Raw genomic sequence first — 57,392 nt, forward strand, 5'->3', positions numbered from 1 at the left:
AGCCAGGGTGCCTGAGCATTCCACCCGGCAAATTCGTCCGCTCGGGTCAGCCGGGTGTCCTCCACATTCGCTAACCCGCCGGAACTGTCCACACCGGAGGCCCGACGCACCTCCCCGACGACGGTTCACCGCGAGCATCGGAGCATGACCGCCCGAACTCGACTTCCCCTGGTGTTGCGGAACGCCTCGTTCCGCGTTCGGGACGCCCTCCGCCGTGGGGTCTCGCGCGGCCGGCTCGATGCGAATGACCTCGAGCGACCCTTCCACGGCATTCGGTCCGCGACGATGCCCCGCTCCGTCGAAGAGCGCGCTCGAGCTCTCGCTCCTCGACTCCGTCCAGATCAGGTGTTCAGCCACACCACAGCGGCCGCGATCATCGGCATCCCGCTACCTCGTCGCGCCGAGCGGGAAGCGCGGCTGCACGTCACGACCATCGGTACGGACCAGGCCCTCCGCGTCCGCGGCGCAATTGGGCACCGAGCTCGCCTCGGCACCGTCCGGAAGACCGTCTCGCGCGGTGCACCGATCAGCACGCCCGTCGACACGTTCGTCGCGCTCAGCACGATGTTGAGCGTTGACGAGCTGGTCATCGCCGGTGACGCACTGGTCGGGTGGCTCGGCTGGGTCACGATCGACGAACTCCGGGTGGCCGTGCGACGTCGGCGCGGCTTCCGGGGTGTCCGACGTCTCCGCGATGCACTCGCCGAGATCCGACCAGGGTCGCGCTCCCCCGGCGAGACCCGAACCCGTCTTGCACTGACCCGAGGCGGGCTCCCCGAATCGGCTCTGAACCACGACGTCGTCGTGGACGGGGTCTGGATCGCGTGTGTCGACCTCGCGTTCCCCGAAGCCCGGGTGGCGATCGAGTACGAGAGCGACTTGCACCGGACGGATCCAGCGACGTTCAAGAAGGACCTCACGCGGGGCGAACACCTCAAGGACGTGGACTGGTGGTTGGTCCGCGTGACAGCTGACGACGTCGGGAGGCAGGTCGAGCGCTTCGTTGCCCGGGTCCGGAGACTCGTCATCGAGGGGAGGTCAGGGCGGCATGACACGCGATCCAGCGCGCTGCCGCAGCCTATTGGTTGACGCTTCAACCATTTGGGTGCACAATGGCGTAGCATCAACTTCGATGCGGGCGCATGGATTGGGGAATCCGGTCTCGCGTCGAACAACGAACTCCGTCGTCCTGGAAGGACACCACCATGGCTCTCACCGCATCCGCCATCCCCGGCTACGTCGCCGGCACCTGGACTCTCGACCCGACCCACTCCGAGGTCAGCTTCTCGGTCCGCCACCTCGCGATCAGCAAGGTCAAGGGCAAGTTCGAGCGCTTCGACGCCAAGCTCGTCACTGCTGAGAACCCGCTCGACACCACCCTCGAAGCGACCATCGACGTCGCCAGCATCAACACCAACCAGGAGCAGCGCGACCAGCACCTGGCGACCGGCGACTTCTTCCTGACCGAAGAGCACCCGAACATGACCTTCCGTTCGACCGGCATCCGCGAGGACGGCGACGACATGCTCATCGACGGCGAGCTCTCGCTCCGTGGCGTGACCAAGAGTGTCACCCTTAAGACCGAGTTCGGCGGCGTGACCACCGACGGTTACGGACAGACTAAGCTCGGCGCCGAGGCGAAGACCAAGATCGACCGGACCGAGTTCGGCGTGAACTGGAACGCCGCGCTCGAGGCCGGTGGCTTCACGCTCGGCAACGACGTGACCATCAACCTCGACGTGCAGTTCGTCCTCCAGGCGGCCTGAGTCACCTCGCTCTGAAGCTTGGCGGCGGCTCCTGAACGACGCCGGCGCACCGCACTGAACGAAGCCCCGACACCTCCCGAGGTGCCGGGGCTTCGTCATGCCTGCGGAAGCGCGCAGCTGAGCCGAGCCTCCTCACCGAACCGCACCACTCTCGAACGGGCGGAAACGCACACCCGCACACCGGCAGGACCGGGGTCTTTCGCCCGTTCGTGTTCCCGCGGTTGCGCTCGTCCGAACGGCCCGCGCGCAGCACGGCCGAGCGCCCCCGCGAGAGCCTGGTCACAACAGCGCATACCCGCGTACCGCAAACGCACATGCCCCCCCGAGCGGGCGGAAAAATGCTCTCGCGTTCCTCGAGACCGAGGCGTTCCTCCCGCTCGCGGTCCTCGCGGTCCTCGCGGCTCGCGGTCTTCGCTGGCGTCTCAGGTGGTGGCGGCGCCCCGGTCGCTACCGCAGCGAGGTCCCCTGCAAACCGGACGTCACCGGGCAGGCGCAAGCGGACCAGCGCGCGAGCGGGCGGAAGCGCGGCCTCGTGGGACGAAGGACCCTGGCACTCCGCCCGCTCGGGATTCGGGGGGAAAAAGACGTCACGCATACGCGTCACGCACACGCGCCACGCACACGCACACGCACACGCGCAGGCGCACCCGCAACCGCCCGGACGCGCGGCCGTCCGCCCGCGCCCCCACCGGCCCCGAGCGCGCGTAGGTTGGGCGGCGGGAATCGGCCGGGCGACCCGGCGGTTCCACCCCTCACCGAGCACCACGCCACCAACCGACGCCAAGCACCACGCGGTCACCCGACACCGGGGCACCCGGACGAACAGGAGCACCACCATGGCCACCGACTGGATCGCGCTGCAGGCCCTCGCGGCCGCCGAGTTCGGCCGCCGCGTCGCCGCCGTGACCGACTGGGACGCGGCGACCCCCGACTCCGAGTGGACCACCCGCGACCTCGTCGCCCACGTCATCGACGAACAGCGGTGGATCCCCCGGCTGCTGACCGGAGCCGGCCACGACCCGGCCGACCACGACCACGACCACGAGCCGGCCGACCACGACCACGACCACGACCCGGCCGACCACGACCACGACCACGCGAACCCGGCAGACAGCAGCCCGACACAGCACGACGAGACAGACCAGCACGACCAGCACGACCAGCACGACCAGCACGACCAGCACGACGACGACCTCGAGCCCATCGGTGACGACCTCGTCCTCGCCTGGGACCGCTTCGCGAGCGCCGCCACCGAGGCCTGGCGTCGCGCCCCGAAGGACGCCCCCGTGCACCTCGAGACCGACGTGGTGACGGCGGGCGAGTACCTCGCCGAGCAGACGAGCGACATCACCATCCACACGTGGGACCTCGCGCGGGCCACGGGCACGGACGACTCGCTGCCCGACGAGCTCGTGCAGGCGGTGTGGCAGCACTTCGAGCCGCAGATCGAGTCCCTTGCATCCACCGGCCTCTACGCGGCACCGGTCGAGGTCCCCGACGACGCCCCGCTCCAGGTCCGCCTGCTGGCCGTCACAGGCCGCGATGCCAGAGTGGCGGCATGAGCGACATCCAGACAGTCCGCCTCGGCGGCACCGGCCTCGAGATCAGCAGCGTCGTCCTCGGGATGATGTCCTACGGCGACCCGGACCGCGGCTCGCACGCGTGGAGCGTCGGTATCGACCAGGCACGGCCCTTCGTCCGACGGGCGTTCGACGCCGGCATCACCGCGTTCGACACCGCGAACGTGTACTCCGCGGGCAGCAGTGAGGAGATCACCGGCACACTGCTGCGTGAACTCGGCCCCCGCGAGGACGTGCAGGTCTTCACGAAGGTCTTCAACCGGATGCGCCCCGGCCGGAACGGCGCCGGGCTGTCCCGCGTGGCGATCATGCACGAGATCGACGCGTCGCTGCAGCGCCTCGGGACCGACTACGTCGACCTGTACCAGATCCACCGGTTCGACCCGCAGACGCCGATCGCCGAGACGATGGAGGCCCTGCACGACGTCGTCAAGTCCGGCAAGGCGCGGTACATCGGCGCGAGCAGCATGTGGGCGTGGCAGTTCGCCGAGATGCAGCACACCGCCGAGTTGCACGGCTGGACGAAGTTCGTGAGCATGCAGGACCAGTACAACCTGCTCGAGCGCGAGGAAGAGCGCGAGATGCACCCGTTCTGCGAGCAGAGCGGCGTCGGGGTCATCCCGTGGAGCCCGCTCGCCCGCGGCAAGGTCACCCGCCCGTGGGACTCGGCCGGCTCCGGCTCGCGGTCGGACACCGACGAGTTCGGCAAGACCCTGTACCGCCAGGACGAGGACGCCAACCGCACCATCGTGGGCGAGGTGCAGCAGATCGCCGAGGACCGCGGCGTGAGCATGGCCCAGGTCGCGCTGGCCTGGGTCGCCGGCAAGTCCGCCGTCACGGCGCCGATCATCGGTGCGACCAAGGAGCACCACATCGACGACGCGGTGGCCGCCTCGGCGATCACGCTCACCGACGACGAGGTGACGCGACTCGAGTCCGCGTACACGCCCCGGGTGCCGTCCGGTTTCTGACGCACCCACAGAACCGACGGGAGGCCCGGTGCCAGCTGGCACCGGGCCTCCCGTCTGGTCTGGGGTGCGGACTCAGGCCGCGGGTGCGGCGCCCTCGCGCTCCAACCGGGCGATGCGGGCGAGCGCTGCGCGCTCGGTGCCCGTCTGGTTGCCGAGCACCGCGCCGATGCCGTCGAGCACCAGGCCCGTCGCGCGTCCGACGGGGAGTTCGACCGGTCCGATCCCCGGTGCCCGCAGCCCGAGCATCGACCGGTGACGCGGATCGAGGGTCGAGGCCGCGCCCTGGAACAGCGCCTGGTAGCCCGGCCGGAGCATCCGGGCCAGGGGCGGGTTCTTGATGAAGCGGATGACCTCGCGGGTGCGGGCGGTGACGGCGAGTTCGCCGCGGTCGAGGTACCCGTTCATCTGCGCGCGGAGTTCGGCCTCGGACTCGGGCGGGTCCTCGACGCGCATGAGACGTCCGGCCGTCGCCCATTCGCGCACGTATGCATCGGCACCGCCGGGAATCGGGTCGCCCCACTGCTCGGCAGCGCGGAGGAACGCATCGGTGAAGGCCAGGTGCACCCAGCGGGCCAGGTCGGGGTCGTTGGCGGTGTAGTCCCGCGTCACGCCGTGTCCGTCGACGTACTGGCCACGGACCTTCTCGTGCAGGCGCAGCACCCACTGGCTGGCCCCGGTCGCGGTCGCGGTGTCGCCGTGGGAGACCGTGTAGATCCAGCGGATGGTGCCGGCCAGGCGACCGAAGGGGTCCTCGCGGTAGCGGGAGTGGTCGGCGACGCCGGCGAGCGCGCCCGGGTGCATCGCCTGGACCAGGAGCGCGCGGACCCCGGCCACGATGGTCTGCTTGCCCCCGTGCACCGACCAGGTCGCCGAACCGGGGCCGAAGAACCCCGCGTCGGTGCCCTGTTCGAGCTCGTCGACCCACGCCGGCCGCTCCGTGGAGCTCCCGGTGAAGGTCGTGTTGAGCCGGGAGCGGAAGGCGTCAGAGACGAAGGACATGCCGCCATCGTCCGTCGTGCTCCTGACATTCCCCCGGGCACGTCCCGCTAGGTTGGGCGGGTGAGCATCGACACGCCCCGTCCCTGGCTTGCCTCCTACGCACCGGGAGTGCCGCACGACATCGAGGAGCCCTCCGGGTCGCTCGTCGACCTCGTCGAGCAGTCCGCGAAGCGGTTCCCGAAGAAGGTCGCCCTCGAGTTCTTCAAGCGCACCACGACGTACGCCGAACTCGAGGACCAGATCGCCCGGGCGGCGAACGGCCTGCGCAAGCTCGGCGTCGTCGCGGGTGACCGCGTGGCCCTCGTGCTGCCGAACTGCCCGCAACACGTCGTGGCCTTCTACGCGGCCCTGCGACTCGGCGCGGTGGTCGTCGAGCACAACCCGCTCTACACGCCGCGTGAGCTCCGGCACCAGTTCGAGGACCACGGCGCCCGCGTGGCGATCGCGTGGGACAAGTCGGTCGCGACCCTGCAGGACTTCCCCGCCGACGTCCGTCTCGACGCGATCGTGTCGGTGGACCTGACGAGGGCGATGCCGCGCTCGACCCGGCTGGCGCTCGCGCTGCCGGTGGCGAAGGCCCGCGAGTCGCGCGCCAAGCTGACGACGACGGTCCGTGGCACGACGACGTGGGACGACCTGGTGTCCTCGCGGCGGTTGCCGCGGAAGCACCCGCGACCCGGCACGTCCGACACGGCGCTCATCCAGTACACGTCCGGCACGACCGGCACGCCGAAGGGCGCGGTGCTGTCGCACGGCAACCTCATCGCGAACGCCGCGCAGGCACGCTCGTGGGTGCCGCAGATCCAGCCGGGCGACGGCAGCGTGGTCTACGCGATCCTGCCGATGTTCCACGCCTACGGGCTGACGCTCTGCCTGACCTTCGCGATGAGCATGGCGTCCCGCCTGGTGCTGTTCCCGGCGTTCGACCCCGCGCTGGTCCTGACCGCGATCAAGCGGAACCCCCCGACCTTCCTGCCCGCGGTCCCCCCGATCTACGCGCGGTTGCAGCACGCTGCAGACGCGGCGAAGGTCTCGCTCCACGGGATCGAGATCGGCATCTCCGGCGCGATGGCCCTGTCGGCGGACGTCGTCGAGCCGTGGGAGGAGCGGACCGGCGGCTACCTCGTCGAGGGCTACGGCCTGTCCGAGTGCTCGCCCGTGCTCATGGCGAACCCGGTGTCCGACGCTCGTCGCATGGGCTCGATCGGCCTCCCGCTGCCGTCGACCGAGGTGCGCGTGGCCGACCCCGACGACGCCACGCAGGTCCTCGGCACCGGGCAGCCCGGTGAGCTGCAGGTGCGTGGCCCGCAGGTCTTCAGCGGCTACTGGGGCAAGGCCGAGGCGACCGACGAGGTGTTCACCGCCGACGGCTGGTTCCGCACCGGCGACATCGTCGAGATCGACGACGACGGGTTCGTGCGGATCGTCGACCGGCTCAAGGAGCTGATCATCACCGGTGGGTTCAACGTCTCGCCGACCGAGGTCGAGGACGCGCTGGTGAAGCACCCGAGCGTGCGTGAGGTCGCCGTCGTCGGCATCACCCAGGGCGGCAACGAGCAGGTCGTGGCCGCCGTCGTGCCGGTCGACCCGTCGTCGTTCGACCCCGATGCCCTGCGGGCCTACGCGCGGGAGCACCTGGCTGCGTACAAGGTGCCGCGTCGGGTCGTCGTGGTCGAGGACCTGCCGCGTTCGATGATCGGCAAGGTGCTGCGCCGGAAGGTGCGGGACGGGATCCTGGGGTAGGACCCGCCGTCAGGACGAGCGGCGGTCGCGTTGCGTGTCCGTCACGACACGTGGACGCTCGGTCGTCGCGAGACCTCGGGTTCGGCTTCGCGCAGGACCTCTCTGGTGACGGGTGCGACGTCGCCGACGCCCGTGAACACGAACCGGATCGCGTTGCGGATCGGGCTGCCCTCGTTCCACTCGAAGTAGACGCTCGGGACGACGCCCGCGATGTCGCGGATGGCGAGCAGCGTCGATGCGATCGTGTTCGGCACGTTGCCCGACCGGACGCGCAGCACGCGGTGCCCCTGGACGACGTGGCCTTCCACCACCAGGTCCTCTTCGAAGTCCGAGGAGTCGGCCGGGAGGACCTCGAGGAACATCGTCGGGACCCGCGCCGGGATGCCGGAGTCGCGCCGTTCCTCGCGTCCCTTCGCGCGGTAGGCAGCAGCGGTGCCGGCGCCGGGCTCGTTCGCGATGATGCAGACGGAGCTGAACTGGTCGGCGTCGGCCTCGACGAATTGGCGTGCCGTGGCGTCCAGCTCGATCGACGACGCGCGGAGCTCGAACGACCGGCGCACCCGGGAGACGAGGGACACGACGACGATGGCGATGATGAACACCGCGGCGATCCGGACGCCGTCGGGCCGCTCGATCACGTTCGCGATGGTCGTGTAGACGAAGACGACAGCGATGACGCCGAACCCGATCGTCCGTTTCTTCTGCTGCCGGCGCCGGGCCGACAGGGTCACTGCGACCGCCGCGCTCGTGATCAGCACGAGCACGCCGGTGGCGTACGCACCGCCCTGGGCGTCCACGTTGGCCTGGAAGATGATCGTGATCACGAAGGCGATGAGCGTGAAGATGATGACCAGCGGCCGAGTCGCGCGAGCCCACTGTGGCGCCATGCCGTAGCGGGGCAGGAACCGCGGCACGAGGTTGAGCAGGCCGGCCATGGCGCTCGCACCGGCGAACCACAGGATCGCCACCGTCGAGAAGTCGTACACCGACCCGAACACGCCGCCCAGGTACTCGTGCGCCAGGTACGCGAGCGCCCGACCGTTCGCACCACCGCCCGGCTGGAACTCGCGCTGCGGGATGAGGAACGTCGTCACGATCGACGACGTGATGAGGAACGTGCTCATGATGACGGCCGCGACGGTGAGCAGCCGCTTGGTCCCGCGGATGCGCCCCTCTGGTCGGGGGCTGGTGTCGTCCGAGGCGTCGCCGCGGACCTGGGGCATCACCGCGACACCGGTCTCGAAACCGGACAGGCCGAGCGCGAGCTTGGGGAACACGATCAGCGCGATGCCGATCATCACCAGGGGGTTGCTGTGCTGCGCGGTCAGGCCGCTCCACCAGTCGCTCGCCACGGCCGGCCGCTCGACCACGTGCCAGAGCGCGACACCGATGACGACCGCGTTGAGGACGAGGTAGACGGCGACGAGTCCGACGGCGATGCCGATCGCCTCCTTGAACCCACGCAGGAAGACCACGCCGAGCAGGAGCAGCAGCGCCAGGGTCAACGGCACCGGGATCTCGGTGAACCAGTGCGGGGTGAAGGGGTTCTCCGCGATGTGCGCCGTGGCGTCCGCTGCCGACAGCGTCATCGTGATCATGAAGTCGGTGACGGCGAACCCGAGCAGCACGAGCACGAAGAGCTTCCCCGCCCACCAGGGCAGCAGCTTCTCGAGCATCATGATCGAGCCGGCCCCGCGGAAGCTGTCCTGCGCCACCCGGCGGTACACGGGCAGCGCACCGAACAGCGTGACGAGCACGAGCACGATCGTCGCGATCGGCGAGAGCAGCCCGGCGGCGAGCGCGGCGATGGCGGGCTGGTACCCGAGCGTCGAGAAGTAGTCGACGCCGGTCAGGCACATGACGCGCCACCATGAGTGCGTCTTCTCCACCTCGACCTGGTGGGGGCCCTGGTGATCGGCGCCGCGGTCGGAGCCCTGCAGCATCCACCGCCGCAGCCGTACGTTCCGGTCGGACCGGGGCGCGCGGGCGGCCGGGGTGGTGCGCTCGGCGTCTGTCGCGGTCATGGGCCCTCTCACTGCCGGGACGTCGGGGACCCGACGAACTGGATTCGATCGTAAACGGTCCGGGTGCCGCGTCGCGCGCCACCCGGACCGGGCTGTGGAGAACCGACTACTTGGCGCTGATGCGGGTGTACTTGTTCACGGCCCAGGGCACGAACACCGCGAGCATGACCGCGATGCCGACGAGCACCGTGACGACCGGGTGCTGCATCGTCCAGATGTCGGGGACCGGCGCCGAGCCGACGTTGCCGAACAACTCACGGGCGGCCTGGACCAGTGACGACACCGGGTTCCACTCGGCGAAGACCCGCAGGACGAGCGGCAGCGTGTCGCTCGGCACGAAGGCGTTCGACACGAAGGTCAGCGGGAACAGGATCATGAACGAGGCGTTGTTGATGACCTCGGGCGTCTTGACGCTCATGCCGAGCAGCGCCATCACCCAGCTGAAGGCGTAGCTGAACAGCAGCAGCAACGCGATGCCGGCCAGGAACTCGAGTGGTGAGGAGTTCACCCGCCACCCGACCGCCAGCCCGGTCAGCATCATGATGACCATCGAGATCGTGTTGAGCACGAGGTCGCTGTTGGTGCGTCCGACCAGCACCGCCGATGCGGACATCGGCAGCGTGCGGAACCGGTCGATCAGCCCCTCCTTCAGGTCCTGGGCCATCGCGGAACCGGAGAAGGTCGCACCGAAGACGACCGTCTGGGCGAAGATCCCGGCCATCAGGAACTGCGTGTAGTCGGTCCCCTGCACGGCGATCGCGCCGCCGTAGACCTGGCTGAAGAGCAGCACGAACATGATCGGCTGCAGCACCGCGAAGACGAGCATGTCCGGCGACCGCTTGATCTTGATGAGGTTCCGCTTGGTGACGGTCCAGCCGTCCTCGAACCAGACGGCGAGCGGTGCGGTCACGACGACCGGCAGCTGCCGGCCCGGCGCCGTCACGGTGGCGGTCATCGCACACGCTCCTCGGACGCGTCAGCCCGTCCCCGGGAGCGCGCAGCACCACCGGCACCAGCACTCGCACCAGCACCAGGACCGGCACCGCCACCGCCCGGCCCGTCGCCGTCGTCCTCGGTCGCCGCGTGGCCGGTCAGCCGCAGGAACACGTCGTCGAGGGTCGGTCGTCGCATGCCGGCGTCGTGCAGCTCGATGCCCGCTTCACCGAGGTCCGCCAACACCCGTTGCAGCGCCGCAGGACCGGCGTCGACGGCGATCGCACGGGTCCGTCCGTCCCCGGAGACCTCGACCTCACCGGTGCCGTACCGCCGGAGCACGGTCGTGGCGGCGTCCCCGTCGGCGTCGTCGACCAGGGTGACGACCACCCGGTGCCCGCCGACCTGCGCCTTGAGCTGGTCGGCCGTGCCCTCGGCGATCACGGTCCCGCCGTCGATCACGGCGATGTCGTCGGCGAGCCGGTCCGCCTCTTCCAGGTACTGCGTCGTGAGGAGCACGGTCGCCCCGTCAGCCACGAGGTGCTCGATGATCCCCCACAGCGCGAGTCGACTGCGGGGGTCGAGCCCCGTGGTCGGCTCGTCGAGGAACAGCACGCTCGGGTTCATCACGAGCGCCCCGGCCAGGTCGATACGCCGACGCATGCCGCCGGAGAATCCCTTGACCGGTCGGTCGCCGGCCTCGGACAGGTCGAACACGTCGATCAGCTCACGCGCACGCTGTCGGGAGGCCTTGCCACCGAGGTGGTACAGCCGCCCGATCATCTCGAGGTTCTCGAAGCCGGTCAGGTTCTCGTCCACGGCGGCGTACTGCCCGGACACCCCGATCGAGCGCCGGGTGGCCTGCGGGTCGGCGACGACGTCGATGCCCGCGATCGTCGCCGTGCCCGCGTCGGGCTTGATCAGCGTGGTCAGCACCTTGACCGTGGTGGTCTTGCCGGCGCCGTTCGGCCCGAGCAGCGCCATGACGGTGCCCTGCGGGACGGACAGGTCGAGGCCGGCCAGGGCGTGCACCGGCCCCGACTTGGATCGGTAGGTCTTGGTCAGCCCGGAGGCCTCGATGATCGCCATGCCGCCACTCCTTCGTGGACCGTGCAACAGGTCCGTAGACCGTGCGGGTGGGAGGGGTCGGCAGCGACCGGACGTCAGATGTCGAACCCGCCACCCATGTCGCCGCCGAAGTCGTCGAAGCCACCGCCGCCTCCGAAGTCGGAGCCGCCGCCGTCGTCCCACGACGCGTTCTCGGCACCAGTGTCCCCCGAACCGCCGTCACCCGCATCCCCCGATCCGCCGTCGGTGCCGCCGTCACCCGAGGCGTCCGTCCCACCGTCGAACCCGGACGGGTCGGGCAGGAAGGCGCTCATCAGCGTCGAGCCGATCACGTACCCGGCCACGGTGCCGAGGATCGACGCACCGAGCATGCCGCCGAACGAGGGTCCCTGGCGCTGGCCGAACCCGCCGCCGCGGCCGTTCATGCCACCGTTCATGCCGCCGAGCGAGCGCTCCATGAACCCGGGCTGCCGGATCTCGGAGCGGGTCGCCGCCTGCGCCAGGGAGCGCGGGTCGTCACCACGCGGGGCCTCACCGGCGGGTGCGGTGCGGGTGAACTCGTCGTAGACCATCCGGCGCTGTTCGGGCGTCAGACGCTCGAAGGCCTCGGCGTGCACCTCTTCGATGCGCTCGGGCGGCGCGGTCTTCAGCAGGTAGCGGTACCGCTCGACGGCTTGTTCGTCCTCCGAGCGGGCACCACCCGACACACCAGCACCGGCAGGCGGTGCCGCGTTGTACGACTGCTGACCGTACTGGTAGCCCTGCTGCTGGGGCTGGCCCCAGGTCGGCGGCTGCTGCGGCTGCTGCGCGTTCCAGCCCTGCTGCTGCGATCGGTCCTCACGGCCGAGCAGGCGGTCGAGGAATCCCATGTCGATGCTCCTTCGGCACGGACACGATGCCCGTGGAGTTGCCACAGTAGGGTCGCCGGACGACCGATGACTGTGTGGCTGCACAGAATGCGGTGCACGTCCGCCAGGAGCGGACTGGAGGCTCGGGGCGGTCCCGCCCCGAGCCTCCAGTGCGGCGGTTCAGCGGTGGGCGCGGAGCGCACCCATCCAGACCGCGTGCAGTTCGTCGGCCGCTCCGGGGTGGGCCACCAGGAAGGGCGCGCCGAGCTCGGGGAACCCGGACACCGGTCCGTCCTCGGTCATGACGACGCCGCCGGCCTCGTGCACGAGCAGCACCGCGGCCCCGTGGTCGACCGGGTTGAACGCCGACACGCAGCCGCCGATCCCCCGGCCGGCCGCGACCTGCGCGATCGTCAACGTGCCGGAGCCCTGGACCCGCAGCGTGCAGGACCGGGCGGCGAGCGCGTCGAGGAACGCGCCGAACCCGGGCCAGGGCAGGTGCCCGTCGAGCTCGGTGCCGACCACCGCTCCGGCCAGGGGTCGGGGCACGTCGTCGAGCCGGAGCTGCCGCCCGCGGATGGAGGCACCACGACCGCGACGAGCCTCGAGCACCTCGCCTCGCCAGGGGTCCGCGACGACTCCGACGACCGGACGTCCGCTGCGGGTCAGACAGAGCGACATGCTCGTCCACGGGATGCCGTTCGCCAGGTTCGTGGTGCCGTCGACGGGGTCGAGGTACCAGCGGTGCTTGTCGCCGGGCGCCTCGCCGTACTCCTCGCCGACGAAGCCGTGCGTCGGGAACGCGGCACGCACCCGACCGCGGACGTGCTGCTCGACGAGTCGGTCGACGTCGGTCACCAGGTCGGCGGGGTGCGCCTTCGTCGAGACGGTGCCGACGGGGTGTTCACGGGTGAACGCGATGACCTCGTGCGCGATCCGGTGCGCCAGGGCCTGTGCGCGCGATGCCACCTCGGTCTCGGTCGGCTCGCGCGCGGGCTCCGGCCACCCGTCGCGCTCGGCGGCGGTCAGCGCGGCACGGACCAGCGCCAGGTCGTTCGTGGTGATCGAGTCGGCACCGAGCCGCGCGGCCCACAGCGCGGGTTCGGGGTCGTCGACCGTCCACACGGAGACCTGCAGGCCGAGGTCGTGCGCCGCCCGCACCGTCCGCGGGGTCAGGAACGCGACGTCGAGGTTGAGCGTCGACGGGGTCAGCTCGACCAGGTCGGCCGGCGTCGGGGGCAGGAGCGACTCCCACGCCAACCAGACGTCCGCGTCCGGCAGGACCGAGCGCACCGCGTGCATCGCCTCGGGAGCCCCGCACCAGGCAATCGTCACGTCTGCTTCGGACCCGGCGACGGTGGACGCAGCGACCACGGCGTCCACGGGGTCGGTCAGGTCGACGAGCAGCACTGACTGACAGCCGTCCAGCCGTTCGAGGACGGCGTCGAGCCGTGGGATGCGGTCGAGTCCGTTGCCCAGCCGCGCGAGGTCGCACCAGGACACCTCGGACACGTGTCGGGCGTCACCCCACAGTCGACCGAGGGTCTCGTCGTGCAGCAGCACGGCGACCCCGTCGGCGGTGCGGCGGACGTCGACCTCGATCGTGTCGGCGCCGAGCGCCTCGGCGACCGCGACGGCGGGCAGGGTGTTCTCGCGGCGGACACGCGGCGCGCCGCGGTGGGCGACCAGGCGCGGCAGGCGCGCCCGGGACCCGCCGTCGTGCTGCGTCTCGAGCGTCGGGAGCGTCTCCGTGGTCATCTGGGGCCCTCCACCAGCACGCCGTCGCGGTAGACCAGGACCGACCCGAGCCGGACGCCGGTGGTGCTGCCGACCGCGGGCGGTGCACCGGTGACGAACGCCCGCAGTTCGGCGTCGCCAGCGGCGAGCACGACCTCGGCGAAGTGCCCGCGAATGAGCACGCGCGTCACGGTCGCCGTGACCGGCGCGTCGGGGACGAGGGTCACCTGCTCCGGTCGGACCAGGACCTCGTCGCCGTCGGCGAAGGGCGTGCGCACATCGGCCAGGAACGCGCCGCGCACGGTGCTCGTGGCACCGATGAACGACGCCACGAACCGTGTGCCCGGCCGAGCGTAGAGGTCGGTCGGTGAGGCCACCTGCTCGATCCGGCCGTCGTGCATCACGGCGATCCGGTCCGACACGCTCAGCGCTTCGTCCTGGTCGTGCGTGACGATCACGGTCGTGATGCCCAGCCGCTGCTGGATCCGGCGGATCTCGTCGCGCACGCTCACGCGGAGCTTGGCGTCGAGGTTCGACAGCGGCTCGTCGAGCAGCAGCACGTCGGGCTCCTGCACGATCGCCCGGGCCAGGGCGACACGCTGCTGCTCGCCGCCCGAGATCGCCGTCGGCTTCGAGGTCGCGTGGTGCGTGAGCCCGACCAGCTCGAGGGCTTCGCGGACGCGCTCGGCCGTCCGCTGCTTCGACACGCGGCGGGTGCGGAGCGGGAACGCCACGTTCTGCGTGACCGTCATGTGCGGCCAGAGCGCGTAGTTCTGGAACACCATCGCGCTCGGTCGGCGCTCCGGTCCCAGGTCGGTGACGTCGGCGCCGCCCATCGTCACGGTGCCGCCGTCGACGGGCAGGAAGCCGGCCACCATGCGCAGCGTGGTCGTCTTGCCGCAGCCGGACGGGCCGAGCAGCGCGACGAGCTCGCCCTTCGCCACGTCGAGGTCGATGCCGGCGACGACGTCGCGGCCGCCGAGGGACTTGGTCAGCCCGCGCAGGGCGAGTCCGCCGCCGGTGGTCCGGCCGTCGGTGGGCCGCCCGCCGGTCTGGAGGCTCGGTGCGGGGTCCGCGACGAGCGTTGCGTCCGTCATGGGGTCGCCTTTCGTGCTGGGAGTGGTCATCGGATCTGGAACCCGTCCGCCAGGCGTCCGCCCATGATGTGCTTGCGCGCCAGGGTCATCAACACCACGGACGGGATGCTGAGCGCGATCGCGAACACCGCCGACACCTGCCGCGGTGAATTCAGGACCAGCGAGTACATCGCGGTCGGCATCGTCATGTACGTCGGGGCGCCGACCAGGTAGGTGCCCTGGGCCTCGTCGAACGAGGCCAGGAAGCTCATCACCATCGCGACGAGGATGCCCGGCCAGGCGATCGGGAACGTGACCGACCAGAAGGTGCGCCAGCGGCTCGCCCCGGCGTCGCGGGCGGCCTCCTCGAGGGATCGCGGCACGGCCGAGAACGCCGCCGCGGGCAGCCACGTCATGAACACGACACAGCCGAGCACGTGGACGATGAGGATGCCCGTCACGGTGTTCATCAGGTTCAACGCCGTGAACATCGCCGACATCGTGACGAACAGTCCCATCTTCGGGAAGGCGTTCGTGGCGAACAGCCCGACCAGCACCACCCGGCGACCGGGGAACTCGATGCGGCTGATCGCCCACGCGGCCGGCAGGCAGATGACCGCGGCGATCAGGACCGTCAGCGGGGCCAGCACGAGCGAGTTCTGCACGGCGACGGCCAGGGACGGGTCCTCGAACACGGTCCCCCACCACTGCAGCGTCCACCCGTCGGGCAGCAGGTTCGGGTAGGTCCAGCTCGTGGCGAAGGCCCGGACGGCCAACCACAGCAGGGGACCTGCGATGAACACCGCCAGGACGACGGCGGTCGCCCAGACCAGGGCGGTGCCGGTGAGGCGCTTGATCACGGTCGCTCCTGCTTCTTCGCCAGTTCGGTCGACTTCGCCAGCTCGCCGGCGTTCGCCCGGACCGTGGACCGCAGGTACAGCACGCTGGCGGCGGCGGCGAACGCGAACACGATGAACGCCATCGCGGTGGACTGCTGCGGACGGTTGTAGGACTGGAAGTACTTCGAGATGTCGACGCCGAGCATCGACGGGGCGTTCGGGCCGGTGAAGTACGGCACGGTGAACGACCCGAGCACACCGATCACGGTGAACGTCGTCGCGATGACGATCGGGGTCGCGGCCATCGGCAGCAGCACCTGCCACACGACGCGCCACGTACCGGCGCCGGCGTCCTTCGCGGCCTCGATCAGGGCGTCCGGTGTGCCCTGCAGCGCCCCGGCGATCATCAGCACGGCGAACGGCAGGCTCGTCCAGACGCTGCCGAACACGACCGCGACGAGCGTGTAGCCCCACACCGGCACGTCGATGCCCACCTGGGCGCCGGCGCTGCGCAGGAACCCCTGCGCGTCGGTGAACGTCAGGATCGACCAGCTCGCGATCACCACCGGCACGAAGATCGGCACGACGGCCAGCACGCTGAGCGTCCGGCCGAGGAACCCGCCGCGCATCCGCAGGATCACGGCGATCAGCACGGCGAGCGCGATCGTCAGTCCGGTCGACGCAACCGTGACCCCGATCGTGGCGCCGAGGTCGCGCAGGAACGTCGGGTTGCCGAGCAGCGTGCCGTACACCGCGAACGAGAACCCGCGTACGGTGTCCTGGCCGATGTCGGCGAGCGCCTGGTTCAGCCCGCCGGTGAACCCGAGGCTGAACAGGGCGGCGTTGACCACCGGCACGCCGACGAACAGCACGACCACCAGCACCGGGGCGGTGACGAGCGCGATGCCCTGGACGCGCCGGCGGCGCTCCAGCCGCTGCTGGATGGTGCGGCGGACGGTCGGACCGCCCGCGCCCTGGGCCGGTGACGGGACGGGCGGGAGGCCCGTGGCGGAGTCGCCACGGGCCTCCCGGTCGAGTGCCGGGCCGTTCGGGACGGTCTGGGTCACTGCGGGACCTTCGCGTCCCATGCCGCGTTCATGTCGGCCTGCAGCTCGCTCTGGAAGCCGAGACGGAGCTTGGACGGGTCGGCCTTCGAGAACTGCTCCGCCACGCTCGACGGCAGCGAGCTGAGCGGGATGACCGGGTAGCCGGACACGGCGCTCGCGACGAGCTGCTGCCCCTTCGACGACAGGACGAAGTCAGCGAGTTCCTCGGCGGCCTGCTTCTTGGCCTTCGGCTCGGTCGCCGGGATGCCGAGGTAGCTCGCGCTCCCCGTGAACGTCGGGTCGGCTATCTGTGTGAACGCGATGTCCTTGCCGATCGTGCCGGCCTTCTGCGCGGTGATGAACTGGTCGCTCCACACCGGGGCCATGGCGATCTGGCCGGAGCCGAGCATCTGCAGCACCTGGTCGTTGCCGTTCGGGTAGACGCCCTTCTGGTACGTCGACGGGCCGAGGTCCTTGAGCGCGGCGAAGCCCTCGTCCCACTTCGACTCGAGCGACTTGTCGTACGTCGTCTGCATGGTGGTCTGCTCGCTCTTGGACAGGTACTTCGCCAGCACGGTCATCACGAACGAGCCGCCGGAGCCGCCCGAGGACGGCGAGTTGTACGCGAACTGGCCGGGGTTGTCCTTGATCCACGCGAGCAGGTCATCGAGGGTCTTCGGGGCCTTCTTGACCTTGGTGGAGTCGTACGCCAACAGCACGCTCGAGGCCCGGTACGGGATCGCGCGGTCGCCGCCCTGCTGTTTTGTGGCTGCGGGGACGTCCTTCAGGTTCGGGATCGCGCTGTCGCTGACCTTCGCCATCAGGCCGGCCTTGCCCGCGGTGGTGACGAAGCCGGCGTCGACGAGGTCGTAGGCGACGGTCTTGCCGGCCTTGACCGCGGTGGCCAGGTTGGCCTGGGTCTGCGCGTCGTGCTCGCCGTGCAGGTCGATGCTGGTGCGGACGGAGATCTTCGGGTGCTGCTTCTCGAAGGCGGGGATGAGCGACTTGTCCCAGAGGTCCTGGACGTTCGTGTCGCCGCTGATGAACACGGTGAGGCTGGTGCTGCCGGTGCCGCTGTCGGCGTTGTCGTTCGCGGCGTTGGCGCTCTGGACGCAGCCGGACAGCGCGACGGTGGCGACTGCGGCGATCGCGAGGCCGGCGAGGGCTCGGGTCTTCACGGCGGTGGTCTCCCTGGTTCGTGGGGGTGGAGCGTGAGGGTGGTGCGCGGGGTGGTTCGCGGGGGTGTGGAGCGGTCGGTGCGGGAACGTTCCCGCACCGTGATCGAGTGTGGCGCTGCCCGGTGAACGCCGGGTGCCGCGGCAGTGCCGCCCGGGTGAACTCGTGCCGCGCTGCGCGCGCCGCACACACCGTGCGAGCGCTGCGCCCGGTGCGAGGTTGACGGCCCCGTGCCGCCGAACAACCTCGCACCGGGCCGCCGTCGCGGCACGAAGCACCAACTCCGCACCGTGCTCGCACTGCACCAGCCCGCGAAGCTCGCACCGTGCGTTCCTCAGCGGCGCATCCGCACCCCAGCCCGACGCAGCGCCGCACGCAGCAGACCCTCGTCCCAGAGGTCGGACCACGTCAGCCGGACGACCGCCCGCACTCCGGGCATGGCCCGCAGTCGGTCCTCGCGGTGTTTCTCGGCGACGACCACGTCCTCCACCGACCGGCCGGCACGCATCCGCCCGTCGCGGTACTTGACCTCGCCGTCGAACTCGACGACGACCCCTGCCGCAGGGAACCAGAAGTCGACGACGATGTCGGGCCATCCCGCCTGCCGGAAGCGGTGTTGCAGGACCGGTCGCTCCGTGCCGAGCTGATCGAACCGGACGCGCAGGACGGACTCGCCGGGAGAACCGGACTCAGGGTCCGCAAGGTCCACGGCCGTGAGCGCGCGCCGACGCCCCTTCGGCCCGCGCCGCTCGATCGACTCGCGCACCCTGGCGCGGTCGGTCCCCCGTCGCAGGAGGTCGTCGAGCGCGACCACGGCATCGACCAGCGGGAACGTCAGCGCGAGGTCCGCGGCCACACGCTCGGGACCGTGGGTGCGGAGCCCGTCCGACGTCCGGACCGTGCTGCGATCCCCCGTCGGGTCGAGGTCGGCGTGCACGATGAAGGTGGCGTTCGTCGTGCGGCCGTCGGCTCCCGGGGTGGTCAGGTGCACCCGGTCCGGCGGATCCGTGACGAGCGGCACCGCGAGGACCACGGCTGCCGACACGTGCGACAGGACCCGATCGGGCCGGATCCGATCAGCCACGGCCTCGATGCGGACCCGGTGCTGTTCAGCTGAGCGCAGCGGTTGCCAGGCCGCTGTGTCGACGAAGAGCCCTCGTCCTATCCGGGTGAGCTCGCCCGCAGCGGCGCGCTGCCGGATGCGGTCGGACTCGTCGGGCCGGTGCGAGGACGTCCGGAAGAGCGGAACTTGCGGGACAGGTGCGAGATCGAGCATTCGTTGCATGGCGTGATCCTGGTCAGGCGAGACGCAGCGTCACGACGCAGTCGCCTGAACTGTGTAGGGGAGGCCGACGAGTGGCACCCGTGGAGGAACCGGGCTGCGACAATGGGGCCGTGACCGAACGCACCTGGGGCTGGCTCGCAGCCGTCATCGACGTCGTCCTCATCGTGGTGTTCGCCCTGATCGGGCGGTCCTCGCACGGCGAGGCGAACACGCTCGGCGCGCTCTGGACCACCGCCTACCCGTTCCTGGCTGGCTGGGCGATCGGCTACGTCACCAGCGGCGCCTGGGCCCGCCCCCTGCGGACCTGGCCGACCGGCGTCGTCGTCTGGATCCTGACGGTCTTCGTGGGGATGGCCATCCGCGTCGCGACCGGCCAGGGCGTGGTCGACGGCAATCCCCTGCCGATCTCCTTCCTCATCGTCGCGACGATCGTCCTCGGCGTGTTCCTGCTCGGCTGGCGCGCGATCGCGCGCGTCGTCCTGCGCGCTCTCGCACGTCGCCGCTCGGTCGACGCCCCGGCGCTCGACGACCCGACGACGAACGACCCGGCAACGGATCCGTCGAACAGCCCCGGCGTCACGCCAGGCACGTGAACGGCAGCCGCGGCTCGCAACCGACGATCGTCGACGTCGCCGCACGAGCGGGTGTCTCGAAGTCCGCGGTGAGTCGTGTGCTCTCCGGCACGGGCCGCTTCTCCGACGAGACCCGTGAACGCGTCGAGCGCGCCGCGGCGGAGCTCGGCTACGTGGCAAACGCTATGGCACGAGGGCTCGTGAGCGGTCGGACACACACCATCGGCATGCTCGTGCGCGACGCCTCGTCGATGCTGTACACCGCGCTGCATGCCGTCATGGAGCAACGCGCGTCCGAACTCGGCTACCGCGTCGTCACCACCACCGGAGTCGGACGGGTCGAGGACGAGAAGTCCGCGCTCGCATCGCTGGTGTCGATGCGGGTCGACGGACTGGTCGTGTGCAGCGGGCTGCTCCCGTCCGCGGACATCGCCGAGTTCGCCCCGCGCATCGCGACCGTGGTCGCCGGCCGCCCTGAGCTGCACCCGGCGCTGTCGAGCGTCTACTGCGACGAGGTCGACGGCGGGCAGCGCATCGCCGACGCCGTCGCCGATGCCGGTCACACTGACGTCGTGGTGCTCACCGTGCCGCTCGACAACGCGATCACGCAGCATGCGCGGTCGCAGGCGATGGCCGGGCGACTGCGCGACCGCGCGGTGAACGCGATCGACATCGACGCCAGTTTCGTTCGCCCGCCCGATGACGTCGCGGCCGACGTCGTCGAGGTCATGCGGGAGTCCGGCGCCACCGCCGTGATGTGCCCCACCGACCGACTCATGCTCGACGTCTGCGAGGCTCTGTCCAAACGCGGGGTCGGCGTGCCGCGCGACGTCTCGGTGACGGGGTTCGACGGCGTGTACCCGCTCGCCAGCGACTGGATCGGGTTCACGACGCTGCAGCAGCCCGTCGAGCGCATCGGACGCGAGGCCATCGACCTGGTCATCGGCCGCATCGAGGACCCGGGCAGGACCGTCGAGCACCGGCCCCTGCGAGGCACGGTGCTGCCCGGCCGCACCCTGCTCCCCCGCTGACGCAGCGCTGCGGGGCGCACGGTGCGCACGTGTCCGGCTCGTGCGGGCCTCGCCGGGACGAGCACGGTGCGAGGTTCGTTCCCCGTGCCGCCACGATCGCGTGGTGCGAGGAACCGTCCCCGCACCAGGCGATCAACCTCGCACGGAGTGGCAGACGCAGCACCGTGCGACCACGCAGCACCGTGCGACCACGCAGCACCGTGCGCGAACACGCAACCGTGCGCAACGCACCGCCCTCAGAACAACCCGCCGCGTGCCCCGTCGCCCTCGAGCCCGCGGAACATGTCCGACACGAGCGCCTCGATCTGCGGCTCGACGAGCCGCTCCACGGCCTCGGCGATGCGTGCTCGATGGTCGATCAGCGCCAGGCACACCGCCGTGCCGGTCGACCGGGCGCACTCGTCCGACAGCTCGATCTCGTGCCGCAGTGCCGCCTTCGCCTCGTCCGACAACGGCTCGCGCGGCGCGGTGTCCGACGACGCTCCAGTGCCGGCGAGCCCCTCGAGCGTGAACAGGAACGGCGCCCCGTCCTGCGGCTGCGGGTCGACGTCGAGCCCCTGGAACTCGGGCGACAGCCCCTCGGCCGGCTGGTACCCCGCGTGCCGCTTGCGGGCATCGGCGCGCTCGAGCTCGCGGTGCAGTAGCGGCAGGTTCTTGGCGGTGTAGTCGTCCACGGCGTCGTCGATGATCGTCGACATCCGACCGATCAGCGCGTGCTGCACGGGGTGCGGCACGTCCGGACCGAAGCCCGCGGCACTGGCGATCGGCGACCCGGTGCACTTCCGGCAGATCCGCGTGCGCGGTCGAGCGGTCCCGATCTGCCACCGCGGCAACCACCGCAGCCACAGGTCGACGGCGTTCCGCACGCGCCCGTCGATGCCGTCCATGGTCCAACGATACGGACAGGAGGCCCGGATCACCCCCGCCACGGCCGCCCGGTCCTCGATCCACCACCGGGCACCGTGCGGACGTCGTTGCCCGTGCCACGCTGCCCGCCCGGTGCGAGGCTGGTCCCGGGCACGGAACGACCAACTCCGCACCACACCGTCGAGCACGGTGCGGGCGAGGGTCCGCACGACCCCGCGCTACGCCACCGGCTCGGTGACGAAGTCGATGAGCTCCTCGACCCGGCCGAGCAGCTGCGGCTCGAGGTCGGCGAACGTCCGGACCTGCCCCAGGATCCGCTGCCAGGCGCGGGCGATGTCGGCCTGCTCGGCGTGCGGCCATCCGAGCGCGGCGCAGATGCCGGCCTTCCACTCGATCGACCGTGGGATCGTCGGCCAGGCGCGCAGTCCGACGCGCTCGGGCTTGACCGACTGCCAGACGTCGACGAACGGGTGCCCCACGACCAGCACGTGCGCGCCCCACGTGCCCTGCATGACGGCGGACGCGAAGCGGGACTCCTTGGACCCGGGCACCAGGTGGTCGACGAGCACCCCGACTCGACGATCACGTGACGGGCGGAAGTCGTCCAGGACGGCAGCGAGGTTGTCCACGCCGGAGAGCTCCTCGACGACGACGCCTTCGACCCGCAGGTCCGCTCCCCAGACCTTCTCCACGAGTTCGGCGTCGTGCTTGCCCTCGACCATGATCCGCGAGGGCAGGGCGACCCGCGCGCGCTGCGACTCGACCGCGAAGGACCCGGACGCGGTGCGCAGCCGACCACCGTCGGAGGCGTGCCGCACAGCCGGACCCGCACCGGGCCTCCCGTCCGATCCGGCGCGAGCCGGGGGTGCGGCGGCGGCAGACCGCCCGACCGGCGCCTGCGGCCGTCCCAGCGTGACGAGCTCGCCCTCGAGCAGGAACTGCCCGTCGAAGGGGAATGCCCGGGTGCGGCCCTTCCAGTCCTCGAGCGAGATGTTCCCCGCCTCGAGCCCGACGACTGCGCCGGCCCAGCCGGACGCCGGGTCCTCGAGCACCATGTCCCGCTCGAGCGGCACCTGCCGCACCTTCCGCACGCCCTTCGAGCGCCAGTCGCCCGAGAGCACGTCGTTGCCGTACCGGTCCTCGTCCACCCGCACGAGCGTAGTGTCGACCCGGCTCCGGACGACATCGACCGGCCGACACCACCCACTCCGGACGGACGAGCCGACACGCGTCCAACCCCGTGTCGATCCAGTCGGCACCGCGGGACGAGGACGGCCGTGTTTCGCGGAACAGAACGCATGTTGCCGATTCGTAAACAAACCTTTCAGTAAAGAAGGTTGTCCGTTACTGTCCTCGACATGACCACACGCGGACGCACCCCGGGACAGCCCGGGCTGTTGCGCGTCCTGAACGACCGCGCGGCCCTCGGACTGCTGCTCGACCACGGTCCGATGACCCGGAACGAGATCGCGCAGCGCACCGGCCTGAGCAAGCCGACCGCCGCCGAGATCATCCGTCGGCTCGAGGCAGCCGGGCTGCTGCGCGACGCCGGCACCGACACGCAGGCCGGCCGCCGCGGTCCGAGCGCCCTGGTCTACGAGGCGATCACCGACCGCGACCTCGCCGTCGCCGTGGACGTGCAGCTCGTCGACGTCCGCTCGACCGTGGTGGACGCCACGGGCCGGAGCTACCCCGTCGCCGAGCACCGGATGGACGTGGACGAGATGCGCGCGCCGGGCGAGGACATCGTCGCCGCCGCCGTCAGCCGCGCCGCCGCGGCCGCCGGTGTCGACCCGGACCTGGTGACCGCGGTCGCCGTCGGGGTGCAGGCCAGCGTCGACCACGCCACCGACACCCTGATCTTCACCGACGGCCTGCCCGGATGGCCGCGGGACCAGGTCGCCGCCACGCTGTCACGTGCCCTCGGCGTGCAGGTCGTCGTCGAGAACGACGCCAACCTCGCCGCCATCGCCGAACGGGCCATGGGCGCCGGCCGCGCGCCGAGCTCGTTCGCGGTGCTGTGGATGGCGGAGGGCCTCGGCATGGCACTCGACCTCGACGGCCGCCTGCATGCGGGGGCCTCGGGCGCCGCGGGTGAGATCGGCTACCTGAGCGTGCCCGCCGACGCGCTCCCCCTCGACCCGACGGCGACGATCGTCGCGGACCTCATCTCCGAGTCCGCGATCACCCGACTCGCCGCCGACCACGGGATCACGGCTCCGGACGGCAGCGCTGCCGACTGGCGCCAGGTGCTCCCGCAGCTGCCCGGGCTCTCCGAGCAGCACCCCTTCACGACCGCCCTCGGCGAGCGCGTCGGGCACAACGTGCTCCCCGTCCTCGCCGTCGCCGATCCCGAGACGGTCGTGCTGCACGGCCCGACGGGCATCGCGGGCGGTCCCGCCCTGGCCGCCGCCGTGACCGCCTGGCTCCGGACCCGCTCGCGCTGGTCCACCGCCGTGGTGGCGCCCGGCGTCCCCGACACCCCCGTCCTGCACGGCGCACGCCACGTCCTCATCGACGTCGTGCGCACCGCGCTCGCGGGCCGGCTCGACCGCATCAGTGACGACGCGACCGAGTCCGACCCCGCGCAGCACGCCTGAGCCAGCACCACTGCCAGCACCACCGCCAGCACCGTCGCCAGCTCCACCCACCCGCACCACTCGAGGCACCACCCCAGCCCTGTCCGAGGGCTCTCCGGTGCGCCCGCAGACCGGCCGTCGGCCGGCGCGGACGCCCTCGGAGCGAGACCAGAGAGCGAGTACCGCATGTCACACCCCCGGCAGCACCTCCGGCGGATCATCACCGCCGCCGCCATCGCCACCACGGGCGCCCTCGTCGTCGCCGGCTGCAGCTCCGGCAGCAGCGCGTCGTCGATCGACAAGACCGCACCGAAGGACCTGAAGGGCACGGTCTCGCTGTGGCACTTCTTCACGGGCCGCGAGGCCGGCGTCGTGAAGAGCGCCGTCGCCGGGTTCGAGAAGGCCAACCCCGGCGTGACGGTCGACATCCACGCCGGGCAGGACGACGAGAAGCTGCAGAAGGCGATCTCGTCGGGCCAGAGCATCGACGTGGGGCTGTCGTACTCGACGGCGATCGTCGGCAGCTTCTGCTCGTCGGGGGCGTTCCGTGACCTGTCCCCGTACATCAAGCGGGACAAGGTGGATCTGTCGGACATCCCGAAGGCCGTGCAGGGCTACACCGCCTACAAGGGCACCCGGTGCACGCTGCCGGCACTCGCCGACGTCAGCGCGCTGATGTACAACAAGCAGGCGTTCGCAGCGGCCGGCATCACGACCCCGCCGAAGACCCTCGACGAGCTCAAGGCCGACGGCCTGAAGATGACGACGTACAACGCCGACGGGTCGATCAAGCAGCTCGGCTTCAACCCGCTCATCGACTTCTACGAGAACTCCCCGGAGCACTTCGCGCCGATGATCAACGGCACCTGGCTCGACAGCAAGGGCAACAGCGAGATCGGCACCTCCGCCGGCTGGAAGAAGCTCATCCAGTGGCAGAAGGGCTTCGTCGACGCGATCGGCTACGACAAGCTGAAGACGTTCACGTCCGGCCTCGGCCAGGAGTTCGCCGCCGACAACGCGTTCCAGACCGGTCAGGTCGCGATGCAGATCGACGGCGAGTACCGCACCGCCTTCATCAAGGACCAGAAGCCGGACCTGGACTACGGCACCGCGCCGACCCCCGTGCTGGACGGTCTCGGCAACTACGGCTCGACCTACATCGCGGGCAACGTCGCGGGCATCGCGAAGGGCTCGAAGAACCCGGAGCTCGCCTGGGCGCTGCTCAAGTACCTGTCGACGAACACCGACGCGCAGGTCACGATGGGCAACGGGCTGAAGAACATCCCGACGATCACCTCCGCGCTGCAGTCCCCGAAGCTCGAGGTCGACGAGAACTACAAGACCTTCGTCGACGTCGCGGGCAACGCCAAGACGATCACCTCGCCCGCCACGGCGGACGGCGCCGCCTACATCGGCACCTTCACGAAGTTCTGGCAGGCGTACCAGGAGAACGGCGGCGACCTCGACGCCAAGCTCAAGAAGCTGGACTCGGACATCGACAACGCGAACCAGCTGGCGGGTCCGTGATGAGCGCCACGACGAAGACCGCCGGACGGGAGGCACGGCCCACCCGGGCCTCCCGCCCCGCGGGTCCGAGCGGGTCGGGTCCGCTGCCCCCCACGGCTCCGGCACGCCGGCCGCGGTCCGCCGAGTCCCGCCGCCGTCTGGTCGCGCTGGCCATGCTCGCACCGGCCCTGCTGGGCCTGGTCGTCTTCTTCGCCTACCCGCTGGTGGCGAGCGTCTTCTACTCGTTCACGCGCTACAACCAGCTGCAGGAGCCGCAGTTCGTCGGCCTGCTGAACTACCGGTTCCTGTTCACCCAGGACCCGCAGATCGGCCCGGCGGTCCTCAACACGATCTGGTTCGTCGTCATCCTGGTGCCCGTCCGCATCGTCTGCGGGCTCCTGGTCGCTGGGCTGCTGTCACGCGCCCGCACCGCGACGGGCCTCTGGCGCACGCTGTTCTACCTGCCCGCGCTGGTACCGCCGGTCGCGAGCGTCGTGGCGTTCGTGTTCCTGTTCAACCCCGGCACCGGACCTGTCAACCAGGTCCTGCGGCTGTTCGGGATCGACGGACCGCTGTGGTTCAACGACCCGTCGTGGTCGAAGCCGTCGCTGGTGATCATGGGCGTCTGGGTGATGGGCGACATCATGATCATCTTCCTGGCGTCGCTGCTCGACGTGCCGCGTGACCTGTACGAGGCCGCGTCGCTCGACGGGGCGAACGGCGTCCAGCAGGTGCGGCACATCACCCTGCCGACGATCGCGCCGGTGATCGGGTTCGCCGCCGTCACGGGGGTGATCGCCGCGCTGCAGTACTTCACCGAGGCCGCGGTGGCCTCGGGTGTCGCGAGCGGCAAGGCCACCATCGGTGGCGGTACCGCGGCACAGCTCGGGTACCCGGGCACGTCGCTGCTGACCTACACCGAGCTGCTGTACCAGCACGGGTTCGCGAACTTCCAGTTCGGCTACGCGTCCGCGATGGCCGTCGTGCTGTTCGTGGTCACCGCGGTCGTGCTCGTGTTCACCATGCGCCGGATCTCCGTCTTCAGACCTGAGGAGTCCTGATGACCGCCGTCTCCCAGTCCCCGCTCGCCCGGGCTCCCCGTGGCACGGCACCCGGCACGGCGCGCGGGCCCCGTCGCAGCCTGCTGCTGTGGATCGCCGAGCACGCGGCACTCGTCGCGATCGGGGTCCTGACCCTCGCGCCGATCGTGTTCGTGGTGCTGACGTCGATGATGTCGAGCAACCAGGCCCTGACGGCGTCGATCATCCCGAGGCCGTTCGACTTCGGGAACTACGTCCGGGTGTTCACCGAGGTGCCGCTGCTGCAGTGGTTCGGCAACTCGGCGCTGTACGCCGTGCTCGCCACCGCGTTCATGCTGCTGAGCTCGGTCCCCGCCGCGTACGCGCTGGCACAGATCCGGTTCAAGGGCGCGAACCTCATCTTCACCGTGATCATCGTCGCGATGCTCCTGCCCCCGCAGGTCACCGCCGTGCCGGTCTACGTGATGTGGTCGCACCTGCACCTGACCGGCACGCTCTGGCCGCTGATCCTGCCGAACCTGCTCGGGGACGCGTTCAGCATCTTCCTGCTCCGCCAGTTCTTCATGACGATCCCGAAGGAGTACGGGGACGCCGCCCGCATGGACGGTTGCAGCGAGTGGGGCGTGCTGATGCGCGTCGTGGTGCCGATGGCCCGCCCGGGCATCGCGTCCGCCGCGATCTTCATGTTCTTCAACTCGTGGAACGACTACTACGGCCCGCTGCTCTACGCGTCCGAGAACCAGGCCGCCTGGCCGGTGGCGTACGGCCTCGCCACGTTCCGCGGGCAGCACGGCACCGACTGGTCCATGACGATGGCGATGACCGTCGTCGTGATGGTCCCCGTCGTCGTCATCTTCTTCTTCGCACAGAAGGCATTCGTCGAGGGCATCGCGCTCACCGGCGTGAAGGGATAGCACCACGCATGAAACTCACGGTCATCGGTGGCGGTTCCACCTACACCCCAGAACTCGTGGACGGCTTCGCCCGGCTCCGCGACCAGCTCCCGATCGACGAACTCTGGCTCGTCGACCCCGACCCCGTCCGTCGTGAGCTCGTCGGCGGCGTGGCGAAGCGGATGTTCGCGCACGCCGGGCACCCCGGCACCGTCCACGTGACCGACGACGTCGTCGCCGGGGTCAGCGACGCCGACGCGGTGATGTTCCAGCTCCGCATCGGCGGGCAGGCGGCACGCCAGCAGGACGAGACCTGGCCGCACGAGGCCTGCTGCATCGGGCAGGAGACCACCGGACCCGGCGGGTTCGCGAAGGCGCTCCGCACCGTCCCCGTGGTACTCGAGTACGCCGAGCTCGTCCGCAAGCACGCCAAGCCGGACGCCTGGATCGTCGACTTCACCAACCCGGTCGGCATCGTCACCCGCGCGCTGCTCGAGGCGGGTCACCGCGCCGTCGGGCTCTGCAACGTCGCGATCGGGTTCCAGCGCCGCTTCGCGAAGGAGTTCGGCGTCGCCCCGGACCACGTGCGACTCGACCACGTCGGGCTGAACCACCTGACGTGGGAGCGCGGTGTGCACGTGACCGGTGACGACGGGTCCACGCGCGACGTCCTCGACACGCTGCTCAGCCCGGACGGCGGCGCACTCGCCCGGATGGCCGAGAGCGTGCACATGGGCGAGGACCTGATCCGGCTGCAGCACGCGATCCCGTCGTACTACCTGCGCTACTTCTACGCCCACGACGTCGTGCTCGAGGAGCAGCTCCACGAGCCCACCCGCGCCGAGGCCGTCATGGCGACCGAGCGGGCCCTGCTGGCGAAGTACGCCGACGAGTCCGTCGTCACGAAGCCCGCCGAGCTCGAGCAGCGCGGTGGGGCGTACTACTCCGAGGCGGCGATCGACGTGCTGTCCTCGATCCTCGGCGACCGGGGCGACGTGCAGGTGCTCAACGTGCGCAACGACGGCACCTTCCCGTTCCTGCCCGACGACCACGTCATCGAGGTGCCGGCGCGCGTGACCCGTCAGGCGATCACCCCGCTCCCCGTCGCACCCCTCGCTCCGGACATGGCCGGGCTCGTCGCGCACGTGGCGGGGTACGAGCGTCTGGCGCTCGACGCAGCGGTGCACGGCGGCCGCGACCGGGTACTCCGGGCGATGTGGGCGCACCCCCTCGTCGGTCAGCTCGACAAGGCGGAGCAGCTCACGGACCTGCTGCTGGCGGCGAACGCGGAGCACATCCCGTGGGCGCGGGCGGAGCAGGTGACGTGGGCACGCTGAGCCGCGCCGGTGCGGCGGGGGCGAGCCGGTCCTCCCGTCCGGCCGCTCCGTCCGCGCCGACCGCTCCGGCCGCTCCAGAGGTCGTGCTGGCGGTCGACGGCGGCGGCAGCAAGACCGACGTCGTCGCCGTCGCACTCGACGGGAGCCTGGTCGGCCATGCCCGCGGACCCGGATCGAACCCGCAGACGCGCGGGTGGGAGCTCGCCGGGCCGATCCTCGACGACGTCCGCGGGCGGGTCGTGAGCGCCCTCGACGGTGCGCGGATCCGCACCACGCACGTGTACCTGGCCGGGCTCGACCTGCCCGACGAGCTGACCGCGGCGACCGCCGCACTCCGCCACTGGGAGGCGGACGGCGGCGCGCCGGACGTCCTCGACAACGACCTGTTCGCGCTGCTGCGGGCCGGGACCCTGTCGCCGGACGCCGCAGCGGTGGTGTGCGGCACCGGCATCAACGCCCTCGCGGTGCGTGCCGACGGCGAGACCGCCCGGTTCCCCGCGATCGGTGACGTGTCCGGCGACTGGGGTGGTGGCGCGTACCTCGGCAACCGGGCGCTCTGGCACGCGGCCCGCGCGGACGACGGGCGCGGTCCAGCGACGGCACTCGCGTCCGCCGTGCCCGCTGCCCTCGGCCTCGGGACGGTCCGCGAGGTCACCGAGGCCATCCACTTCGGACGCCTGGACCAGCGGGTCTTCAACCGGCTCTGCCCCGTGCTCTTCGAGGTCGCGGCCGACGGGGACGCCGTCGCCGCCGCCGTCGTCGCGCGGCAGGCCGAGGAGATCGTCCTGCTGGCGTCGGTCGCGCTCGGACGGCTCGGCCTCGGGACGTCGCCGGCGCTCCCCGTCCCGGTCGTCCTCGGCGGCGGCGTGCTCGCGGCACGGCACCCGATGCTCGTCGACGCGGTCGTCGGCGGCCTGCGCTCCCGGGTTCCCGGCGCGGTCCCGACGTGGGTGACCTCGCCGCCGGTGCTCGGCGCGGGGCTCGCCGCGCTCGAGTCCGTCGGAGCACAGCCAGAGGCGCTCGAGCGCTACCGAGCGGCCGTGCTGTCAAGGGAGTTCACGTCCACGGCGGCGCTCATCCCGTAGCGAGACGCCCACGTCGGCGCCGAGACGCCGTCGTCGCACCGAGACGCCGCGCTGCGGGGCGGTGTCTCGCGCGCACGGCGGCGTCTCGCGCGCACGGCGGCGTCTCGCGCACTCCGGCGTCTCGCGGGCGCAGCTGCGTCAGGCGTCGTGGATCGCGAGGACGCGGTGGGGCGCGGCGGCCTCGGCGCGCCAGCCCCTCGGCAACGCGGTGTGCAGCTCGGGCAGCGTGAAGCTCCGGCGGATCGACCGCAACCCGTCGACCCGGACGAAGGTGCCGGCAGCGACGAGCGTCGACCCGAGCGCGTAGGCCCGGTACGCGGCGGGCGAGCGACGGATGTCGGAGTGCAGGCTCCGGGTCGACGCGAGCTGTTCGGAGTCGGCCAGGAACCCGGCGCGTTCGTCGTCGTCGAGGTGGTGCAGCACGTGGTTCGACACGACGACGTCGAACCGCTCCCCCGCCGCCACCAGGTCGGCGCTCGACTGCTCGCGGAAGGTCACGCCCTTCGGCGTCGACCGGGATGCCGACGCGATGGCGCGGTGGTCCGGGTCGATGCCCACCACCTCGATCTCGAACCCGTCGCTCGCCGCCCAGCGGACGAGCGCCCGGGCGAGGTCGCCGCCGCCGCAGCCCAGGTCGAGGATGCGACCCCGCCCGTGTGCCGGCAGCGCCGGCGCGACGTGCGTCCGCCACGCCGCTCGCCATCCGCTCACGAGCGCGTTCACCACCGCGAAGCGCCGGAACGTGCGTTCCAGCGCGCGCGGGTCGCAGTCGGGGTCGTCCATGAGTTCGCGGAGCGTCAGGTCGCGAGCCCGCAGGTCGATCGGGAGGCCCGACGCGGCTCCCTGGGAGCGGCTCATCGGTGCTCCGCGGCGAGTTCCGGTTCCGCGACCGCTCCGACGGTGTCGGTCGCGATCCTCGTGCCGACCGCGGTCAGGCGGGCGCTCTCGACGGTCAGACCGGGGCCGAACGCGAGGGCGATGACGGGCGTGGCGTCCGCCAGCCCGATGTCCATGGCGTCGCGCAGGACGAACAGCACGGTCGCGCTCGACATGTTGCCGTGGTCGCGCAGCACGGCGCGGCTGCTCGCCATCGCGGTGTCCGGCAGGGCGAGGGCCTCTTGCGTGCGGTCGAGGATGGCCCGGCCGCCCGGGTGGACCGCCCAGACGGGGACGTCCGCAGCGGGTCCGTCGAGGAGCGGCCCGACGGCCTCGGCGACCGTGGCACCGACGAGCTTCGGCACCGCGGTGCTGAGGACCATCTCGAAGCCCTCGTCCCCGATGTTCCAGGCCATCTCGGACGCACCCTCCGGCACGACGGTCGCGGCGAACGCGTCGAGGCGGAGTCCGGGGCCCTCAGCGGTGACCACCGCGGCGGCGGCACCGTCGCCGAAGACGCTGTTCGCGACGATCTGGTCGGGGTCGTCCGACGCACGGACGTGCAGCGTGCAGAGTTCGGCGCAGACGACCAGCACGACCGCGGTCGGGTCGGCCTCGGCGAAGGCGGCCGCACTGCGGAGCGCCGGGAACGCCGCGCAGCAGCCCATGAACCCGATGTGGTGCCGGAAGACCGTGCGTCGCAGGCCGAGCTCCGCGACGATCGCCAGGTCCGGTCCGGGCTGGGTGAAGCCCGTGCACGACACCGTGACCAGGTGCGTGATGGCTGCCGGGTCGACGCCGGAGCGGTCGAGGGCGTCGCGCGCCGACGCGACGAACAGCGGCGGTGCCAGTTCGCGGTACCGGTCGTTGCGCATCCCGGTCGTCGGCGAGTGGATGGCTCCGTCTCCGTCGCGGAACGGGCCGGGCGTGCCGCTCGTGTCGAGCTCGGGCAGGACCGTGTGCCGGTGCTCGACCGCCGATGCGTCGAACGCGGCGGGCACGATGCGGCGCCCGAGTCGGCCGAGGCCGGGCTGCGCGGCGAAGAGGTCCCGGACGGCGACCTGGTCGAGCGTCGTCGGAGGGACGGCGGTACCGATGGCGCGGATCGTTGCGGACACGACTCATCCTGTCACCCGGTCGGTGACGAGTCCCCAGGAAGTCGATCCCCCGGGAACCCGTCGTCGACGGTCCTGGCGGTGCCTAGGCCTGTGCGCGCTCGAGCACGAGTTCCCGGACGCGGGCCGCGTCGGCCTGGCCCTTCATGGACTTCATGACCGCACCGATGATCGCGCCGGCGGCCTGCACCTTGCCGTCGCGGATCTTCGCGAGCACGTCGGGCTGGGCCGCGAGCGCTTCGTCGACGGCCGCGGTCAGCGCGGAGTCGTCGGACACGACCTTGAGCCCGCGGGACTCGACGACCGCCGAGGGCGAGCCCTCGCCGGCGATGACCCCTTCGAGCACCTGGCGGGCCAGCCGGTCGGTCAGCTCGCCCGACTCGACCAGCGTGATGAGCTCGGCGACGTGGGCCGGCGAGACCAGGTCGGCGGGTGCGGCGTCCTGCGTGTTCGCGACGCGGCTGATCTCGCCGGTCCACCACTTGCGCGCGGCCTGGGCCGGTGCGCCGGCAGCGATGGTCGCCTCGACCTCGTCGAGCAATCCGCCGTTCACGACGTCCTGGAACTCGAGGTCCGCGAACCCGAACTCGCCCTTGAGACGACGACGACGTGCAACCGGAGCCTCGGGCAGGGAGGCGCGGAGCTCCTCGATCATCGCCTTGTCCGGCACGACGGGCAGCAGGTCGGGCTCGGGGAAGTACCGGTAGTCGTCGGCGTCCGACTTGGGACGGCCCGCCGAGGTCCGACCGGTGTCCTCGTGCCAGTGGCGGGTCTCTTGCGTGATGGTCCCACCGTCGGCCAGGATCGCCGCCTGGCGCTGGATCTCGTAGCGGATGGCGCGCTCGACGGCCCGGAACGAGTTGACGTTCTTGGTCTCGGTGCGGGTGCCGAGCTTCTCCTGGCCCCACGGGCGGAGCGAGATGTTGGCGTCACACCGCAGGTTGCCGCGCTCCATGCGGGCCTCGGACACGCCGAGCGCTCGGACGAGGTCGCGGATGACCTGCACGTACGCGGCGCCGAGCTCGGGAGCGCGGTGCGCGGCGCCGAAGATCGGCTTCGTGACGATCTCGACGAGCGGGACCCCCGCGCGGTTGTAGTCGACGAGCGAGTACTCGGCACCCTGGATGCGACCCGTGGCGCCGCCGACGTGCGTCAGCTTGCCCGCGTCCTCTTCCATGTGGGCACGCTCGATCGGCACCTGGAACAGCGTGCCGTCGGCGAGTTCGACCTCGACCTCGCCCTCGAAGGCGATGGGCTCGTCGTACTGCGAGATCTGGTAGTTCTTCGGGTTGTCCGGGTAGTAGTAGTTCTTCCGGGCGAACCGCGAGGACTCGGCGATCGAGCACCCGAGCGCCAGCCCGAGGTTGATCGAGAAGCGCACGGCCTGCTCGTTGACGACGGGGAGTGACCCGGGCAGCCCGAGGTCGACCGGCGTGACGTTCGTGTTCGGTTCACCGCCGAAGAAGTTCGGGGCGTCCGAGAACATCTTCGTCTTGGTGGCGAGCTCGACGTGCACCTCGAAGCCGAGGACCGGCTCGAAGCGCTCGAGTGCCTCGTCGAAGTCCATGAGTGCGTCCTTGGCGGCCATCAGACCACGCCTTCCTCTGCTGCCGACTGCTGACTCGCGTCGAGGTCGGGGATCCGGTCGATGAGCGGAGCACCCCACTGCTGCTCCAGCAGGCGCTCGAGTGCCGCGCCGTAGCGGTAGAGGCGGGCGTCCTCGCGCTGGGGTGCCATGAGCTGCACGCCGGTGGGCAGGCCGTCCTCGGGGGCCAGGCCGTTCGGGATGCTCATCCCCGGCACGCCGGCCAGGTTCGCCGGGATCGTGGTGAGGTCGTTGAGGTACATCGACAGCGGGTCGTCGAGGCGCTCGCCTAGCGGGAAGGCCGTCGTCGGGGCCGACGGGCTGACCAGCAGGTCGACCTGCTCGAACGCGCGGTCGAAGTCGCGCTGCACCAGGGTGCGGACCTTCTGCGCACTGCCGTAGTAGGCGTCGTAGTAGCCGGCGCTCAGCGCGTAGGTGCCGAGGATGATGCGGCGCTTGACCTCGGGGCCGAAGCCCGCTTCGCGCGTGGCGGCCATGACGTCCTCGACCGTGGCGCCGCCCTCGGGCGTGACCCGGAGGCCGAAGCGCACCGAGTCGAACTTCGCCAGGTTCGACGAGGCCTCGGCCGGGAGGATCAGGTAGTACGCGCTGATGGCGTAGGCGAAGCTCGGGGCGTCGATCTCGACGACGACGGCTCCGGCGGCTTCGAGGACCGCGACGGTCTCCTGGAACCGCTGGGTGACGCCGGCCTGGAAGCCCTCGCCCCCGGCGAGCTCCTTGACGACGCCGACCCGCAGCCCGCGGAGCGTGTCCGCCTGCAGTCCGTCACGCGCGGCGGCCGCGAACGACGGCCATTCCTGCGGGATGGAGGTGGAGTCCTTCGGGTCGTGTCCGCCGATGACGTCGTGCAGCAACGCGGCGTCGAGGACGGTGCGCGCCACCGGGCCGACCTGGTCGAGCGAGGACGCCAGGGCGATCGCGCCGTAGCGGCTGACCCCGCCGTAGGTCGGCTTCACACCGACGGTGCCCGTGACGGCGCCGGGCTGGCGGATCGAGCCACCGGTGTCGGAGCCGAGCGCCAGCGGTGCTTCGAAGGCGGCGACCGCGGCGGCGGAACCGCCACCGGACCCGCCGGGGATCCGGCCGAGGTCCCACGGGTTGTGAGTCGGGCCGTACGCCGAGAACTCGGTGGTCGAGCCCATCGCGAACTCGTCCATGTTCGTCTTGCCGAGCGGCACCATGCCGGCACGCCGGAGCTTGAGGACCGTGGTGGCGTCGTACGGCGGCACCCAGCCCTCGAGGATCTTCGAGCCGGAGGTCGACGGCATGTCGATCGTGCAGAGGACGTCCTTGATGGCGACCGGCACCCCGGCGAGCGCACCGAGGTCGTCGCCCGCGGCGCGGCGCGAGTCGATCGACTTCGCGACGCCGAGGGCGTTCTCGTTGACGTGCAGGAACGCGTGCACGTCGGGGTCGACGGCGGCGATGCGGTCGAGGTGCGCCTGGGTGGCCTCGACGCTCGAGACGTCGCGGGCCACCAGGGCGTCGGCGAGCGCGGCGGCGCTGAGCCGGGTGATGTCGTCGGTCACTGTTCTTCTCCCAGGATGGCCGTCACGCGGAACCGTTCGCCGTCGGAGTCGGGGGCCCCGGAGAGGGCCTGCTCCTGCGTCAGCGTCTCGCCGACCACGTCGGGTCGGAGGACGTTCGGCAGCGCGACCGGGTGACTCGTCGCGGGGACGTCCGGCGTGGCGACCTCGGTCACCTTCGCGACGCTGTCGACGATGTGCGACAGCTCCCCGGTCAGCTTCTCGATCTCGTCGGGCGTGAGTGCGATGCGCGCGAGGTTCGCCAGGTGGGCGACCTGCTCGCTCGTGATGTCAGGCATGGTGCTCCGTCGATCGGTTCGTGGAATGGCGACCAGTCTATTGGGCGTGCCGAGCGGGGTCGGGCCGCCTGTGGACGACGCAGCCGGACCATGCCCTGTGGAGGACCGCCTGGAGGCCCGGTGTCGGTCCGCCGGACCGGTGTCGGTCCTCCAGGCCGTCGACGTCAGTGCCCGGAGCCGGCACCGGCGACCGCGCCGGCAACGGCTGCGGCAGCGGACCCGGGAGCCGGCGCGGTGCCGGCGTCGGGCGCATCGGCACCGGCTGCTGGCGCGGCCGGGGCGGCGCCGCCGGCCGTACCGGCACCGCCGGTCGCAGCAGTACCGCCGCCCCCGGGCGCGGCCTTCGCGTGCTCCGGTGTCCCGACCATGGCCGGGTCCGGCGCCGGCAGCGCGTCACCGCCCACGTGCTGGTCGAGGTAGGACATCATCGCCTTCCCGACCCCGAACTTCGCGCTGTACCCGGTCGTGCCCTGCAGGAACGGCCAGTTCGCCAGCCGCACCTTGCCCTGGACGTTCCCGATCCACGTCGCGTTCGTGTACTTCGTGCTCGACGTCACCAGCCAGTTCTGCACGTCGCCGTCGGTGGTGCCCGTCTTGGCGAACTTCGGCGTGCTGTCGCCCGGGTTGGCCGACGCGGCGGTGCCGTTGCCGTTCAGGACGCCCTGCAGCGTGTAGTCGACTGTGCCCGCGACCTGAGCCGAGACCCCCTGTGTGCAGGTGGCGGGCGTCGGGGTGATCTTCGTGCCGTCGGCGGTGGTCACCGAGTCGATGGCGGTCGGCGTGCACACGGTGCCGTCGTTCGCGAAGCCGGCGTACGCCTCGGCGAGGTCGATCGGCGAGAGCGTGTTGGTGCCGAGCACCGAGGCCGGGTTCGAAGCCGGCGCGGTGCCGTCTGCCTGGTGGATGCCCATGGCCTGAGCCGTCTGCGCGATCTTGCACAGGTCGAGCTGCTTGGCCATCGCCCCGAAGGCGGTGTTGATCGACTCGGTCGTGGCGTCCTGGACCGTCATCGACGCGGGCACGCTCTCGGCGTTCGAGACCGGCCAGGTCCCGCCGGAGACGTTCTCGCACGAGTTCGTGAACTCGGAGTTCTGGAAGGTGTGCTCGGTCGTCGACACCGACTGCGACAGGGTGTGGCCGCTCGCCAGCCACTCGGCCAGCGTGAACACCTTGTACGTCGACCCGGTCTGGAAGCCGCCGGAGTTCCCGTAGCCGCTGTCCGCGCTGTAGTTCACGGCCGTGGACCCGGCGGTCGCCGAGTCCGACTGCGTGTAGGTCGTGTTCTGCACCATCGACAGGATCCGTCCGGTGCCGGGCTCCACGGTGACGTTCGAGCCGCCCGCGTCGACGCCCGCCATGGTGGTCGGCACGTACGCCGACAGTGCGGCCTGGCCCTGCGCCTGCAGGTCGAGGTCGAGCGAGGTGTGGATCTGCAGCCCCTTGGTGTCGAGCGTCGCGATCCGTTCCGCCGCGGTCTTGCCGAACGCCGGGTCCTGCAGCACCTGGTCGCGCACGTAGTCGCAGAAGTACCCGGCGTCGTGGGCGGTGGCCGCCGCGCTGCACCCGTTCGCGGTCTCCGTGATCGTCGGCTGGACGGGCGTGGCGACCGCCTGCTGCTCCTGGGCCTTCGTGATCGAGTGGTGCGCGAGCATGCGCCGCAGCACGTAGTCACGCCGCTCCTTCGTCGCCGCGTAGCCGTTCGCCGACCCGTTGTCCTTGTTGTCCGGCTGGTCGATGCGCAGGTTCGACGGGTTGTTCAGGATCGCGACCAGGGTCGCCGACTGCACGAGCGAGAGGTCCTTCGCGTGCACGCCGAAGTAGTACTCGGCACCGGCCTCGGCACCGTACACGCGTCCGCCCAGCCCGACGATGTTGAGGTAGCCCGTCAGGATCTGTGACTTCGAGTACTTCTTGTTGACGGCGATCGCGTACCGCATCTCCTGCAGCTTGCGCTGCGGCGTGACCCCGGCGGCGTCCTGGTAACAGGCGTCGACCTTGGCCTTCGTCGCCGCCGCGTCCTTGCCGGTGAGCTGCTCGCACTGCTGCACCAGGACGTTCTTCACGTACTGCTGCGTGATGCTCGAGCCGCCCTGGACGTCGCCGCCGACGGCCGTGGCGGCCGCACCGCGCAGGGTGCCGATCACGTCGATGCCACCCTCCTCGTAGTAGCGGGGGTCCTCGGTGTCGATCGCGGCCTGCTGCAGGGTCTTCGCGATGGCGTCCGCGGCGACGATCGTGCGGTTCTCGGCGTAGAACGACGCGATAGCGACGTCCTGTCCACCTTGCTTGGCGTAGACGGTCGACACCTGCTGCGGGGTCTGGACGTCGAGGTAGCTCGGCAGGTCCTCGAAGAACGCGGCCGCGCCCGAGGCGCCCTCGCCGGCGACGGCGACCGCGGGCGTCACGGCGACCGCGACCAGCAGCCCGGCGAGCACGGACATGACGATGAACATCAGGAGGGCGCCGGGCCACCGCACTACACGCATGGGGGCACGGTAGGGAAGGGTGCTGGGTCGGGACTGCTCCGGCCGGGACAGAACCTGCAGCGGCCCTCAGGTTCACACTCGGACAACGCCGTGCGCGGGTGCAGGTCGGCCTGGAGGCGCGGATCGAGCCCGCCTCGTCGGCTCGGTCACGATCCGGTCACGTCCACGGCGCACGGTCACCCGAGCAGGCCCGCCACGGGTCAGTCGCGGGGTTGCAGGTCCTGCGGGCGCACCAGGTACAGGTCGAACGACGGCTGCATGCCGCCGCCGTCCGGGTCGTCATGGTGCCGGGTCCCGTTCCGCACCAGGTCACCGCGGCCCACCGCGACGAGGGCGACGTCGTGCAACGAGGACGTCCCGGGCTTGAGGTAGTCGTTGTGCCCGACCGGTCGACGGAACACGTCGCCGCCGATACCCGGGACCACGCCGAGGTCGAGCACCGTGGCGCCGAACGACGACGCGGCCGGGTCGGTGCCGAAGTACCCGGATCCGGCGACCGGGTCCAGGTGCGCCCCACCCACGAAGACCCCTCCGGCGGCGACGGCCAGCTGCGAGGCACGGCGGACGTCGCTGCCCGGCGAGCCGAGGACCGTGAGGCTGTCCGCGCGCATGTGCCCCGACGCCAGCGCGGTCATCGCCGTGGTCGAACCGTACGAGTGGGCGACGATGCCGAGCCGGGGCTGGTGGTCGCCCCGGAGCTGCCGGATGCCGTCGACCGTGCGCTCGAGCCGGGTGGCTCCGGTCTTCGCGAGCTCGAGCGACAGGATGTTCGACAGGTCCGGCGTGCGGTACCCCATCCATGCCAGCACGGCCACACCGGTGCCGGGTGCCGGGGCCGCGACCGGCGCGAGCGTCGCCTGCTCGTCGTACAGGTCACCAGCGGTGGCCGTGAAGTCGTCCATCTGCCCGGTCACGGTGAAGAACATGCCGGGGACGACCACCGTGACGTCGGCAGCGGTCTCGAGGTCCCCGATCGCGATGGCCGCACGACCCGCACCACGGGTGTCGAGGGTCACGAGCGACTTCGCCGGGGCGTCCGCGTCGCGGTGCAGTGCGTCACGCACCTGCCCGAGCATCGCCTGTTGCGAGGCGTCCCCGGCGGGGTCGGCGAGCCCGGTCGCGAGGACCCGACGGTTGGCCCGGTCACGTACCGCGTACGGCACACCGTCGAGGTTCCCGACGACGACCGGCGCGCCCCGCTCGAGCCGGAGGCGCGTCCCACCGTCCAGGCCGGCCCACCACGAGGCGACGACCGCGGCGGTCGGTGGCTCGTCCATGGCGGTCGCGACGACGCGTCGGTCGTGGTCCGCTGCGGCGAGTCGGTCGGGGGACAGCGCGGCCAGGCCGTCGAGGAACGTGCGACCCCGCGCCGCGCGCACGTCCACGGTGTCGAGCTGGCCGTCGGACCCGACGACGGTCGGAGCTGCGGGCACCACCGACGACCCGACCACTCCGAGGGAGTGCATCGAGGCGATGAGCAGAGCAGCGGCGACGAGCAGCAAACCGGTCTCCCCCGGGAAGGCCTTCCTGTCGTCTCCCTGAAGGCGACAGGTGATGCTCCGTCGAGTTTAGGGAGAACCGCCCCGGAACTGTCGTGCTGGTTGCAACTTGTCCCTCGAACTGGGGACACGCAGAGGCGAGCCGCGTTTTGCGGACAACCACGACGCCCGCGGCGCGATGTCAGTCAGCCCTGACGGGCTCCGCGGCTGCTGGCGAGTCGGCTGCATCCGGCTCGACGGCTGCGGGCGAGTCGGCTGCATCCGGCTCGACAGCCTCGGGCAGCGCGCCGGGGCCTTCGGTGACGAGCACGTGGAACTGCTCCGCGTCGATGATCCGCAGGCCGAGCTGCTCCGCCTTCGTGAGCTTCGACCCGGCGCCGGGACCGGCGGCGACGAAGTGCGTCTTCTTGCTGACGCTCGACGCGGCCTTGCCGCCCGCGGCGATGATCGCCTCGAGCGCGCCCTCTCGCGTGTAGCCCTCGAGGGAGCCCGTCGCGACGACGGTGACCCCGCTGAGGACGCCGCCCTCGGTCGTGGCAGCCCCCGGCCCCGGGTGTCCGGGCGTGCTGAACTGCACGCCCGCGGCCGTCCACCGGTCGATCACGTCGCGGTGCCAGTCGACCTCGAACCAGTCCAGGAGCGCATCGGCGATGATGCCGCCGACGCCGTCGACCGCGGCGAGTTCGTCCCGCGACGCCGACCGGATGGCGTCGAGCGACCCGAAGTGGTTCGCCAGGGCACGGGCAGCGACGGGACCGACGTGGCGGATGCTCAGGCCGACCAGGATCCGCCACAGCGGCGAGGTCTTGGCAGCGTCGATGTTCGCGAGCATCTCGAACGCGTTCTTGGACGGGTAGCGGCCGGGTTCGCCGGTGTAGTCCGCGCCGCGTGCGTCGGGGTCGAACGCCGGGTCGGTCTTCCTGCGGGCACGGCTGAACGGTGTGACGCGCTTGGGTGTCCCCGATTCGTCGGTCTTCTGCATGCCGGTCTCGGCGTCGCGGACGACGACCTCGATCGGCACGATGTCCTGCATCGTCAGGTCGAACAGGCCCGCCTCGGTCTCGAGCGGCGGGACCTCGGGGTGGAGCGGCTGTGTCAGGGCCGCCGCAGCGACCTCGCCGAGTCCCTCGATGTCGAGCGAGCCACGCGATGCGATGTGCTCGACACGACCGCGCACCTGCGCCGGGCAGCTCTTGGCGTTCGGGCAGCGCAGGTCGATGTCTCCCTCTTTCGCCGGGGCGAGCGTGGTGCCGCACTCGGGGCACTCGGTCGGCATCACGAACTCGCGCTCGGAGCCGTCGCGGAGCTCGACGACCGGGCCGAGCACCTCGGGGATGACGTCGCCCGCCTTGCGCAGCACGACGGTGTCGCCGATGAGCACGCCCTTGGCCCGGACGACCTGCTGGTTGTGCAGGGTGGCCTGACGCACGACGGAGCCGGCGACCTCGGCCGGCGCCATCACGGCGAACGGCGTCGCGCGGCCAGTGCGTCCGACGCTGACGACGATGTCGACGAGCTTCGTGTGCACTTCTTCCGGCGGGTACTTGTAGGCGATCGCCCACCGCGGAGCCCGCGACGTCGAGCCGAGTTCCTCGTGCAGTCCGAGGTCGTCGACCTTGATGACGATGCCGTCGATCTGGTGCTCGACCGACGCCCGACGTTCGCCGTAGTCCTTGACGAAGCCGAGGACCTCGTCGATGGTGTCGAACACCCGGTGGTGCGTGCCCGTCGGCAGCCCCCACGAGTGCAGCAGCTCGTACACCTCGGACTGCGAGCGGGCCTCGGTGTCGCGCTCGAGCTCGGGCACCGGCCATGCGCCGATGCCGTGCACGAGCATGCGGAGCCGTCGCAGTCGGTCGACCATGAGCTCGCGCTTGGCGGGTGACTTGCCCTCTTCCTTCTGCCGCAACGACCCGGCAGCGGCGTTCCGGGGGTTGGCGAACACGCGCTCCCCCGCGTCACGCTGCTTGGCGTTGAGCTCGTCGAACTGCTCGACCGGGAAGAAGATCTCGCCGCGGACCTCGACCAGGGGCGGGTGGCCGGTGCCGGACAGCCGGTCGGGGATGGTGCCCATGGTCCGGACGTTGCCGGTGACGTCCTCGCCCACGACGCCGTCGCCGCGCGTGGCGGCGCTGACCAACCGACCGTGCTCGTAGCGCAGGTTGATCGCGAGACCGTCGATCTTGAGCTCGGTGAGGAACCGGACGCGCTCGGTGCCGGCGTCGCGCTGGACCTTGGCCGCCCACTCGGCGAGTTCGTCCGGCGAGAAGACGTTGTCGAGGCTGAGCATGCGCTCGGCGTGCTCGACCGGGGCGAACTGCGTCGTCTCGGCGCGGCCACCGACCGTCTGCGTCGGGCTGTCCGGGGTCAGGAGCTCGGGGAACCGTCGCTCGATCGCGTCGAGCCGGTGCATCATGCCGTCGTAGTCGGCGTCGGAGACCGGCGAGCCGTTGCCCTCGTAGTAGTCGTCACGCAGTTCGTTCGCCCGCGCACGGAGCCTTTCGACCTCGCGCGCCGCCTGGGCTGCGTCGAGCTCGGCGGGGTCGATGGTCTCGAACGTGGCGTCGGTCTCGCTCATACCGACAGTTCTACCGTGAACCCCCGACCGGCACCGCCAGGAGCCGACCTGCTGCCCGACCGCCGACGTCAGGCGTCGACGGGCACCGCGCTGACGGTGTCGTCGATCGTGCACTGGCCGAGCACGCGCGTGCCGACGTACACGACCGCGGTCTGTCCGGGCGCGACCCCGTGCAGGGGCTCGTCGACGTCGATCACCAGCACCCCGTCGGCCACCCGGGCCGTCGCGGGGACCGGGTCGGCGTGCGCCCGGATCTGCACGTCGCACACGAAGGGCGTCGCCGGGTCGGTCGGAGCGGCTCCGGCCCAGGTGAACCGCGCACCGGACATCGACGTGACGGCGAGGGCTTCCTTCGGGCCGACGACGACGGTGTTGTCCTTCGGGCGGATCTCGAGCACGAACCGCGGCTTGCCGTCGGGTGCCGGACGGCCGAGCGCCAGTCCGCGGCGCTGTCCGACGGTGTAGCCGGTCGCGCCCTCGTGCGACCCCACCACGGTGCCGTCGCGCTCCACGACGTCGCCCGGGGCGGTCCCGACGCGGTCGGCGAGCCAGCCGCGGGTGTCGCCGTCGGGGATGAAGCAGATGTCGTAGGAGTCGGGCTTCTGCGCCACGGTGAGCCCGCGCGCGGCGGCCTCGGCCCGGACCTCGTCCTTGGAGGGGGTGGCGCCGAGCGGGAACATCGCGTGCTGGAGCTGCTCGGCGGTGAGCACCCCGAGCACGTACGACTGGTCCTTCGCCCACGCGGCCGACCGGTGCAGCTCGCGGGAGCCCTCGTCGGTCGTGACGATCGAGGCGTAGTGCCCGGTGCAGACGGCGTCGAACCCGAGCGCCAGGGCCTTCTCGAGCAGGGCGGCGAACTTGATCCGCTCGTTGCAGCGCATGCAGGGGTTCGGCGTGCGACCGGCCTGGTACTCGGCCACGAAGTCGTCGACGACGTCCTCCTTGAAGCGCGCCGAGAAGTCCCACACGTAGTACGGGATGCCGAGCGCCGACGCAGCACGCTGGGCGTCCATCGAGTCCTCGATGGTGCAGCACCCACGGCTGCCCGTCCGGAGCGTGCCGGGCATCCGACTCAGCGCCAGGTGGACCCCGACCACGTCGTGACCGGCGTCGACCGCCCTGGCGGCAGCCACCGCCGAGTCGACACCACCGCTCATCGCCGCCAGAACTCGCATGACTCCAGGGTAACCCGCCGACGGAACCGTACCGCTGGCGTACCGTTGGTCCCGCGATGGCCAGGACCGGGAACGACTCATTCGACTTCCGAGCCGTGCTGCTGTCCGGCTTCCTCCCCGCGGCCCTGTTCGCGATCGGTGAGGGCGCGATCATCCCGATCATCCCGATCGCGGCGAACTCGCTCGGCGCGAGCCTGGCGATCGCGGGCTTCGTCGCGTCGCTGATCCTCGTCGGCGAGCTCATCGGCGACGTGCCGTCCGGGGTCGTCGTCGCGCGGATCGGCGAGCGCAACGCGATGATCGGCGCCGCGCTCGTGTCGATGGTCGGGCTCGTCGTCTGCACCGTGGCACCGAACCCCGTCGTGCTGGCGGTCGGCGTCTTCCTGGTCGGACTCTCCACGGCGGTGTTCGCCCTCGCTCGGCACGCGTACATGACCACCGCGATCCCGATCCACATCCGGGCCCGGGCGCTCTCCAGCCTGGGCGGGGTCTTCCGCTTCGGCTACTTCGTCGGCCCCTTCATCGCCGCCGGGGTGATCCACCTGACCGGCACCACGCAGAGCGCCTTCTGGATCCACATCGTCTGCTGCCTGGCGGCGGCGGTGACCCTGCTCGTGCTCCGCGACCCCGCGACGGGCGTGCGCGGTCTGCGGCGGCCGAGTCGGGCCTCCCGTCCGGACGGCGACGCCGTCGGCGACGCGACCGACACCGGCGCGATCCTGGTGCAGCAGGAGTCGCACGGGCTGTTCCGCACCATCCGTCAGAACCGCAGCGTGCTGCTGCGCCTCGGCAGCGGCGCCGGCCTGATCGGCGCGATGCGTGCGGGGCGCCAGGTGATCCTGCCGCTCTGGGCCGTCAGCGTCGGGATGGACGACGCGACCGCCGCCCTGGTGATCGGCATCGCCGGGGCGGTCGACTTCGCGCTCTTCTACACGAGCGGCCAGATCATGGACCGGTGGGGACGTCTCGCGAGCGCCCTGCCCTGCATGCTCGGACTCAGCATCAGCTACTTCCTCCTCGCATGGAGTGGCCACCTTGACGCCCGCGTGGGGTGGTTCGTCGGGATCGCGGTGGGCATGTCGCTGGCGAACGGCGTCGGCTCCGGCATCCTGATGACCCTCGGCGCGGACCTCGCACCGCGCGGGAACCCGGCCCCGTTCCTCGGCGCCTGGCGGTTCACCGGCGACTTCGGTCAGGCCGCCGCACCGCTCCTGATCTCGGGCATCACCGCGGTGGCCTCGATCGCGATCGCGAGCGGCGTGATGGGTGTGCTCGGGCTCATCGGCGCCGGAGTGCTGCTGCGCTACGTCCCCCGGTACCTCCCCCGTCGGCTGCGCTGACGCCGGACGCTCCCCGGTACGCTGTCGGTGCTCGCGGGAGTGGTGGAACGGTAGACACGCAGGATTTAGGTTCCTGTGCCGCAAGGCGTGAGGGTTCGAGTCCCTCCTTCCGCACCGATCCTGCGTCCTCGCGCCGCACCGATCCTGCGTCCTCGCGCATCTCATACCGGCGACGGACGGCCCCCTGACGGCTGCACGGTACCCTCGACCTGCGGGTGACCCTCTGTCCCCGCACCCGCACGACCGGAAGAAGCATGCACTCCGTCGCACTCGCCCTGATCCCATGGCTGGATCCGCAGTACATCCTCGACCACTTCGGGGCCGTCGCCGTGCTCGTGGTGTGCGCCATCATCTTCGCCGAGACCGGTCTGCTGATCGGGTTCGTCTTCCCCGGCGACAGCCTGCTCGTCATCACGGGCCTGTTCGCCTTCGACCGCGGTGGCGCCATCGGCGGGATCCCCGTCTGGGCCGCGGCGCTGATGATCGCCGCAGCGGCCTTCCTCGGCGGCGAGCTCGGGTACTACATCGGCAAGAAGGCCGGTCCGCCGATCTTCGAGCGCAAGGAGAGCGGGCTGTTCTCCAAGGCGAACGTCGACCGCACCAACGCCTTCTTCCACCGGTTCGGCCCGCTCGCGGTGATCCTGGCGCGCTTCGTGCCGGTCGTCCGCACGTTCCTGCCCATCGCCGCCGGTGTCGGGCGCATGAACTACAAGAAGTACTCGCTCTACAACGCCATCGGTGCGCTGATCTGGGGCGTCGGGGTGACGTTCCTCGGGTACTTCCTCGGCTACATCCCGTTCGTCGCCGACTTCGTCCGCGAGTACATCGACGTCATCCTGCTCGCCGCGGTCGTCGTCACGGTCGTCCCGATGGCGCTGACCTACATCCGCAACGCCCGCCGTGCGAAGAAGCACGAGCAGGAAGAGCAGCACGGCCAGCCCACGGTCGACTGACCGGCTGCGGCGGCGCTGTCGCCGCCGTTGCACAACAGAGAGCACCCCGCGCCACGGAATCCCGTGGTGCGGGGTGCTCTCTGTTGTGCGGGAGCAATCGGCACCAGCAAACCGGACGTCGGCGCCAGCCGGCAGTCAGCAGCCGGCCGCCAGCCGCGCCAACCGCCAGCCGCCAGCCGCCAGCCGCCAGCCGCGCAAGCCGGCCGCGCCAGCCGCCAGCCGCCAGCGCCAGCCTGCAGCCGCCTACGCCGTCGTGTCGAACCACTCCCGCACGATCGGCGCGATGCCCCGGAAGGCCTTCGCCCGGTGCGAGAGCGCGTTCTTCTCGGCGCGCGTGAGCTCCGCCGACGACCGGTCGGCGTCGTCCGGCTGGAAGACCGGGTCGTACCCGTGTCCGCCGTCGCCGCGACGCTCCGTCAGCACCTCGCCGTTCCACACGGCCTCGACCACGTGCTCGACGCCGCCCGGCGTGACGAACGCCGCCGCGCAGACGAACGCCGCGGTGCGCTCGACGACACCATCGAGGTTGCGCAGCAGCAGGTCGATGTTGTCCGCGTCCACCCGCGTGCCGGCGTACCGCGCGGAGTGGATGCCCGGGGCACCGCCGAGCGCGTCCACCGCGATGCCGGAGTCGTCGGCCAGCGCCGGCAACCCCGTGTGTGCGACGGCGGCCCTGGCCTTGATGAGGGCGTTCGCGGCGTAGGTGTCGCCGTCCTCGACGGGCTCGGGACCGTCGTAGCCCTGCAGCTCCACACCGGACCCGAGGGCGTCGCCGAGGATCTCCCGCAGCTCGACGACCTTGCCCTGGTTGTGGGTGGCGAGGACGACGGTGCCGGTCACGCCAGCCCCAGGGCGTCGCGCTGGATCGCCGCCAGCGAGGCGTTGCCCGCCAGGCCCAGGTCGAGCAGCACGTCCAGCTCGTCGCGGTCGAACGGCGCGTGCTCGGCGGTTCCCTGCACTTCGATGAACTTGCCGGAGCCGGTCGTCACGATGTTCATGTCGGTGTCGGCCGCGGAGTCCTCCGTGTAGGCCAGGTCGAGCATCGGCTCGCCGCCCACGATCCCGACCGAGATCGCCTGCACGCTGTCGGTGAGCGGTGTCGCCTTCTTCGCGATGAAGCCCTTGTCGCGCCCCCACTCGATCGCGTCGACCATGGCGACGTACGCGCCCGTGATCGACGCCGTGCGGGTCCCGCCGTCGGCCTGCAGCACGTCGCAGTCGAGCACCAGGGTGTTCTCCCCCAGTCCCTTCATGTCGACAACGGCGCGCAACGAACGACCGATGAGCCGCGAGATCTCGTGCGTGCGGCCCCCGACCTTGCCCTTGATGGACTCGCGCTGCATGCGCTCGTTCGTGGACCGCGGCAGCATCGAGTACTCCGCGGTGACCCAGCCGGAACCCTTGCCGGCCATCCAGCGCGGGACCCCGTTGGTGAACGACGCGGTGCAGAGCACGCGGGTGTTGCCGAAGGAGATGAGCGCGCTGCCCTCGGCCTGGGTGCTCCAGCCGCGTTCGATGGTGACGGGGCGGTGGTCGGTGGCCTCGCGGCCGTCGATGCGGGTGGTCATGGGGTCCTCTCGGTCCGGCCTGGAGGCTCGGTGCGGGTTGTCGGAGCGGGTCACGACGAGCGGCTGGTCGCCGCCCGGTCGTGGGGACGTGGCAGGGTGATGGCGCCGGTCTCGAGGTGGCCGACGCTGACGATCTCGGGGCCGAGGAACCGGCGTGCCAGCCGACGGAAGCCGGCCTCGTCGCCGCCGGTGGACTCGAACGCGTAGCTCGGGGGGTCGGTGGTGGTCCGCTCGAGGCCGTGCTCGACGAGCCGGCGGTAGACGTCGCTGGCGGTCTCCTCGGCGCTCGACACCAGCGTGACGTCGGGGCCCATCACGTACTGGATCGCCGCGGACATGAGCGGGTAGTGCGTGCAGCCGAGCACGAGCGTGTCGACGTCGGCGGCGCGGATCGGCGCGAGGTACCCGGCCGCGACCTCGCGCAGCTCGGGTGAGGAGGTGTCCCCGGCCTCGACGAACTCGACGAAGCGCGGGCAGGCGGCCAGGGTCAGCGTGACGTCCGAGGCGACCGCGAAGGCGTCCTCGTACGAGCGGGACGCGATCGTGCCGATCGTGCCGATCACACCGATGCGCCCGGTCCTGGTCTGCTTGACGGCGGCGCGGGCCGCGGGCTGGATGACCTCGACCACGGGGATGCCGTACGCCTGCTCGTACCGCTCGCGCGCGTCACGGAGCACGGCGGAGGACGCGGTGTTGCACGCGATGACGAGCGCCTTCACACCCTGTTCGACCAGGTCGTCCATCACCTGCAGGGCGTAGCGGCGGACGTCGGCGATCGGCTTCGGGCCGTACGGCGAGTGCACGGTGTCGCCGACGTAGCGGATGCTCTCGCGCGGGAGCTGGTCGATGATGGCGCGGGCGACCGTCAGGCCGCCGACGCCGCTGTCGAAGACTCCGATCGGTGCATCCGTCACGGCACCAGCGTACCGACGCGCGCCGACGTGCCGGACGCCCCCCGAGCCTCCCCACCGTCCGCCCTTCTGACTAGTGTCGGAGTCGTGACCAGCGCGCTCCTGACGGACCAGTACGAACTCACCATGGTCGACGCGGCCCTCAAGGACGGCACCGCCGACCGGCGCTGCGTCTTCGAGGTCTTCACCCGGCGGCTGCCGGACGGGCGCCGCTACGGCGTCGCGGCGGGACTCGGCCGGTTCCTGACCGCGCTGACCGACTTCCGCTTCGGTGACGAGGAGATCGGCTTCCTGCGGGACCGCGGCGTCATCGACTCCGGGACCGCGAGCTGGCTCGCCGACTACCGGTTCACCGGTGACGTCCGGGCCTACCGCGAGGGCGAGGTGTTCTTCCCGAACTCCCCCGTGCTGCAGATCGAGGGCACGTTCGCCGAGGCCGTCGTCCTCGAGACCCTGGCCCTGTCGGTGTTCAACGCCGACTCTGCGATCGCCTCGGCGGCGGCGCGCATGGTGTCCGCCGCCGACCACCGCCCGCTCGCCGAGATGGGGTCCCGCCGCACGGGTGAGTGGAACGCGGTCGCCGCGGCCCGCGCGGCCTACATCGCCGGGTTCGGTGCGACGAGCAACCTCGAGGCCGGGCGCACGTGGGGCATCCCGACGATGGGCACGGCCGCGCACGCGTTCACGCTCCTGCACGACTCGGAAGAGGCGGCGTTCCGCTCGCAGCTCGACGCCCTCGGCGACGGCACGACGCTGCTCGTCGACACCTACGACATCGAGGCCGCCGTGGACACCGCCGTGCGGCTGACGGACGGCAAGCTCGGCGCCGTCCGCATCGACAGCGGTGACCTGCCGTCCGTCGTCGCCTCGGTCCGCGCCCAGCTCGACCGGCTCGGCGCCACGAGCACGAAGATCACCGTGACGAACGACCTCGACGAGTACACGATCGCCGCACTCCGCGCCGCACCGGTCGACTCCTACGGCGTCGGGACGTCGGTCGTGTCCGGATCGGGGCACCCCGCGGCCGGCATGGTGTTCAAGCTCGTCGCCCACCACTCCCCGGCCGGCGAGTGGGTGTCGGTCGCGAAGAAGTCCGCCGACAAGGCGTCGATCGGCGGACGCAAGGACGCCGGGCGTCGCCTGCGCAACGGGATCGCCACTGCCGAGGTCGTGCGCACCACCGGGACCGTCGGACCGGACGAACGGGCACTCATGGTGCCCGTCGTGACCCACGGCGAGGTCGACCCGGCGTTCCTCGGGGTGCGCGGGGTCGAGGCCGCACGCGCACACCACAAGGGCGCCAAGGCCGAGCTGCCGGCGGACGCGTCGCGGATCGGGCGGGGCGACCCGGCGATCCCGACGCTGATCGTGTGAGCGGCTACTCGGCCTTCATCTTCTCGTAGATGGCCTTGCAGTCCGGGCAGACCGGGAACTTCTCGGGGTCACGGCCCGGGATCCACTTCTTGCCGCACAGCGCCTTGACGGGTTTGCCGCTGAGCGCCGACTGCAGGATCTTGTCCTTCTTGACGTAGTGCGAGAAGCGCTCGTGGTCGCCGGGCTCGACCGCCTCTTCCTCGAGGAGCTTCTCGAGCTCGCGGTCCATCACGTCGAGTCCGCCGCCACCGGGTTCCGTCATGCTCATGCGACAAGGGTACGACTGCTCGGCGGGTTCCGCTGCGCCGATCAGCCTCGCCGTGCCGGTCAGTTCCGCTGTGCCGCTGCCAGCAGGTCGGGGCCGTACCGGTCGAACAGCTTGCCACCGACGAGCACGCCCAGCCCGAGCACCACGACACCCACGCCCGCTCCGACCACGAGCGTCAGCAGCGCCCACGACGCCGTGTCGTCGGTGAACGCGAGCACCGCGAGCCACACCGCCGGCACGGAGAACAGCAGGATCCCGATGATCGTCGTCGACTGGGCGACCGTCGAGACGACACCGGCGGCCTGCGGCTGCTGGAACGCCCGGTCGCCGGGCCGGACGGTCGGGTACGGCAGCGCCACGGAGACGACGCTCGAGATCCCCAGCCCGGCGAACAGGGCGCCGACGCACACGCCGACCACGACCGGGAACACCGTCAGGTCGCCGAACAGCCAGGCGGAGAGCCACCCGCCGGCGACGATCGCGGGGACGCCCACGACGATCAACGGCGTGAGACGACCGAGACGGTCGCTCCAGCCGGGCGCTCCGGACGCCACGTGCAGCCACACCGCGGTGTTGTCGTAGGCGACGTCGTTGTGCGGCAGGAACCCCGCGATGACCGCCATCAGCGGCAGCGGGATCAGGGCCGTCCAGTGCCACGGCATGCCCGCGACACCGAGCGGCACCACGACGATCGGCACGAGCAGCAGGATCAGGTAGGACGTCCGGTAGCGCGGGTCACGGCCCCAGTAGGTCAGCGCGCGAGCAGCAACGGCGCCCGCCGGGTTGGCCCCCAGCCGGTCGAACCAGCCGAGGGTGCGGTAGCTCCGGGTCCTCGTGCGGTCGTCCACCGTGACGAGCAGGTGCCCGACGAGCGCCCACCACGCCCACCCGAGCAGCCCGACGACGGCCAGGGCGATCAGGAGCTTGACGGTCGCCTCCCCGGCGTGGCCGGCAGCGGCCTCGGCGGGCACGGCCCAGGCGGCACCCCACGGGGTCCACCCGGCGACGTCGGCGATGCGGTCGAGTTCGGTGCTGCGCGGATCGATCCAGTCGACGCGGAGCAGGAGCGAGACGGTCGGGATCGCCAGGACCACCACGACGAGCGCCACGAGCCAGCCGGCGTCGCGGGTCTGTCGCTGGCCGCCGAACACCCACGCGCCGACCGCGCACCCGACGCGCACCAGCAGCGCCGCGGTCACGACGACCAGCACCGCGGCGACCACCCCGAGCACACCCGTCCCGCCGTCGCGCATCCACGCCGCGGACTGGGCGACCGCGACGACGGCGAGCGCCACCAGCGGGACACCGACGAGCCCCGCGACACCGAGACCGACGGCCAGGTCGCGGCGGCTCACGCCGAACACCGCGAACCGGCGCGGGTCGAACTGGTCGGCTCCCCCGACGGCGAGCGGGATGATCGAGAAGGCGACCGTGACGAGCGTGCCGACGGGCACGATGACGCTCCGTGCGACCTCGGGGTCCGCGGTGCGGAGCGCGGCGACGGCCATCGCGACGAACACGGCGGCGGCGAGCCCGGCGAGGCTCGCGACGACGACCAGGACCGAGCGCCGGGCGCTCCCGCGGACCTCGCCCGCGAGCAGGTCGACCCTCAGCCGGAGAAGCTGTGCAACCATTCCATGCTCTCTGCGACGACGCGGCCACCCGCGAGTTCGACGAACTTGTCCTCGAGGCTCCTGCGGCCGCGGACCTGCGCCATGGTGCCGGACGCGAGCACCTTCCCGCCGACGATGATGGCGACCGAGTCGCAGGTACGCTGCACGAGCTCCATCGAGTGGCTCGACAGGACCACCGTCCCGCCGCCCTGCGTGTAGCGGCGGAGGATCTCGACGATCGTCGCGGAGCTGACCGGGTCGACCGACTCGAACGGTTCGTCGAGGACGAGCACGCGGGGCGAGTGGATCAGGGTGGCCGCGAGCGCGATCTTCTTCGCCATGCCGACCGAGTAGTCGGCGACCTGGCGTCCGAGTGCGTCACCGAGACCGAACGCCTCGGCGAGGTCGGCACTGCGGGAGCGCGCGGTCTTGCCGTCCAGGCCGCGCAGGGTGGCCGAGTAGAAGAGCAGCTGCGCGCCGGTCAGTCGGTCGAACAGGCGGAGGCGGTCGGGCAGCACGCCCATGCTCCGCTTCGCGGCGGCCGGATCGGCCCACACGTCGTGGTCGAGCACGGTCGCGGTGCCGGCGTCGGGGCGGAGCAGGCCCGTGAGCATGGAGAGCGTCGTGGTCTTGCCGGCGCCGTTCGGTCCGACCACGCCGAAGATCGAGCCCTGGCGGATCTCGAGGTCGACCTCGTCCGCGGCGACCGTCTGCCCGTACCGCTTGACCAGTCCCGCGGCGCGGAGCACGACGGGCTGCTGCGGGGCGGGAGCGGCGGACGCGCGCTTGGTCGCGGTCTGCCGCGGCGCGCGCTTCGCTGCCGGTGCGGGGCGGTCACGGACGGGAGGTTCGGTGCCGGTCGCGTCGTCGGCCGTCTGCCGGTCGTCGGCCGTCTTCCCGTTGCCGGAGGGCCGCCGGTCGCCGGTCCGCTCGGTGGGCTCCGGCCGCACCGACTTCGTCGCTGCGGCGCCCTGCGGGCGTGTCGCCCGGACCTTCTTGCTCGTGCGCGGCTTCGTCGTCGTGACCGCGGCGCTGCTCGGAGCGCTGGTCGCCGGCGCCGTGCCGTCCGTCGTGTCGTCGGTCATGCCGTCCTGAGCAGGCCGGTCGTCCGCATCCCTGTCCCCCGTGTCTGCGCGCTCGTGCGTGTCGTCGGCCGCCGTGTCGTCACCCTCGGCCTCGTCGGTCTCGGTGAGCCAGGCCGCGTCCGACGTCGCGTACACGTCGTCCTGATCCCCTGCTGCAGCCGCCACGCGCCCACCGTACCAATGCCCTGCGCGCGTCGGGGCGGGCGGACACCCAGTGTCACGAATTGACTACGAAGCCGTTCAGGACGTACCCCGACGAGGGGACGTTCCGTATCATTCACCGGGACACGACGGAGTGTTCACCACTTGGAAACCTGCCCCGGATGCCCGCGGGGCCGCTGATCGCTCCGCGTCGACGACGCGCAGGACGCGGTTCACGGCTCGTTCGCACCAACCGGGCGCAGACTCGACACGGCCTGCCTGCGCCCACCGGCGCGCGGGCAGACACCGGAAGGGACCAGCATGACCACGCAGATCGTCATCCTCGCAGCGGGGATGGGCAGCCGCCTCGGGCGCAGCCTGCCGAAGCCGCTCACCGAACTCAGCGACGGCCGCAGCATCATGCAGCAGCAGTTCGACAACATCCGTGCCGCGTTCGGTTCGAGCGCCAAGGTCACAGTCGTCGTCGGCTACAAGTCGGAGTACATCGTCGAGGCCTTCCCGGAAGCCGCGTTCGTCTACAACGAGTCCTACGACTCCACCAACACCTCCAAGAGCCTGCTCCGCGCTCTCAAGGCGACGGGCAAGGGCGGGGTCCTCTGGATGAACGGCGACGTCGTCTTCGACCCGCGGGCGCTCGTCCGGGCCGCCGACATGATGGACCAGGACCGCTCCTTCGTCAGCGTCAACACCGAGAAGGTGTCCGACGAAGAAGTCAAGTACACCGTCGACGCCGAGGGCTTCATCCACAAGCTGTCGAAGCAGGTCGTCGGGGGTCTCGGCGAAGCCGTCGGCATCAACTACGTCTCGGCCGCCGACAAGCAGGCACTCATCCGTCAACTCGGTCGTGTCGACGACCAGGAGTACTTCGAGGGCGGCATCGAAGCGGCCATCGGTGAAGACGGTCTACGCTGGACGCCGATCGACATCTCCGACCTGTACGCGGTCGAGATCGACTTCGCCGAGGACCTCGAGCGCGCGAACAACCTGTTCGCCTGAGCAACTGGCATCCTCTCGGTGATCCCAGCCGGAAGGACCCCATGACGACATCGAGTGCGCCGACCGCGCTTGCGACCGTTGCCCCGGCAGCCGTCCGCAGCGCGAGTCGGCGCTATCGTCATGCGCTCTGGCTGCTGACGAAGCGCGACCTGCGCGTCCGGTACTCCACCTCGGCGCTCGGCTACGTGTGGTCGATCCTCGACCCACTCGTCATGTCGGCGATCTACTGGTTCGTCTTCACCCAGGTGTTCCACCGCGGGTCCGTCGGCGAAGAGCCCTACATCGTGTTCCTGCTGTCGGCGCTGCTGCCGTGGATGTGGTTCACGGGGGCCGTGTCCGACTCGACGAGGGCGTTCATCTCCGAGTCGAAGCTGATCCGCTCCACGACCATCCCCCGCAGCATCTGGGTGCTCCGGATCGACGCGTCGAAGGGCATCGAGTTCCTGCTGAGCATCCCGGTGCTCGCGGTGTTCGTCATCGCGACCGGGGCGCACGTGCACTGGCAGGTCGTGCTCTGGCCGCTCGCGATCCTGCTGCAGGCCGCCCTGGTCTACGGCATCGGCCTGATCGTCGCGCCGCTGGTGGTCTTCTTCCGCGACCTCGAACGTGCCGTCAAGCTCGTGCTGCGGTTCGCCTTCTACGCTTCCCCGATCATCTACGGCACCCACGCGCTGCCGGCGGTCCTGCACGACCTGGCGGCGATCAACCCGCTCACGGGCATCTTCGGCATCTACCGCGCCGCGTTCTTCCCGAGCCAGCTCGACTGGTTCGAGGTCCTCGCCTCGACGGTGACCACGGCGGTGGTCGTGGTCGTCGGGCTGGCCGTCTTCCGGCGCAGCGAGCACCGCGTCCTCAAGGAACTGTGATGACGACGACCCAGACGCCAGACCAGACGACGACGGCCGCGCCCGTCATCTCCGTGACCGACGCCGGCATCAGGTTCAAGCGGAACCGGAAGGCCGGTCGCAGCTTCAAGGACCTGTTCGCGGGCAGCAACCGCCGCAAGCGCGCGGACGAGTTCTGGGCGCTGCGCCACGTCTCGTTCGACGTGCGCCCGGGCGAGGCGATCGGCGTCGTCGGTCGCAACGGCCAGGGCAAGTCGACACTGCTGAAGCTCGTGGCGCAGGTGATGCTCCCGGACGAGGGACGGGTCAGGGTCGGCGCGGGCGTCGCGCCGCTGATCGAGATCACCGGCGGGTTCGTCGGCGACCTCACGGTGCGCGACAACGTGTACCTGACGGCCGGGCTCCACGGGATGTCGCGCGCGGAGATCCGGGACAGCTTCGACGAGATCATCGACTTCGCCGAGATCGGCGACTTCGTCGACACCCCGTACAAGCACCTCTCGAGCGGCATGAAGGTCCGGATCGCCTTCTCGGTCATCTCGCGCCTCGACGAGCCGGTGATCCTCGTCGACGAGGTCCTGGCTGTCGGCGACAAGGGCTTCCGCGAGAAGTGCTACAAGCGCATCGAGGACCTCCTCGCCGGGGGGCGCACGCTCTTCTTCGTGTCCCACAGCGACAAGGACGTCCGCCGGTTCTGCGACCGCGGACTGTACCTCGACAAGGGGCGGCTCCAGCTCGACGGCACGGTCGACGAAGCCCTCGCGCAGTACGCGGCCGACTACCGGGTCTGAGGCCTCGGCGGGGGCCCTCGTCCCTCCACAACCCGCCCCACCACGCCCCGCTCCACAGGCCACGTCGCCGCAGCGGATCCACCGCCCCCGGCGTCGGACCCTCCCCCTACCGTGTCCCCCATGCACCCCGCACCAACCGCGTACCCGGTCCCGTTCGCAGTCGACCGCAGCCAGGCCCCGCGCCGGTACGACCTCGTCAACATCGGTGACGAGCCCGTCGACGGCCTCAGCCTGACCCACCTCGGCTCGGGTTACTGCCCGCCCCTCGTCGTCCGTCGCCTCGACCCCGGCCGCAGCCTGGGCATCGCGGTGTTCGGGGCAGCGCCCGACGACACCGGCGTGGTCATCGTGCGGTGGCGCCGTCCGGACCGCTCGGAGTACCTCTGGCGGATGTCCCTGGTCGGCCCCGGGCTCGCGCCGTGACCAGCCGGCCCTCAGCGGCGCCCGTGCTGCCGCGCGACCTCGTGCCACCGTGCGACGAGCCGGTCGACCGCGGCGTGGAAGCGTGCCGTGGCCACACCGGGCGTCGTGTCCCCGAAGTACCGCGTCACCCACCGTCGCAGCTCCGCGAGCTCGTCCTCGTCGTGCGCGGCGGCGTCGACCCGCGCGACCACGTCGTCGGCGTCCTCCGCGCGCAACCAGTTGGCCGCGACCAGGTACCCGCGCTCGTCCACCTCGGCTTCAGTCGACACCGGGCGGGTGACGATCAGCGGCTTGCCCACCGCCAGGCGGTCGTAGATCATCGCGCTGATGTCGGTGATGGCCACGTCGGCGTCCGCCAGCTGCCAGCCCATCCCGGGCCCGTCGTCGTACACGTGGTGGGCACCCGCGTCGGCGGCGTTGGCGGCGGCGATGGCCGCCACGATCCGCTCGTGCGCGGCACGGTACCCGGGGTCGATGACCCCGCTGCGCGGGTGGGGTCGGTAGACCAGTCGGTGTCGCGGGGACGCCAGCACGCGCTCCGCGATGGTCGTGCCGTGGCTCGCGATCGAGCCGTACGCGGCGGCGGGCCGGTCCCCCTCCCAGGTCGGGGCGTACAGCACCACGGTGCGCTCGTCCGCCGGGTACGGGGGCTCGCCCGCGAAGTGGTCGGCCTGGGGTCGTCCGATGGCGATGGCGCGACCGTCCAGGTCGTAGTCCCACAGCGCCTCGGCCAACCGGTCACGAGCGGCGTCCCCGGCGATCAACGCGTAGTCGTACGCCTTGAACTGGTTCGTCGTCATGTACATCTTGTCGCTCTCACCGTGGTTGACGAAGACGTGCCACATGCGGCCGTACCGCATCATCTGGAAGTTGCGTGCGTTCTGGTTGACGTACAGCACGAGCTTCGGCGCCTGCGTGTCGACGAACCGTTCCAGGTCGACCACCTGACGCGCGTACACGGCCGGAACCGGAGCCTCGTCGAGCAAGGTCAGCATGGTGCCCGGGTTGCGCGAGACGATCGCGACGGGGTGGGTCTTCGCCAGTTCGGCGAGGGGCGCGTACCACTGCCGCACCTGGTACATGTTCACGGGACCGTCGGCGAAGTAGACCGCGACCTCGATGCGGCCCGGCGCGAGGGGCTGCTCGGTCGTCAGCCGCTTCGCGAGACCGCGTCGGTTGCCCCGGGCGTTCAGCAGTCGGCGGCCCAGGCGCCAGGCCGTGCGGACGTCGTTCAGGATCGGCATGCTCGGGTCTCTCTCGTGGGCTCGGGGTCAGACGACGGGCGGGCGTCCGGCCAGGGTCATCCGACCGATCGTCAGCCACCCCATGGGGCGTGCCGGCCCGCAGTCGGTGGTCCAGCCCTCGCGGATCCCGGCGAACCACACGCGCAGCTGGCGCGGACGATGCCACCACCGGGCGGTCTGGATCGCGGCCCAGGACCCGACGTACAGGGGTCGAAGCACCGCGGGCAGGTTCCGGCGGGCGAGCCAGACACGGTTGCGGGCGTTCAGGCGGACGTACTCGCTGTGCCGGGCCGGGTCTATCGCCGGATGGTGTGCAACCAGTTCACCGGCGTACCAGGCTCGACGCCCGGCGTCCCACACCCGCCACGCGAGCTCGATGCCCTCGTGTGCGTAGAAGTACGGCGCTCCCCACCCGCCGACGGCGCGGTACACGTCGGTCGGCACCACGACGGCGCCCTCCCAGACCGAGAACACCGGAGACGACGCACCCGCGTCGCCCTTCCGGATGCGCGGCACCCAGCGCAGGGGGCTCGCCGCACCGGTTGGGTCGACGACCCGCGGCTGGACGAGCCCGAGCGACGGATCGGCACCGAACAGGGCGATCGCGTCCCGAAGGAACGTCTCGGACGGGATCGACGCGTCGTCGTCCAGGAAGAAC

At 71.2% G+C, this 57,392-nt stretch carries 50 protein-coding genes and 1 tRNA gene (1 of these 51 running past the window's edge); 21 read left to right on the plus strand and 30 right to left on the minus strand.

Annotated features, from left to right (window positions below; genetic code table 11):
* Positions 1-285: 285 nt before the first annotated feature.
* From ASG04_RS07550 to ASG04_RS07565, 4 genes are all read left to right on the plus strand, one after another.
* Complete coding sequence (locus tag ASG04_RS07550; protein ID WP_156463571.1) at positions 286-1,089, plus strand: hypothetical protein; 804 nt, start codon at positions 286-288, stop codon at positions 1,087-1,089.
* Positions 1,090-1,205: 116 nt separating this feature from the next.
* Entirely contained in the window at positions 1,206-1,766 is a 561-nt protein-coding gene (locus tag ASG04_RS07555; protein WP_056122041.1) for a YceI family protein, read from the plus strand.
* Positions 1,767-2,602: 836 nt separating this feature from the next.
* On the plus strand, positions 2,603-3,328 hold the full coding sequence (locus ASG04_RS07560; RefSeq protein ID WP_056122043.1) for a maleylpyruvate isomerase N-terminal domain-containing protein: 726 nt from the start codon (positions 2,603-2,605) through the stop codon (positions 3,326-3,328).
* Positions 3,329-3,333: 5 nt separating this feature from the next.
* Positions 3,334-4,317, plus strand: a complete 984-nt coding sequence (locus ASG04_RS07565; RefSeq protein WP_056123786.1) for an aldo/keto reductase — start codon at positions 3,334-3,336, stop codon at positions 4,315-4,317.
* Positions 4,318-4,389: 72 nt separating this feature from the next.
* Here ASG04_RS07565 and ASG04_RS07570 read toward each other — a convergent pair whose 3' ends face one another.
* Positions 4,390-5,316: an oxygenase MpaB family protein gene (locus tag ASG04_RS07570; RefSeq protein ID WP_056122045.1), complete on the minus strand. Its 927-nt coding sequence runs from the start codon at positions 5,314-5,316 to the stop codon at positions 4,390-4,392.
* Positions 5,317-5,376: 60 nt separating this feature from the next.
* Here ASG04_RS07570 and ASG04_RS07575 point away from each other — a divergent pair, with 60 nt between their 5' ends.
* Positions 5,377-7,059, plus strand: coding sequence for a long-chain-fatty-acid--CoA ligase (locus tag ASG04_RS07575; protein WP_056122047.1), 1,683 nt, complete (start codon positions 5,377-5,379; stop codon positions 7,057-7,059).
* Positions 7,060-7,100: 41 nt separating this feature from the next.
* On the opposite strand, the gene ASG04_RS07580 is transcribed toward ASG04_RS07575, so the two are convergent.
* The 10 genes from ASG04_RS07580 to ASG04_RS07625 form a co-directional block, all read right to left on the minus strand.
* Positions 7,101-9,083: a hypothetical protein gene (locus ASG04_RS07580; protein WP_056122049.1), complete on the minus strand. Its 1,983-nt coding sequence runs from the start codon at positions 9,081-9,083 to the stop codon at positions 7,101-7,103.
* A 106-nt stretch (positions 9,084-9,189) separates the two neighbouring features.
* On the minus strand, positions 9,190-10,038 hold the full coding sequence (locus ASG04_RS07585; protein WP_056122051.1) for an ABC transporter permease: 849 nt from the start codon (positions 10,036-10,038) through the stop codon (positions 9,190-9,192).
* A complete protein-coding gene (locus tag ASG04_RS07590) occupies positions 10,035-11,105 on the minus strand; it encodes an ATP-binding cassette domain-containing protein (RefSeq protein ID WP_056122053.1) in 1,071 nt (356 codons plus the stop codon). The genes ASG04_RS07585 and ASG04_RS07590 overlap by 4 nt, the downstream gene beginning before the upstream one ends.
* A gap of 74 nt (positions 11,106-11,179) precedes the next feature.
* Positions 11,180-11,953 (minus strand): hypothetical protein, encoded by a 774-nt coding sequence (locus ASG04_RS07595; protein ID WP_056122054.1) that lies wholly within the window; start codon positions 11,951-11,953, stop codon positions 11,180-11,182.
* A 159-nt stretch (positions 11,954-12,112) separates the two neighbouring features.
* Entirely contained in the window at positions 12,113-13,690 is a 1,578-nt protein-coding gene (locus tag ASG04_RS07600) for an inositol monophosphatase family protein (protein WP_056122056.1), read from the minus strand.
* Positions 13,687-14,766 (minus strand): ABC transporter ATP-binding protein, encoded by a 1,080-nt coding sequence (locus ASG04_RS07605; protein ID WP_235515475.1) that lies wholly within the window; start codon positions 14,764-14,766, stop codon positions 13,687-13,689. Before ASG04_RS07605 ends, ASG04_RS07600 begins: the two co-directional genes overlap by 4 nt.
* Positions 14,767-14,792: 26 nt before the next feature.
* Positions 14,793-15,605: an ABC transporter permease gene (locus tag ASG04_RS07610; protein WP_056122060.1), complete on the minus strand. Its 813-nt coding sequence runs from the start codon at positions 15,603-15,605 to the stop codon at positions 14,793-14,795.
* The gene (locus tag ASG04_RS07615) at positions 15,602-16,651 is read right to left on the minus strand and encodes an ABC transporter permease (RefSeq protein ID WP_156463572.1); all 1,050 of its coding nucleotides are present in this window, start codon (positions 16,649-16,651) and stop codon (positions 15,602-15,604) included. The genes ASG04_RS07610 and ASG04_RS07615 overlap by 4 nt, the downstream gene beginning before the upstream one ends.
* Positions 16,648-17,808 (minus strand): ABC transporter substrate-binding protein, encoded by a 1,161-nt coding sequence (locus ASG04_RS07620; RefSeq protein WP_056122061.1) that lies wholly within the window; start codon positions 17,806-17,808, stop codon positions 16,648-16,650. Before ASG04_RS07620 ends, ASG04_RS07615 begins: the two co-directional genes overlap by 4 nt.
* A 332-nt stretch (positions 17,809-18,140) precedes the next feature.
* Positions 18,141-19,091, minus strand: coding sequence for a hypothetical protein (locus tag ASG04_RS07625; protein ID WP_156463573.1), 951 nt, complete (start codon positions 19,089-19,091; stop codon positions 18,141-18,143).
* A 110-nt stretch (positions 19,092-19,201) separates the two neighbouring features.
* Between ASG04_RS07625 and ASG04_RS07630 the strand changes: the two genes are divergently transcribed.
* Positions 19,202-19,684, plus strand: a complete 483-nt coding sequence (locus ASG04_RS07630; protein WP_082517881.1) for a DUF3054 domain-containing protein — start codon at positions 19,202-19,204, stop codon at positions 19,682-19,684.
* A complete protein-coding gene (locus tag ASG04_RS07635; RefSeq protein WP_056122066.1) occupies positions 19,681-20,694 on the plus strand; it encodes a LacI family DNA-binding transcriptional regulator in 1,014 nt (337 codons plus the stop codon). The genes ASG04_RS07630 and ASG04_RS07635 overlap by 4 nt, the downstream gene beginning before the upstream one ends.
* A 236-nt stretch (positions 20,695-20,930) precedes the next feature.
* On the opposite strand, the gene ASG04_RS07640 is transcribed toward ASG04_RS07635, so the two are convergent.
* Together ASG04_RS07640 and ASG04_RS07645 are read right to left on the minus strand one after the other, a co-directional pair.
* Positions 20,931-21,581 (minus strand): hypothetical protein, encoded by a 651-nt coding sequence (locus ASG04_RS07640; protein ID WP_056122068.1) that lies wholly within the window; start codon positions 21,579-21,581, stop codon positions 20,931-20,933.
* A gap of 198 nt (positions 21,582-21,779) precedes the next feature.
* Positions 21,780-22,709, minus strand: a complete 930-nt coding sequence (locus ASG04_RS07645; RefSeq protein ID WP_056122070.1) for a DUF3097 domain-containing protein — start codon at positions 22,707-22,709, stop codon at positions 21,780-21,782.
* A 210-nt stretch (positions 22,710-22,919) separates the two neighbouring features.
* Here ASG04_RS07645 and ASG04_RS07650 point away from each other — a divergent pair, with 210 nt between their 5' ends.
* The 6 genes from ASG04_RS07650 (at position 22,920) to ASG04_RS07675 (ending at position 30,001) form a co-directional block, all read left to right on the plus strand.
* A complete protein-coding gene (locus ASG04_RS07650) occupies positions 22,920-24,161 on the plus strand; it encodes an ROK family transcriptional regulator (RefSeq protein WP_056122072.1) in 1,242 nt (413 codons plus the stop codon).
* Between the two features lie 165 nt (positions 24,162-24,326).
* A complete protein-coding gene (locus ASG04_RS07655) occupies positions 24,327-25,667 on the plus strand; it encodes an extracellular solute-binding protein (RefSeq protein ID WP_056122074.1) in 1,341 nt (446 codons plus the stop codon).
* Positions 25,667-26,707, plus strand: a complete 1,041-nt coding sequence (locus ASG04_RS07660) for a carbohydrate ABC transporter permease (RefSeq protein ID WP_056122077.1) — start codon at positions 25,667-25,669, stop codon at positions 26,705-26,707. Before ASG04_RS07655 ends, ASG04_RS07660 begins: the two co-directional genes overlap by 1 nt.
* Positions 26,707-27,600 carry a carbohydrate ABC transporter permease gene (locus ASG04_RS07665; protein ID WP_056122078.1) on the plus strand — a complete coding sequence of 298 codons (894 nt, stop codon included), beginning with the start codon at positions 26,707-26,709 and terminating at the stop codon, positions 27,598-27,600. Before ASG04_RS07660 ends, ASG04_RS07665 begins: the two co-directional genes overlap by 1 nt.
* Before the next feature lie 8 nt (positions 27,601-27,608).
* Positions 27,609-28,916, plus strand: coding sequence for a 6-phospho-beta-glucosidase (locus ASG04_RS07670; RefSeq protein ID WP_056122080.1), 1,308 nt, complete (start codon positions 27,609-27,611; stop codon positions 28,914-28,916).
* Complete coding sequence (locus ASG04_RS07675) at positions 28,904-30,001, plus strand: N-acetylglucosamine kinase (protein WP_235515476.1); 1,098 nt, start codon at positions 28,904-28,906, stop codon at positions 29,999-30,001. The genes ASG04_RS07670 and ASG04_RS07675 overlap by 13 nt, the downstream gene beginning before the upstream one ends.
* Positions 30,002-30,139: 138 nt before the next feature.
* Here ASG04_RS07675 and ASG04_RS07680 read toward each other — a convergent pair whose 3' ends face one another.
* From ASG04_RS07680 to mnmA, 9 genes are all read right to left on the minus strand, one after another.
* Positions 30,140-30,859: a methyltransferase domain-containing protein gene (locus ASG04_RS07680; protein WP_056122084.1), complete on the minus strand. Its 720-nt coding sequence runs from the start codon at positions 30,857-30,859 to the stop codon at positions 30,140-30,142.
* The gene (locus ASG04_RS07685; protein ID WP_056122086.1) at positions 30,856-31,995 is read right to left on the minus strand and encodes a type III polyketide synthase; all 1,140 of its coding nucleotides are present in this window, start codon (positions 31,993-31,995) and stop codon (positions 30,856-30,858) included. The genes ASG04_RS07680 and ASG04_RS07685 overlap by 4 nt, the downstream gene beginning before the upstream one ends.
* Before the next feature lie 82 nt (positions 31,996-32,077).
* Positions 32,078-33,580: an Asp-tRNA(Asn)/Glu-tRNA(Gln) amidotransferase subunit GatB gene (gene gatB / locus ASG04_RS07690; RefSeq protein ID WP_056122088.1), complete on the minus strand. Its 1,503-nt coding sequence runs from the start codon at positions 33,578-33,580 to the stop codon at positions 32,078-32,080.
* Positions 33,580-35,127: an Asp-tRNA(Asn)/Glu-tRNA(Gln) amidotransferase subunit GatA gene (gatA, locus tag ASG04_RS07695; protein ID WP_056122090.1), complete on the minus strand. Its 1,548-nt coding sequence runs from the start codon at positions 35,125-35,127 to the stop codon at positions 33,580-33,582. The genes gatB and gatA overlap by 1 nt, the downstream gene beginning before the upstream one ends.
* Positions 35,124-35,423 (minus strand): Asp-tRNA(Asn)/Glu-tRNA(Gln) amidotransferase subunit GatC, encoded by a 300-nt coding sequence (gatC, locus tag ASG04_RS07700; RefSeq protein ID WP_056122091.1) that lies wholly within the window; start codon positions 35,421-35,423, stop codon positions 35,124-35,126. Before gatC ends, gatA begins: the two co-directional genes overlap by 4 nt.
* A 164-nt stretch (positions 35,424-35,587) precedes the next feature.
* On the minus strand, positions 35,588-37,909 hold the full coding sequence (locus ASG04_RS07705) for a transglycosylase domain-containing protein (protein ID WP_082517882.1): 2,322 nt from the start codon (positions 37,907-37,909) through the stop codon (positions 35,588-35,590).
* Positions 37,910-38,109: 200 nt separating this feature from the next.
* Positions 38,110-39,411 (minus strand): alpha/beta hydrolase, encoded by a 1,302-nt coding sequence (locus ASG04_RS07710; RefSeq protein ID WP_056122096.1) that lies wholly within the window; start codon positions 39,409-39,411, stop codon positions 38,110-38,112.
* 178 nt (positions 39,412-39,589) lie between these two features.
* Positions 39,590-41,986: an NAD-dependent DNA ligase LigA gene (gene ligA / locus ASG04_RS07715; protein WP_082517883.1), complete on the minus strand. Its 2,397-nt coding sequence runs from the start codon at positions 41,984-41,986 to the stop codon at positions 39,590-39,592.
* Positions 41,987-42,054: 68 nt separating this feature from the next.
* Positions 42,055-43,161, minus strand: coding sequence for a tRNA 2-thiouridine(34) synthase MnmA (mnmA, locus tag ASG04_RS07720; RefSeq protein ID WP_082517884.1), 1,107 nt, complete (start codon positions 43,159-43,161; stop codon positions 42,055-42,057).
* Positions 43,162-43,217: 56 nt separating this feature from the next.
* On the opposite strand from mnmA, the gene ASG04_RS07725 reads away from it, so the two are divergent.
* From ASG04_RS07725 to ASG04_RS07735, 3 genes are all read left to right on the plus strand, one after another.
* Positions 43,218-44,501, plus strand: coding sequence for an MFS transporter (locus tag ASG04_RS07725; protein WP_056122102.1), 1,284 nt, complete (start codon positions 43,218-43,220; stop codon positions 44,499-44,501).
* A 33-nt stretch (positions 44,502-44,534) separates the two neighbouring features.
* Positions 44,535-44,615 (plus strand) — tRNA-Leu (locus tag ASG04_RS07730).
* 140 nt (positions 44,616-44,755) lie between these two features.
* Positions 44,756-45,454: a DedA family protein gene (locus ASG04_RS07735; RefSeq protein WP_056122105.1), complete on the plus strand. Its 699-nt coding sequence runs from the start codon at positions 44,756-44,758 to the stop codon at positions 45,452-45,454.
* A 243-nt stretch (positions 45,455-45,697) separates the two neighbouring features.
* Here ASG04_RS07735 and rdgB read toward each other — a convergent pair whose 3' ends face one another.
* Genes rdgB through murI form a run of 3 tightly spaced genes read right to left on the minus strand, consistent with a single transcriptional unit; the run spans position 45,698 to position 47,936 of the window.
* On the minus strand, positions 45,698-46,294 hold the full coding sequence (rdgB, locus tag ASG04_RS07740; protein WP_056122108.1) for an RdgB/HAM1 family non-canonical purine NTP pyrophosphatase: 597 nt from the start codon (positions 46,292-46,294) through the stop codon (positions 45,698-45,700).
* Positions 46,291-47,022 carry a ribonuclease PH gene (gene rph, locus ASG04_RS07745; protein WP_056122110.1) on the minus strand — a complete coding sequence of 244 codons (732 nt, stop codon included), beginning with the start codon at positions 47,020-47,022 and terminating at the stop codon, positions 46,291-46,293. The genes rdgB and rph overlap by 4 nt, the downstream gene beginning before the upstream one ends.
* 50 nt (positions 47,023-47,072) lie before the next feature.
* Positions 47,073-47,936, minus strand: a complete 864-nt coding sequence (gene murI, locus ASG04_RS07750) for a glutamate racemase (protein WP_056122113.1) — start codon at positions 47,934-47,936, stop codon at positions 47,073-47,075.
* An 84-nt stretch (positions 47,937-48,020) separates the two neighbouring features.
* On the opposite strand from murI, the gene ASG04_RS07755 reads away from it, so the two are divergent.
* A complete protein-coding gene (locus ASG04_RS07755; RefSeq protein WP_082517885.1) occupies positions 48,021-49,307 on the plus strand; it encodes a nicotinate phosphoribosyltransferase in 1,287 nt (428 codons plus the stop codon).
* Positions 49,308-49,311: 4 nt separating this feature from the next.
* Here ASG04_RS07755 and ASG04_RS07760 read toward each other — a convergent pair whose 3' ends face one another.
* Genes ASG04_RS07760 through ASG04_RS07770 form a run of 3 tightly spaced genes read right to left on the minus strand, consistent with a single transcriptional unit; the run spans position 49,312 to position 52,438 of the window.
* The gene (locus ASG04_RS07760; RefSeq protein WP_056122117.1) at positions 49,312-49,575 is read right to left on the minus strand and encodes a DUF3039 domain-containing protein; all 264 of its coding nucleotides are present in this window, start codon (positions 49,573-49,575) and stop codon (positions 49,312-49,314) included.
* 59 nt (positions 49,576-49,634) lie between these two features.
* A complete protein-coding gene (locus tag ASG04_RS07765) occupies positions 49,635-51,209 on the minus strand; it encodes a hypothetical protein (RefSeq protein ID WP_056122120.1) in 1,575 nt (524 codons plus the stop codon).
* On the minus strand, positions 51,185-52,438 hold the full coding sequence (locus tag ASG04_RS07770) for an ABC transporter ATP-binding protein (RefSeq protein ID WP_235515477.1): 1,254 nt from the start codon (positions 52,436-52,438) through the stop codon (positions 51,185-51,187). Before ASG04_RS07770 ends, ASG04_RS07765 begins: the two co-directional genes overlap by 25 nt.
* A gap of 297 nt (positions 52,439-52,735) precedes the next feature.
* Here ASG04_RS07770 and ASG04_RS07775 point away from each other — a divergent pair, with 297 nt between their 5' ends.
* From ASG04_RS07775 to ASG04_RS07790, 4 genes are all read left to right on the plus strand, one after another.
* The gene (locus tag ASG04_RS07775) at positions 52,736-53,431 is read left to right on the plus strand and encodes an NTP transferase domain-containing protein (RefSeq protein WP_056122124.1); all 696 of its coding nucleotides are present in this window, start codon (positions 52,736-52,738) and stop codon (positions 53,429-53,431) included.
* Positions 53,432-53,472: 41 nt separating this feature from the next.
* Positions 53,473-54,297: an ABC transporter permease gene (locus ASG04_RS07780; protein WP_056122127.1), complete on the plus strand. Its 825-nt coding sequence runs from the start codon at positions 53,473-53,475 to the stop codon at positions 54,295-54,297.
* The gene (locus tag ASG04_RS07785) at positions 54,297-55,067 is read left to right on the plus strand and encodes an ABC transporter ATP-binding protein (RefSeq protein WP_056122130.1); all 771 of its coding nucleotides are present in this window, start codon (positions 54,297-54,299) and stop codon (positions 55,065-55,067) included. The genes ASG04_RS07780 and ASG04_RS07785 overlap by 1 nt, the downstream gene beginning before the upstream one ends.
* A gap of 120 nt (positions 55,068-55,187) precedes the next feature.
* Positions 55,188-55,490, plus strand: a complete 303-nt coding sequence (locus ASG04_RS07790) for a hypothetical protein (RefSeq protein ID WP_056122133.1) — start codon at positions 55,188-55,190, stop codon at positions 55,488-55,490.
* A gap of 11 nt (positions 55,491-55,501) precedes the next feature.
* Here ASG04_RS07790 and ASG04_RS07795 read toward each other — a convergent pair whose 3' ends face one another.
* Together ASG04_RS07795 and ASG04_RS07800 are read right to left on the minus strand one after the other, a co-directional pair.
* Positions 55,502-56,734: a hypothetical protein gene (locus ASG04_RS07795; protein ID WP_056122135.1), complete on the minus strand. Its 1,233-nt coding sequence runs from the start codon at positions 56,732-56,734 to the stop codon at positions 55,502-55,504.
* A gap of 27 nt (positions 56,735-56,761) precedes the next feature.
* Positions 56,762-57,392 carry the 3' portion of a glycosyltransferase family 2 protein gene (locus ASG04_RS07800; RefSeq protein WP_200938424.1) on the minus strand. Its footprint extends 278 nt past the window's final position, so 631 of the gene's 909 nt are visible here — the last part of the coding sequence; its start codon lies beyond the right edge, outside the window; it ends in the stop codon at positions 56,762-56,764.

Source organism: Curtobacterium sp. Leaf183, from assembly GCF_001424385.1.
Classification (GTDB): domain Bacteria; phylum Actinomycetota; class Actinomycetes; order Actinomycetales; family Microbacteriaceae; genus Curtobacterium.

What these genes read in the sequence shown, in the direction of transcription:
- ASG04_RS07550 (WP_156463571.1), top strand. Translation starts at nt 286, where the DNA reads ATGCCCCGCTCCGTCGAAGAGCGCGCTCGAGCTCTCGCTCCTCGACTC.
- ASG04_RS07555 (WP_056122041.1), top strand. Translation starts at nt 1,206, where the DNA reads ATGGCTCTCACCGCATCCGCCATCCCCGGCTACGTCGCCGGCACCTGG.
- ASG04_RS07560 (WP_056122043.1), top strand. Translation starts at nt 2,603, where the DNA reads ATGGCCACCGACTGGATCGCGCTGCAGGCCCTCGCGGCCGCCGAGTTC.
- ASG04_RS07570 (WP_056122045.1), bottom strand. Translation starts at nt 5,316, where the DNA reads ATGTCCTTCGTCTCTGACGCCTTCCGCTCCCGGCTCAACACGACCTTC.
- ASG04_RS07580 (WP_056122049.1), bottom strand. Translation starts at nt 9,083, where the DNA reads ATGACCGCGACAGACGCCGAGCGCACCACCCCGGCCGCCCGCGCGCCC.
- ASG04_RS07585 (WP_056122051.1), bottom strand. Translation starts at nt 10,038, where the DNA reads ATGACCGCCACCGTGACGGCGCCGGGCCGGCAGCTGCCGGTCGTCGTG.
- ASG04_RS07590 (WP_056122053.1), bottom strand. Translation starts at nt 11,105, where the DNA reads ATGGCGATCATCGAGGCCTCCGGGCTGACCAAGACCTACCGATCCAAG.
- ASG04_RS07595 (WP_056122054.1), bottom strand. Translation starts at nt 11,953, where the DNA reads ATGGGATTCCTCGACCGCCTGCTCGGCCGTGAGGACCGATCGCAGCAG.
- ASG04_RS07600 (WP_056122056.1), bottom strand. Translation starts at nt 13,690, where the DNA reads ATGACCACGGAGACGCTCCCGACGCTCGAGACGCAGCACGACGGCGGG.
- ASG04_RS07605 (WP_235515475.1), bottom strand. Translation starts at nt 14,766, where the DNA reads ATGACGGACGCAACGCTCGTCGCGGACCCCGCACCGAGCCTCCAGACC.
- ASG04_RS07625 (WP_156463573.1), bottom strand. Translation starts at nt 19,091, where the DNA reads ATGCAACGAATGCTCGATCTCGCACCTGTCCCGCAAGTTCCGCTCTTC.
- ASG04_RS07640 (WP_056122068.1), bottom strand. Translation starts at nt 21,581, where the DNA reads ATGGACGGCATCGACGGGCGCGTGCGGAACGCCGTCGACCTGTGGCTG.
- ASG04_RS07650 (WP_056122072.1), top strand. Translation starts at nt 22,920, where the DNA reads ATGACCACACGCGGACGCACCCCGGGACAGCCCGGGCTGTTGCGCGTC.
- ASG04_RS07655 (WP_056122074.1), top strand. Translation starts at nt 24,327, where the DNA reads ATGTCACACCCCCGGCAGCACCTCCGGCGGATCATCACCGCCGCCGCC.
- ASG04_RS07660 (WP_056122077.1), top strand. Translation starts at nt 25,667, where the DNA reads ATGAGCGCCACGACGAAGACCGCCGGACGGGAGGCACGGCCCACCCGG.
- ASG04_RS07665 (WP_056122078.1), top strand. Translation starts at nt 26,707, where the DNA reads ATGACCGCCGTCTCCCAGTCCCCGCTCGCCCGGGCTCCCCGTGGCACG.
- ASG04_RS07670 (WP_056122080.1), top strand. Translation starts at nt 27,609, where the DNA reads ATGAAACTCACGGTCATCGGTGGCGGTTCCACCTACACCCCAGAACTC.
- ASG04_RS07680 (WP_056122084.1), bottom strand. Translation starts at nt 30,859, where the DNA reads ATGAGCCGCTCCCAGGGAGCCGCGTCGGGCCTCCCGATCGACCTGCGG.
- gatB (WP_056122088.1), bottom strand. Translation starts at nt 33,580, where the DNA reads ATGGCCGCCAAGGACGCACTCATGGACTTCGACGAGGCACTCGAGCGC.
- gatC (WP_056122091.1), bottom strand. Translation starts at nt 35,423, where the DNA reads ATGCCTGACATCACGAGCGAGCAGGTCGCCCACCTGGCGAACCTCGCG.
- ASG04_RS07705 (WP_082517882.1), bottom strand. Translation starts at nt 37,909, where the DNA reads ATGCGTGTAGTGCGGTGGCCCGGCGCCCTCCTGATGTTCATCGTCATG.
- ligA (WP_082517883.1), bottom strand. Translation starts at nt 41,986, where the DNA reads ATGAGCGAGACCGACGCCACGTTCGAGACCATCGACCCCGCCGAGCTC.
- mnmA (WP_082517884.1), bottom strand. Translation starts at nt 43,161, where the DNA reads ATGCGAGTTCTGGCGGCGATGAGCGGTGGTGTCGACTCGGCGGTGGCT.
- ASG04_RS07725 (WP_056122102.1), top strand. Translation starts at nt 43,218, where the DNA reads ATGGCCAGGACCGGGAACGACTCATTCGACTTCCGAGCCGTGCTGCTG.
- ASG04_RS07735 (WP_056122105.1), top strand. Translation starts at nt 44,756, where the DNA reads ATGCACTCCGTCGCACTCGCCCTGATCCCATGGCTGGATCCGCAGTAC.
- rph (WP_056122110.1), bottom strand. Translation starts at nt 47,022, where the DNA reads ATGACCACCCGCATCGACGGCCGCGAGGCCACCGACCACCGCCCCGTC.
- ASG04_RS07760 (WP_056122117.1), bottom strand. Translation starts at nt 49,575, where the DNA reads ATGAGCATGACGGAACCCGGTGGCGGCGGACTCGACGTGATGGACCGC.
- ASG04_RS07765 (WP_056122120.1), bottom strand. Translation starts at nt 51,209, where the DNA reads ATGGTTGCACAGCTTCTCCGGCTGAGGGTCGACCTGCTCGCGGGCGAG.
- ASG04_RS07775 (WP_056122124.1), top strand. Translation starts at nt 52,736, where the DNA reads ATGACCACGCAGATCGTCATCCTCGCAGCGGGGATGGGCAGCCGCCTC.
- ASG04_RS07780 (WP_056122127.1), top strand. Translation starts at nt 53,473, where the DNA reads ATGACGACATCGAGTGCGCCGACCGCGCTTGCGACCGTTGCCCCGGCA.
- ASG04_RS07785 (WP_056122130.1), top strand. Translation starts at nt 54,297, where the DNA reads ATGACGACGACCCAGACGCCAGACCAGACGACGACGGCCGCGCCCGTC.
- ASG04_RS07790 (WP_056122133.1), top strand. Translation starts at nt 55,188, where the DNA reads ATGCACCCCGCACCAACCGCGTACCCGGTCCCGTTCGCAGTCGACCGC.
- ASG04_RS07795 (WP_056122135.1), bottom strand. Translation starts at nt 56,734, where the DNA reads ATGCCGATCCTGAACGACGTCCGCACGGCCTGGCGCCTGGGCCGCCGA.